Raw genomic sequence first — 57022 nt, 5'->3', positions numbered from 1 at the left:
AGTAAAGTTGGGTAATTCCTAATGAGTGAAGTGCTTTAATTAATTTATTTGGCAGGTCATTAGGGATATTTTTCAGATTAGGTTCTTTGGCAGGGATAGTCTGTTGCCATAGTAAATCTTCACCTAGAAATTCAGTAATATCTGTTGGTTCAGTAGGATGGTTATTTGAGTTGGAATTTTCTGTAATGGGTGTACGAGGTGGTGTCCAAAAGCTTTGTAGCAGGGCATTGTAGTTGGGCGTGGTCATAGTCGTAGTCTTCGCTCACTGCCCTAAAAAATCCCCCATTGGGGGAGTGCTACTGAAAAAATATGTATTTATTATAACCTTTACTACGTATTGCTCACCCTGGGCATAAGAATATTCAGCACACAGTGCGCTACATATAACTTACCTCTGGTCGGTTTCAAGGACTTTGAGATGATTAACATCTAAATGCCTAAATATTACCCTGAACTCCGATTGACATTTTATCCTACACTTGGTAAGATTTTCTTACAAACGGTAATATAGTGTGCTGCACTATGACCCCAGAAAATGTAAAGGTCAAGCTCATAGAAGTGTTTAAAGAAATCCAGAGCGATAGCGGATATGAAGGACAGCCAATCACAGAAACAACTTGTCCTATCAATGATTTAGCATGGCTTGACAGTTACCTCTGGCCTGTTGCCATCACTATGTTGGCTACGGAACTTAACGTGAACATCCCTAATGACAAAAACATTTTTTTGTCAGAGGATTGCACGCGGCGACTCACCATCAACGAATCAGCTGATGTAGTTTGTGAAATCGTCAGTAAAGAGGAAAAACGGAGATGACTGAAGCAAAAGACAAGAAAGCAATAATTGCTTCTCGCATTCGCGAAGCACGTAAGATGGCAGGTTTGTCTCAGGCTCAGGTAGCTCAAACTCTTGGTCTACATCGACCCTCTATTTCTGAAATAGAGGCTGGCAAGAGAAATGCTTCCGCCGAAGAAATTACAAAGCTTGCAGAAATTTTTGATGTCAGTGTGTCATGGCTACTTGGTGAAGGTGCGAATAAGGTCGATGTCCATGACAATAAACTTCAGCTTGCTGCTAGAGAACTCCAAAAGCTTAAGCCAGAAGATTTAGACCGACTGTTAACATTACTTGCTTCAATGCGAACGGGGAGAGACAACCTGTGATTAGTAATATTAGTTACCTTGATACCAAGTGTAGGAAAAAATCTGTGGCTAATCAGAGGCAAGAATTGGCTCAACAGGCCATGCTTAAATCAATCGATATTCGGAAACAAGCTGGTCTAGACCTTAAAAGCCCAGCTTGTATCTATAACTTGTGCGACAAACTCAATGTCAAAGTTAAGTTTGTTGATATTAGTAGCATGGAAGGCATATATCTCAAAGGAGATGAACCACAAATATGGCTTTCTGCGCTGCGACCCCTTACTAGGCGTAACTTTACCTGCGCTCATGAACTCGGACACCACGTTTTTGGACACAGTTCAACGATTGATGAACTAACAGAGGATTCGGAGAAATCTAAGACTTTCCATCCTGACGAGTTTCTGGTTGACTCCTTTGCAGGTTTCTTACTTATGCCAACTTTGGGGGTGAGAAAAGCATTTGCTTCGCGTGGCTGGGATATTGCTTCAGCAACGCCACTTCAGATTTTCACGATTGCCTGTAGTTTTGGTGTTGGGTACGAGACTCTGATCAATCACATGACTTATACCCTAAAAATGATTAATCGCATCAAAGCTGCGTCACTTCTAAAATCTACACCCAAGTCTATCCGCCAAGATTTTCTTGGGCGTTCATCAGCAGAACCGTTGATAATTGCTGATGCACATTGGTCAATGCCTACACTTGATGCTGAAGTTGGAAGTCATCTTCTACTACCAAACACAGCAGAAGCAACGAACGACACTATCACTTTCCAAGAAAATCACTCACAGGGTCGTCTCTTCCAAGCTAACCGTCCTGGTATTGTGCGCGTTTACTGTCATGACGCTGAGTGGGCAGCTTTTGTTCGGGTTTCGCGTTATCAGTTTGTAGGACTAAGCAAATATCGCCATCTTGAGGAGCCGGAAGATGAGTAATAGTGCGCCTCTCCCCATTAACGAAACAAACCTCTCTTGCGCTTGGAGTCGTATATTTTTACACATTATCGATAATCCTGGCAAAGAAATTTCGCCATTGGTGGTTAGTTTAACAGGTTTTAGCAGCGGTATTGTAAATGAAGACAAATCAGTTCGAGATGCTCTTGATAATTGCCTTGTAAAGAACAAAAAACAAAAAATTCACACAGTTGCAAATACGATTTTTCCTAGCTCTCTCTGGCGAATGGCTAAGTATGACCGAAAGAAATTCTTTGAGATTTATCTTAATGCTCTTCCCAGATACAAAGCTGCTGAACCGTCGAAAAACCGACGTGGTATTTACTTTGAAAGGCTGATTGATTTTGGTTCTGGGCCCCACAATGGCAACCAACTCGAACACATCATTTTTGAGTATAATTCACACCCAAAAATCAGAAGAAGTATGTTTCAAGCTTCTATCTTTGATCCAGGGCGAGACCATATTCCTAATTGTAGGCAACTAGGCTTTCCTTGCTTACAACACCTTAGCTTTGTACCAAATAATCAAGATAAAACCCTTGTTTTAAATGCTTTCTACGCAACCCAACAACTTTTTGATAAAGCATACGGCAACTACTTGGGACTATGCAGATTAGGCAATTTCATGGCTTACGAAATGGGACTGACATTTGACCGGATGAACTGCTTCGTAGGTGTAGCAAAATTAGAAAGAATTGGAACAAAATCGCCAACTTTAACTCCAGTTATAGAGGCGGCTCGGAATATTATGCAACAAACAACTTGCGAACATACAATAGATAAAACATAGCTTTTTTCCAGACAAGCTTAATAAAAGATATTTGCGGGTGAGAGTACTTTACGGATTTAAGGAAACAGAAATGTTTCTTTAGAGAGATAAAATGGGAAAAAAACGTCAGAAACAGTCTAGCGAAAACGCCAATCAAAACAAACAGTTAAGTCTTGGAATTGGCGATAGTGGAGAAAAACCTATCTCATCGCCAGTTATCATTTCACATATTCTACCCGCCAAGCCTACAGTTGTATTCAATACTTATTGGCAATTCGCTGCCGAACGACAAAAGATATTTTACAAGAAGCTAGAAAATGCACAAGTGCCTTGGACTGATGATCCAATTCTTTCCACATACAAATTTACCAATGCCTACCGCGCAAGCGACCGCACGAGCCAGTACTTGATACGAAATGTCATCTATCGGGACGATCTACCATCTTCAATCAATGAGGTATTCTTTAGAATTATCCTCTTCAAAATTTTCAACAAAATTGAAACTTGGCAGCTTCTAGAAAAAAATATTGGACATATTACTTATGCTGACTATTGCTTTGAACGCTACGATAAAATCCTCACAGAAACCATGCAGTCCGGTCAGACTATCTATTCTGCGGCATATATCATGCCATCGGGTGGCAAAACATTTGGATATACTACAAAGCACCGCAATAATCTCAAGTTGATTGAAAAGATGATGACTGATGATCTGCCACAGAAGCTAGCAGATTCACGGAATATGCACCAGGGTTTCGATTTATTACATAATTATCCAACTATTGGCGATTTTTTGGCATACCAGTTTATAACTGATGTTAACTATAGCGAGATTACTAGCTATAGCGAGATGGAGTTTGTAATTCCTGGTCCTGGTGCGCTTGATGGTATCCGCAAATGTTTTCTTGATCTGGGTGGTTTAAACGAACCAGAAATTATTAAATTCATGGCAGATATCCAAGAATCTGAGTTTGAGCGATTAGGACTAAATTATCATTCCCTTTGGGGACGGAGACTGCAATTAATCGACTGCCAAAATCTATTTTGTGAGGTAGATAAGTATTCTCGGATGAAACACCCTGAAATATCGGGAATATCAGGAAGAACACGTATAAAGCAAAAGTATTCAGTTAACGTACAACCAATTAGTTATTGGTATCCACCAAAATGGAAAATTAACCAAGCTATTGAAGAGGATATAAAAATTCAAGCTGCTTCCAAATCTAAATAGAAGGTATTACTAAACGAGGGGTGCAAATTTAAAAAATTTAAAATTATTTGCCCTCCTTGCAAAAGTTTCTAATCAACTCCGATAACTCTACAGAAGGCTTTGCTTCAGCAACTTTAGCATGGCCAAGTGAGCCTGCTTTCAGACTCTATTTTTTCATGCCCATAATCAGCAACACCAAATATAATCTCAAGATAAGGAGTGGATAATGGATTTTCGTAAGTATCAACAACAAGCCCTGAAAACTGATCAAGTTCCTACTAAAAGTGGAGATGGAATAATCATACCTCTGCTGGGTTTGGTTGGTGAAGCAGGTTCACTCCTCGCTGAATATAAAAAGCATCTCCGGGATAAAGATGCACATAAACTTTTTAAAGATTGTGTTGCAGAAGAGTTAGGGGATTTACTTTGGTACGTTGCTAACGTAGCCAGTAAATTTGATCTAGATTTGGCAGAAATTGCACAAATTAATCTGAATAAGTGTCGTGACCGTTGGGGAAGAAGAGATTCGGTACAAATAGATAGTCAAACTACAGCCTACATATTTGATAGTAACTTTTCCGAACACGAAAGTTTACCGCGACAGTTTGAGCTATATCTTACTGAAGTGAGCGAAGATAACTCAGTGAAAGTGAGAGCATTTATTAATGGTCAACAGATTGGAAATTACCTTACCGATAACTCCTACTTTAGTGATGGCTATCGCTTTCATGATATTTTTCATTTGTCCTATGCTGCTGTTTTGGGATGGTCGCCAGTCATTCGCAGTAACCTTAAACGCAAGCGTAAAAGTAATCCTCGTATTGACGAGGTTGAAGATGGTGGTCGGGCAATAGCTATTGATGAAGGTATATCAGCACTTGTATTCAGCTATGCCAAGGATCATGGGTTTTTGGAAGGGGTTGTAACGATAGATGACCAACTATTGAAAACTATAAAAAATATGACCTTGCATTTAGAAGTTCGAGAGTGTTCGCTAGGTGATTGGGAGAAGGCAATTGTTGATGGGTATAAAGTTTGGCGACAAGTAGAAAAAAATGGGGGCGGTAAGGTTATTATTGACATTGATACAAGTTCGATAAGTTATCAAGCAAAATAAAGTGGTAAACAGATCGTTTAATACCTCCTCCATCTGGTGTAAGTAAAAGTGGTGGTTCACATCAAGCGTTCACAGAAACCTAGCTGACTATTATGGTACTTACCATATGCCTTATTTCCTTTGCCTCCTGCCTTTTACCAACGTGAAATATTGACTTGGACTTACTTAAATAACTGATTTTGGATTTTAGACCGGAATCAAATATACAATCCAAAATCCAAAACTCTCAGTCAACTTTATGTTGATTAAGTTAACTTAAATAACCTGCTAACACTAAGAATTATTAGCAGTAAATCCTTACTTTCAGCACCTCTCTTAATAGACATCTCCAAATCCAGCATCATAGTTACTGCCTTAGCTAAAGCGTTGATGCTTGTATTTGCTACCTCCTGACGCAAATAGTAAATGCGATTAGGATTGCTGATACTGCACAGTTGAGCTAATTCACTATCTTTCTTAACCCCAGAAACAATTGCAGACTTAACCCACAGCCAAGTTCTAAACTGCGTTAGGAGAGTAGCAACAATCACCATTAATGGTTCCGAGCGTGACAGTAAATCATCCAGCAGGTGCAAAACTTGATTGCTTTCTCCTTGGCGAATAGCAGATGCCAGTTGTAGGCTACTCTGAGTCTGACATCGCACTAACTCTTTTACTTCTGCAAGCTCAAGTTGTCTGCCATTACCATAAATATACAGTTTGCGTAACTCTGTGGCTGCACGGGTCATGTCGTTACCAATTGCTTCTGCTAGATATTCCACCGCATTCTTTGACAGCACCAGCTTGATTTTTTTAGCTTGAATAGCGATCGCCTTTTCAATCAAATCAGTACGCCAAGCTGGTATTAATGGAAACTCAAACAACTTGGCATACTTGACAATATGTTTGTAAATCTTCAGGCGCTTATCTAGATTGGTGGCGACAAACACCAGAATTATGAATTCAGGCACTTGAACAAGCTGCTGCAAAGTTGACAACTCAGTATCACCCCACAGCTTGAGGTGGCAATTTTCCACAATCACCAGTTTTTTACCACCTGTCAGGGAACGAGTGCGAGCTACACTGATAGCTTGGTCAAGGCGATCGGCTGGAAATCGGTGATAGCAAAGTGTGAGCCATTGAGCATCAATCTCTGCTTTGTATTGGTTTAGCTGTTCCTGGATGGCGTGTTGATCGTCACCTGTCAGCAAGACAATCATCTTTTTACCCTCCCGTTACTTTGGCAGTTTTAATTAATACAGTCATTGGTTCTTGACTTTGGGTAGCTCGTTGCAGCATTTTAGCGATCGCCTCTTTACTACTTTCAAACTTATTCAGGTAAGCTGGTGTAACCTCTAAAATTGCCTTGTCACCTTGCAATTTAACGAGATGAGCATGAGCCAACAGCTTTTGATTGCTGGGTTTAGCTGTATCCATCACCTGCTGCCAAATTTGAGCCAGGTTAGTAGTTTGGGCTGCAACTGCTGGTAACAATTTGCTATCATGCCCTTTGTCATTTACAGGTTTAGCAGTTAGCGTCTTGGTTGCACTGACAGGCAAAGGCAATAAACTGGGTATCAGGTTCAGTAAGCAAACTTCTAGCCACACAGCAGCATTTACTGTGTACCGAAGATAGTTTTCTGCTTTTTGTAACTCTGTTAGGGACAAATTCAGCGTCTCGAAATTCCAGTGATTTGCTAAAACCTTGAGTTGAGCATAGCTAACACAACCAGTTAGCAGGGATTGCTCTTTGGGTGCAGACTTGATAATCAGTAAATCTCGGTATGTTTGCAGTAAGTTGGAGAGAATCAATTTGGGCGTTTTTCCAGAATCTACTAAAACTCTTGCTACTTGCAGCAAGTTAAAGGTGTTGTTAGTGGATATTGCCTGTAAAATTGACATTAATTCTGTTTCTGTCACACCACCAGCGATTTCCATGACATGATTAGCAGTGATATCTTCATCTAAAAGACTCACCTGACCCAGTAATTGCAGTGCATCCCGCAATCCACCATCGCTGAGTCGGGCGATCGCTGTTAGTGCCTGATCATCAATAGAAATAGATTCTGCATCTGCTACAATACCGAGGTGCTGCACAATTGCCTGAACAGACAAAGTGCGGAAATTAAACACCTGACAACGGCTGACAATGGTAGGTAACACCTTGTGCAGTTCTGTTGTGCAGAGAATGAAAACAACATGAGGTGGCGGTTCTTCAATACACTTGAGTAAAGCATTGAAGGCGTTACCGGTTAGACAATGGCACTCATCGAGAATAAAAATTCGGTAACGTCCTGCAACAGGTGCTAAGGTACTGCGCTCAATTAAAGCACGGGCATCATCTACACCATTATTAGAAGCAGCATCAATTTCACTAACATCTAGGCTATTACTGGTTTCAATTGAACGGCAGGATTGACAAATACCACAAGGTTGGTCAGTTGGTTTTTTAGTGTTAAGGCAATTGAGGGATTTAGCAAATATCCGAGCAGTTGAAGTTTTACCTGTGCCTCTAGAACCTGTGAATAAATAAGCTGGTGCAATTTGCAGGTATTTGACAGCATTAGTTAGAGCAGTTTTGATGTAGGGCTGTCCAACTAATTCGGCTATTGTCTGGGGTCGATATTTTTGATGTAGGGCGACTGTAGACATAGGATACATTAACCTTAATTTGTCGCCCTTGCCCTGTTAAGGGGGTGTAATTTTGACTCCAAAGTAGGCTGATTTACTAAACCGTTCCCAGCAGGATTTACCGATACCAGAAGTTGAGTATGCCTAATTCTTTAAACGTTGAAATATGTGCATAAATTTATGTAATTGGCAATTGATTTATAGCCATTTTATAATTCATATCCTTGGCTCATAGAACACTAATTTTCTCTTTTTTACCTGCCTCCTTAAGCAGTAGCGAATTCTGTTAAACCTCGTTTACTGGGATGATGAAAACCCAAAACAATATCGGCTTGAGGTATTCCAACTGAAAGCAAATCATCAACAACGCATAAATTAGTTGCATCTTCTTCCACCCAAACTTTGCCGTTTTTAATGCAGAGATAGATGATAATATACTGTATCTGCTTTTTGTCATCCCAGCCAAATCGAAACCAAAGATATTGATCTCTTGTTTCATCAAAAGCCAAGCGATCGCTTACTTCAACTCCCGTATCTTTTATAACTTGAGTATTAGTAGTTTCGTAATACTCAGTCAATATCTTCTTGATAGCATTGCGATATTCTTCTAGCTTATCCATTGCCGAATTTCCTCCTTTTCTGTATTTACAACTATTAACAGCAGGTGATTTTCATTGATGACTGCTTGTACAGATTTACGTTGAAAAAAGTTCTCATAGACAACATCATCAACAGCTAAATAAAGTTTATATTCTGGCTCCGTAAGTTGAATTAGTTTCCGGTAGACTATGTATTGTCCCAAGGCATTATGAAAATCATACATCATCGATTTGCCGACAAAGCTCTTGATTTCTACAACAATCTTCTGTCCCTGGCGTTCTGCGGCGATTGGTTTTTCTGCTGCTAGGTCGGCGTAGAGTTCAGCATCCTCATATTTGATAAAGTAAGGATCATCTGTGATAGTCCAACCGTCTTTTATCAATGCGTTCTTGACTTCATTATGGTATATGTCTCTTGCTGGCATGGTGGAACTATAGAGTAATACTCTGATTGTAAAGTGTTTACCATATTGGGTAACAATTAGATTCTAAAACATACTTTTCTATCTTTCCTTCTTGCACCCTACTTTGCTTCCTTTTTTCTTGATAAAATTGGATAAATTTGGCATTTTGGCGGTAAATAGTCGGATATTTACCGCCAAAATGCACAGTTTCTATTTGTCAAAATCGAGGATTTTCGTTCATATTGTCAGTTTTGTCCAGAGTTACTCAAATCCCCGTCTAAAATAAACACCACTCGTATCCAAAACACCCTACAAAACTTCAAGATTCCGATTAACATTTATTAAGTATTTAGAGTGTACAGTGGCAATAAGAATTGACGCATTTCCATTTGCAGTTCTGGATTTGGTCTATCTCCATAAGGAACCAACATGGCAGGATGATCTGATTGTTGCAAGTGCATTTTGATAGCGGAACTGGGAATTGCCTTAGCTGCTTCTACTAAATACTTGAGGTTAAACTGGATATTCAATGACATTTCTGATGGTAGATGAGCAGCAATAACCTGATCACCTTTGCCAAACTCCCGTTCAATTGATAGTCGTAGCTGCTGCAAACTTCCATCAAACTGTAAGTAAATACCTTTCTCTTTTTTATCTGTTAACACAGCTAACCGTTCCAGTGCTTTGACTAAGAATGCTTTTTCTAGGATTACTTCTCGGTCAAAGCTAAATCTTGCCAATAGCTGTTCGCAGTCAGGGTAAGTTCCTTCCAAACATTGACATCTGAGGATAATATCTTGCCAAGCAAAACCCAAGCGATTACTTTGGGCATCATACAACAAATTAATGAATTCCACAGAATCATCCAAGTTACGCGCTAGTTCCTTGAGGACTCGACCAGGAATAGTAAATTGGATTATCTCTTCAGATTCTACTTGTTTGCGGGGTTTTCTACCAATTCCTTGAGTTGAAAGTTCAGTGGTTGCGACTCGATGCCCATCAGTACCAATAAACTTTAACTTTTCCTGTGTAAGTTGGATATGAACTCCGGTCAAGATATATTTATTTTCATCAGTGCTTACAGCATAAATTACACCTTTCAAACCATCTTTGAAAACTGTTGTTGGCAAAGGAATAGGAGTAGCATCAATTGTAGAACTAGGTGGAAATTCTTCAGCACTAATGCCTCTAATTTCATATTTTCCATCAGTATCAGATAAACTGAGAGAGCAGATTTTTGTTTGCTTATCCTCATCAATAAGCTGTATAATCTGAGTCTGACTACTGAGGCTAATATTACCATTAGGGCAATGCTTAACTATCTCAAATAGCATTTCCACTGGCACAGTAATTTCACCCTTGAGCAACACCTGGGCTTCAAAACTTGCCTGAATTGTTAATGCTAAATCAGTAACAGTTAAATGTATCTGTTGTGTTTCGATATCTGCAATGATTAGAGCATTAGCAAGAATAGGATGGGTAGGTTTTGCTGGGGTAGCACAACTAACTAAAGAGAGTGCATCGTGAAATTTAGTTTGTGAGCAGATTACCTCCATTCCTGATTCTATAAGTGGTTGAGGGTTTAACTCTGATTTGGCAGAACGTTTATTAGTACGCTTATTTAAGATAGGCTCAGTTGAAGTATCAGCATCAGGAGATGTAGATTTTTTCTTTTTACCTGTAGATATTTCTGGGATATTTGCTGATACTTCATTTTCGCCTTTAGGAGTAGCTACACTTGTTTTTTTTGTCTGATTGGCAGGCTTTACCCTTTGTTTCGATGCTGTTTGAGTCATGATAATTTATTTCTGGTTGCGACATTGTTAGAAAGATGACTGCGATAGCAGAAAAGAAAGATTGGGAAGCTTTGAATCAGATGCTTTTACTCTGTGAGACATACGGAAGTTTACTGATATATCCCATTTAACCGCTCTCAGGTAAGGAACGTGGATTAAATAAAGTGCAAAAGTAGGGTGTGTTAGCGGAGCGTAACGCACCATTCCCAGTTTAATCAGAATTGCAGGTTATTAAATTTGCATTCCTAAGCCTTTATTCTGATCGTAGCTTTGGGAATATCTGGCTCCGCTCCTGAATTATTTCTACAAATGCCTCCAAAAGTTCTTTCCAATGCTTTTTAAACTGATGACTTTGCTGTTATTAGCAGATTCTTCTGTAGTGTTATCAGCCAGCACAGAATCAGTTTCCAACAAAGAGTTCAGCAGTGATAGTTGATGTTGAACATCTGCCACATCACGGTATATTCGAGACGGGTCTATTTTCATTCCTAAAGGTGTAGGAACAATTTTCAAATATTGGTTTAATGTTTCTAGATAATTTCTATTGGCAAATTGCCTTTGTGCTACATAAGGGCGCAAAATCTCCAGTAATTGTATAGCTCTTTTGATTTCTAGAGAATCAGAAGTACTATCAATTTGAGGTTGGCTTTCTCGGTAGCCTTTCATTTTCTTCTCAGCCACGAGATTGTGGAATTTAGAAACTGCTTGTTGATAATTACCAAAAGAGTGTACTTTTTGCTGAGATTTGTAACCTACCCTACCCCACTCAACAGTTAGATTACCTTGCTCAACTTTTGCACTCCAGAATTTGTTACTGTTCTGAGCCGCATCTACAAATATTAAGTAAACTTCCATATTTTTGACCTGATTCAGAGTAGACTATTGCCATGTCAAATGAACATCTCAACAACAGATATTCATTTGACAAAAGCTTCAAATCATTACTAATTTGGGAATACCTAATTAGTGCGGAACCTAGAAGTACGAAGACCTTTCTTAGATACCTGCACAGGACTGGAAGCTGGTCGCGCAATCTTTGACCAAGACTGCATCCGCTCAACAGCAGCAGCATCTTGAACAGCTAAAGGGGTGATGTTTTGCTGGCAATTTTCTAAATCAGCCAGTGTAACCTGCTGAGGTCTTCCCTCATCAAAAGCCAGTAGTGCTGCTTCTGATGCTAGGGTTTCCAACTCAGCACCACTAAATTTGTCAGTAGCAGCAGCGATCGCCTCTAAATATTCCTGCGGAACTTCTATACCAAACCGTTCTAAGTGAATCTTGAGAATCTGGCAGCGTTCCAACTCAGTAGGCAGGTCAACGAAGAAATTCTCATCAAACCGCCCTTTCCGCTTAAACTCAATAGGCAGCGCTGTTGGGTCATTACAAGTTGCCACCACAAACACCCCCGCCGTACACTCAGACATGAAAGTGAGGATATTTCCCAAAATCCTTTGTGAGACTCCAGAGGTATCGCCATTAGCTGAAAGTGCTTTCTCAACCTCATCAATCCACAAGATACAGGGTGCAATAGCTTCAGCAGTCTTGAGTGCGCGGCGGACATTGCCCTCAGATTCTCCCACCAGACTACCAAGCATCGAGGCAATGTCTAATTGCAGCAGTGGAAGATTGAGTATGGTTGCAATGTTTTTCGCCACTATCGATTTACCTGTTCCTGGTGGCCCTGCCAATAGCACCCCTTTAGGTTGGGGTAGATTTAGCGATCGCGCTTCTTGAGAAAATAATCGGCTGCGGCGTTGCAACCAATCCCGCAATAAATCCAAACCACCAAAGGGTATGGTCGCCAATTTACCCAATTCAATACCCATTTGAGACAGTAGGCGGGTTTTGTATTCGACAACCAAAGGGATGACCGTAGTATCAATTACTATACCTTTAGAAGTTAATCGCTCTTTAACAGTCAGCCGCAGAAAGTCGCTAATTTCCTCCAGCGTCAAGCCTAAAGCTGCCCTTGCCAAGGTTTCTTTATCTTCAGTGGTGAGAGATACGGTAAAAGTTACCTCTTGCTCACTGGCAGATTCTTGCAAGTATAGTAAATATGATTCTAAGTGGTCTTGAATTTGCTCAATGCTGGGCAAAGGAACTTCACAGCAAGGAATTAGTCTCAGCAGGGATTCGTGCAGTTGAATGTTTTGACCTAAAAACACAATTCGCTTTTCAGTCGGTTTGAGGCGATGGTACAAGTTTTTTACTCTGGTGAGGATTTCCCAACTCAATTGCAGGGAGTTTTTACCTACAAAAGGGTGAACATCTCCCAGGATGAAAACCCCATTACCGCCGAAATTGTTGATGTACTCGAACACATATATTAAAGGGTCTATGTTAGGAGGCTTTTTATACGTCTCGACTGATTTGAACACCAGTCCACCGTCGTCAGCAATCAGACATTGCTCCAAGCCGGAAACTCCCAAATTCCAGAAGTATACAGGACTATTAAGTTTGTCCATCACTTCAGTAGTTAACCACTGAATGATAGTGGCTTCTTCGGGGGACAGAACATCTATTGCCACGATGGGTATTTGAGAATCAATGGTGGTTATCAGGTTTGATAGTTTCATTGTTGCGAATTTTGATCGGGTAAGGGAGAAAGTTTTTCGTGAGTGGTAACAAGATGCACGACTACTTCGTAAACTTCGGCATCGCCGTTAAACACTTCAGCAACTCCAGAAGAATTTGGATGAGCAATGGCGGAAATTAGGGCATTGACTAAAGCGCATAGTCCCTCCGCATTTCCTTTGATAATTACTGGTTGCCGCGCTTCTTTTGAGGGGTAAATATGCAGCATCGGATAATCTTCAGGTAGTTCACTCATAGAAAAATTGTGCGGGGGAATTTTCCTCGCTCCCCCATCGAATGTTTATTGGTGGAATTGCATCGTTGTTTAGGTGAGGAACAGGCAGGATGGGGAGGACACGATAACACGAAGACAAGGAGGAATTATTAAAGAAGTCTCTTCCTATCTCCCTTGTCATCATTAGGACTTACGCAAAAACTCTCTGAAACTCTTATTTCTCCGTGTCCTCTGCGTCCTCTGCGGTTTGATTTTCCCTTACCAGTGCGTAAGTCCTGATCATTTACTGGTACAGTTTTTGTTGATGAGTAATCGTGCTACGAAGCTGTTGTTGAGATTCTGGTTTATAAGTGCGATCGCCCTGCACCACACCCAAAGCTTCCTCAAAGGGTTGGGTTGCTTCTAGACAGGACAAACCCTCAAATCCCTCGGCTTCTATTTTCACTTCGCCTGTAACAGTGTCAAAATGTATTAAGATTGCCCGTTCCATAAATTATCTCCGTACTTGTTGAGTTTGCTGGTGTGCTGAAAATGCAAGGCGCAGGGTATGTACCTGACCATTGGTTTGTTCTGTGATGGTGCATTCTCCCAGATGTTCTTGTAACTGGGCTGCTTTAGCGCGAACCATCTTCTGTCCGTAGGCTTGTATTAGGGTGTGCGAAAAGAAGTCTTCTCCTAGTCGGGGTACAGTTTCATAGGCATCATGGATGAGTTGATACACCCCTGCCTCCTGATCCCACTTAAACCCGATATCTGCGCGGACACTTAAACTACGGCCAGGGACAACAATCTCAGCACTTTGTCCTTGGGAGTCGTCGTAATAACCTCTCAGGGATTGTGGTTTTTCATAAACTTGAACGGTAAGCTGCAAATCTTGTAGAGCTTGTACTAAACATTCACGGTTAGTTAGTTTTGTAGTGACAGTTGAAAAGTGCGACATTTCCTACCTCTAAATACTGTGGACTGGTAAATTAATGCGAACAGTGGTGATAGACAAGGAAGCAAAAAGTTCCTTCCCCTCTTAGTTCCGTAGCAAGCTTGGGAAGTGTGGGCGTATTGTCTTCCTCTACAACCCACACTTAGTTTTCGATCAAGGACGATACAGACACCTTCTTGACTGTTTTTTCTAGCGAAGTTTGAGAGACATCGCTGTAGCTTTGGTTAAGCCCATACCCTCATCACTTGCTAATCGTTGGAGATGGCGTTGTTCATCCAAAAGCTTGGAGCAAATTTCATCCATTTTTTCCTGTAACTGAGAACGCCCTTGTGAATCCAGCTTTTTAGCATCCACAGAAGCGTTTTCGAGAACATTTTCTAGATGAGCCATCATTTGTCCAAGGCTGCTACCTGCTTCAAAACTGGCGTTAGCCAAAAGCATTTGGACTTTCTTGAAATGGCGTTCCATCTTCTTCTTGAAGTTGACCGGCTTGCGTCCTGGTTCCCAATTGCTCAAATCTTCGAGCAACTGGGCTGCTAGTTGTTCGCCTCCTGCGATCGCTGATTCCCTCAGTGTTTGTTCTAAATTTCTGTCATACTGTTCGATAAACCGACTTATTTGCCCTAAGCATTCAGCTTGTTTCTCTGACAATTGTTCACTGATGGCGGGAATAATGACAGGACGACCAATTACTACTTGTAAATAGTCCTCTAGTTCCTCTAAACAGGGAAAAGCTTTGGCTAAGTTCTGCTTAACTTCTTGTTGTTGTTCTACAGATAACTGCCAAGCATTGAGTGAGAGAAATTTATCAATACGTTCTTGATAGTCGGTGTACCCCTTTTCATACTCTTCTTTCAGTTGAGTGCGTAAAACAGGTGCAATATTATCTCGAATTTCGATTAGTTGATTCCAGACCAATGGCGCTAAGTCTATAGAACAAATCCAATCACCATTGTCATAATTCATCCATTCTTGGACTGAAGCAATTTCTTGCCTTAATTGGTTTGCTGCTTCGTCTAAAGCTTTGAAAACTTTGATGCCCTTTAAACCAACTTCTGAGGTTGTAACCTTCACTAAGTCAGATTCTTGTTCATCTTGAGAATATTTGAGAACATCTGTCCATTTTGGAGCATTACTCTTAGTTGTCTTTTTTAACTGAATCTTGAAACGGATGCGAGTTTTATTCAGCTTAGAGAAGTTATATCTTTCAACAACAGCGTCTTTTAGAAAGGTTTCGCTTGAATGTGTAATCACTGCTTGTACCACATTTACTAGGAATAATAATTTTTACCCTCAGTAAATAAAGCGTAAGCTTTACCTTTTTGCCACTAATTTAGGCTATATTTTTATTCATAAAAATCATTTAGCTGCTTACTAAACATAGTTAAATTTGATTGTAATTTTAAAAATAATTTGAGACTAAAAAGCTGCTAAAATCAGATTACTAGCAGAAATATTGTAAAAAAAAGACAGTCTTTCTATAGTTAGTAACCAGTTCTTAAAGTGAGCAAATGTTTCATAAGACATTATCTATTTCATAATCTAGCAATCATAAGCTAATCGTCATTTATTTTTCCCGATTTATTCGCTTGTAGTAAGGGCTTAAGCCCTGCTTTCATGCAACTTAAATGCTCATTAGCTTATTTGATTTGTGAAAAGCACAAGGCACAGAACCCCAATTTAGCTAAATTGGGGTTCTCATTGTTCACGAATGATTAATCGAAATTTTGTGTCGAGATTCCCATACACCATTATCACCGGATAACTAATATCCGTTGTCTAGCGCGTGAGCTAGAAACATAGTACAAACGATTAAACTCTCTAATCTTGGCCAGTACTGCCTTACTGTCATCTCCTCGTTCTGGATAAAGTCGCTTACTCAAATCTTTACCATCAATACCCGCTTCTAAGAAAGTGCTACCTTGGCTATTATGAACAGTTAATGCAAAGCAGTTTCTGATGTTGGCAAACTGCTCTGAATGTTTGTAGTACTGCTTCCACAGAAAGGGATTACGCTTGGCACTTTTGAGTAAGCGTTTGGTTTCTTGGTCAAATTGTTTTTGCTCATCTTCATGCAAAACATAGAACTGACGCACAATCCCCTCATCTGTCTCTACCTTCAACCTCCAAGTATCATAGTTGTTGTAACGATCGCCAAAGACATCTAAAACAGTAAACTCTGTAGATGTAGAAAGAATCGTAGTTTTACCATCAGGAGCCATCACAGGATCTCTGGTGATTAATCTCTCTCCTGGAATAAACCGATTGATATTTTCACCATATAAATGTGTGCGAATCTGCTGATTGTAAAAGTCAACTTGAGTATTAGTCCAGGACAAAATTCGGAAACAATCTGGGTTTTGAGCAAATTCTCTCTTCATCTTTTTGCAGGCATAATGCAGCAAAGTTTGACGTTTAACCATCAGCGCCCCATTACTTTTATCAGGTAGATATTTGGCATAAGGCTCAAAAGGAAACTTGCTTTTGGTGACTGCATAGCGAGAAGCAGTGACAAACTCTAACAAAGGGCTACCAGCTCCTTGACGCACAACTTGAGTCAATACTGCTTTATCTGGCACTTGAAAACTAGGGGATTTTCCTTCATTAACTGGATTTAACTGTGCTGGATCGCCCATGAGAATAATTTTGATTTTTGTCCAGGTGGATGATTGGTTAGCAACATCCTCAATCCAGCGCCAGAGTTGTTTGCCAATCATGGAACATTCATCAATAAAGACAACATCAAATAGATTGATGTAAGAAGGCCCAGTTTGGTCAAGTACTTTCTCTTTACCTCTAGTTACCATACCCAGTCCTAACAACTGGTGAATGGTGAAGAATTCTACCCCAGTTACGCCATTTTCTGCCGCCATGCGTTGCAGCACACCTACAGCTTTATTAGTGGGTGCAGTCAGTACAACTCGCTTACCCGTAGCGACAAGAACTTTAATTAGTTGGAAAACAATAGTTGACTTGCCGGTTCCAGCATAGCCAACCAGCAGAAAGAAAGCAGCCATCACAGTTGGCTGTATAAATGTCCACATTGCATCTAAAGCTTTTTGCTGCTGCTGGGTTAGTTGAAATGGAAAAGAACCTGTTGCAGCGAAAGTAGGAAGTGTTTGGATCATCATCGCTTCGCTAATTCCATTAATTGATCCACTCAATGCAGCGATAGCTGTTGGTTTTACTTCTCCGAAAAACAACATTCCTTCTGGTTTGATGAATATGTTTCCATATCCATTCGGCATCATCAGCAATCAATATCCCAAACCAACAATTTGCTGTTCATGTGTGGACAGCATCATCTGTGCTAGTTCTATGTAAGATTTTTCACCTGTTCGCAGTACGAACATTGCAATCATGACAGGGTAGGCACAATACAATTCGACGATGTGATCGTGCATTCGAGGCCAAACTTGACCCCCAGACTGTTAGTACTGCTGAAGTAGATGAGAGAGTGCGGATTCACCAAAAATGGCGTAGTAAAGAGCGAAGTCTGTTGCTGGGTTGGCAACCGAGGCTTCTGTCCAATCCAGTAATCCAGTCACTCGGTAGTTCTGGTCAACCAAGATGTGTCCTGGGTGTAAGTCACCGTGGATGAGTGCAGAATGTACAGGCCAGTACGTGTCATCGTCTAGCCAGTTATGCCACCTCTGCCAGATCGTCTCCGAGATGTTGAGCAGGTGTTTTGCTAATTCTTGTCATTACAAATTTTCGCGCTCGTCACCATACATTAGACCTAGTAAATCTTACTACGCATTAATACGTGTTTTAATATACCTAATATTTTAATATACTGAAAATAGTTTTTAGCATAGGCGTGACCCGCCGTAGACATCGCTCGTTTTTTATCCGGCCTCACTTTGGAGCGTTGCTCCCATCTCTATGTTATTCATCAAACAAAAATACCTGCCCTACAGGATTGCATTTTTCAGTGTGGGAGTAACCTTGCTAGTCAAGTTGGGACTAGAGCATCTAACTGGAATCACAAGTTCTTTCAGCTTGTGGCTGATTGCTATCTCTATAAGTACTTGGTACGGTAGCATCATTTCAGGATTGACATCAATGTTTTTGGCTGCTTTAGCTAGTCATTACTTTTTTACAAATCCATCTTCTACTCTTGATAGTCTGGAATTTGTATTATTTGTTATCGAGGGTCTATTAATCAGTGCGCTAACTGCTAACTTCCAGTCAAGCAAACAGCAGTCAGATTCTGATAAAACAGAAGCCCAAATCAATCTAAAAGATTTATTACAGAGTCAGCGTTCACTCCGTCAAGGTGAAGAACTATACCGAACATTAACCCAAAATCTACCTAATGGAGTAGTTTTTCTCTTTGATCGAGATATGCGCTTTATGGGTGCTGAGGGTACAGAACTGCAAATCTTTGGTTTACCAAAAGAAGAGTTCCAAGGTAAAACGCTGCACGAAACTGTTCTCCCTGAGACTTACGAACTGATAGAACCAGCTTACCGTAGTACCTTACAGGGTACTCCAATGTGTATTGAAATTCCTTATAACAATCAAGTTTATCTAATACAAACTTTTCCAGTCAAAGATGAAAATAGCAAAATTATGACTGGCTTGGCAATCTTCCAAAACGTCACGAACCGCAAACAAGCAGAAGCAAAAATTATCAAGTTAAACCAAGCTTTAAATCGACGAGTTAAAGAACTACAAACTTTGTTAGAGGTGATTCCAACTGGCATTGGCATTGCAGAAGATCCAGAATGCCGAACTATTCGAGCTAATCCGGCTCTTGCTAAACTGCTGGGCATACCTGTTGACGCAAATGCCTCTCTCAGCGCTCCTAATGATGAACGTCCAACTAACTTTAAAGTTTACCAGTCAGGCAGAGAACTAGCTCCAGAAGAACTGGCCATGCAATATGCTACCACTCATGGTGTGGAAATACTGGATTCTGAGATTGAGGTGGTTCGTGATGATGGTGTGAGGATTAACCTGTCGCAGTATGCTGCCCCTTTATTTGATGAAGATGGAAAAGTGCGGGGGTGTGTAAGTATATTTCTAGATATTACCCAGCGCAACCAAGCAGAAAGAAAATTGCAAGCTGCTAGAGATCAGTTGCAGACTGTACTTGAGGCTGTGCCTGGAATTGTATCTTGGGTCAGTTCAGATTTATGCTATCTAGGTGTCAACAAGCACTTAGCTGATAGTTTTAATTTGCCTCCCGAAGCTTTTGTTGGTCAGGATATTGGCTTCTTAGCTAGTGGTAATGGGTTTCGTGAGTTCGTGCAAAATTTCTTTGCTGGAGATCAATCTGAAGCATTATATGAGTTGAAATCCATAAGCGCAGATCGTAGCTATTTAATTGTGGCTCAAAAATATGACCAGAACAAAGCCGCATTTTTAATCGGCATTGATATCACCGAACAAAAGCGTGTAGAGGAAGAACTGAGACAAAAGACTGAGGAACTGGCAGAAATAAATCGAGTAAAGGATGAATTCGTCGCTGTTTTGTCTCATGAATTACGTACTCCCATGCATAATCTCCACGGCTGGGCGCAACTATTGCTAACTGAATCTGAGATGGATGAAGCACTGAAAATTGAGGGATTGGAAACGATTGAGCGGAATGCCCGTCTACAAGTTCGCTTAATTGACGATTTGCTGGATCTGGCTAGGATGCAGAAGGGCGAGATGAATTTAGAAATCGAACCTCTTGACCTAGCAAGTGTAATTCGGTCAGCAGCAGATACTATTCGATTGTCAGCCGAAACAAAGGGCATTCAAATTAAGTTACATCTTGATGCTGTGTCCAACGTTTTAGGTGATGCCATTCGTTTACAACAGGTGGTTTGGAATTTGCTTTCAAATGCAATCAAGTTTAGTTCCAAGAATGAAACTGTAGAAGTCAGGTTGGAACAAGTTGAGTCTCAAGCTCAGATTACTGTTATTGATCGAGGGAGAGGCATAGAAGCAGAATTTATACCATTCGTCTTTGAACGGTTTAGTCAGCGTGACGCTTCCACTACTCGTTCTGCTGGTGGATTAGGGCTAGGACTTGCGATCGCTCATTACATAGTACAACTCCACAATGGCAATATCACAGCAGCCAGCGCGGGATTCGGCAAGGGTTCAACATTCACGGTGAGGCTACCTATCGTGACAATGACAACGCAGTTGAGTAATGAGGAACTAGTTGTAGGAGAATTGCTGCATGGCAATCAGAAAATTGCCCAGTTGCAGAACTTGTGCATTCTGGTTGTGGATGACGATGCAGATGCTCGGATGTTAATGCAGACTGTCCTCCAGAGCGCCGGGGCAGATGTATTAGTGGCAGCATCAGTAAAAGAAGCACTGGCACTTTTAGAACACCAATCGCCTGCTCTACTGATTAGTGATATCAGTATGCCAGATGAGGATGGCTTTACCTTAATTCGTCAGGTTCGCTCCCGCAATATAGAGCAAGGGGGACAGATTCCAGCGATCGCTCTCACTGCTTTTGCTGAAGCCAAAAATGAGCAACGTATTTTAAAAGCAGGGTTTCAACTTTTTATTGCCAAGCCAATTGATCCAATGGAACTCGTGAACAAGGTGGTTGAAACGTTAAAAACCTAATTACTCCATGTTACGTTCTTCGGTAGAGTTTGGCAACTAAAGCAGAATCAGCAATTTTTGGTGAAAGCATGGTGAAAATGGCAATTTGATTCTCACCATGATGAACGGTTTCATTTACCACAACGTACTCTAACTAGTACTTAAAGCATTACGATTGCATCAAGGGCTTGTTCTAGGTGAAAATGGCAATTTGATTCTCACCATGATGAACGGTTTCATTTACCACAACGTACTCCAAGTAGTACTTAAACCATTACGATTGCATCAAGGGCTTGTTCTAAACGTTCGACAGTATCTATTGCGTCTTGAATTTCTTGTCTTGGTGCGATCGCAAGTTGAGCATGACTGAGGGGATTCATGATAAAACTGCGATAAAGTTCAACATGAAACACTAAATCTTCGTTAATATATTTTGGAGTACCATCTGAGTTTTTAGCATTCTTGATGGGTTCCCAAAAGTCGTTAGTACTGAGGTCTTTTGGTTTTTCACGATACTTGATGGCAATATTCATTTTTTCGCAAAACCATTTGATTTTGACCTCAAAAGCTGTACGTAAGTAAATTGCAGCCGCTTTGTGGTCATTCCCTTGCAAATAGGCTTTGGCTTTGTCGAGATATTTTTTGTTTTCGACAAGGACTGGCATTTCGTAATCGCTGCCTTGTCCTGCATATAGTTCAATAGTTTTCCAAGAAGGAAAATATCGCTTCAGGATTTCGTACCACTCTTTATCGTAGGTCATCAAGAAGACTTGGTAATCGTTAAACTGGTCTTTTAGTATGTCGATGATAGGCAAACGGTTAGACATATCTAAGCCAATCAACACGTCATCAAGTACCAAGACTTTTAGAGCGCTACTTGGATTGACTCGCAAAGCAGCTAAGTAAATCGCAAGCGAGATTGCTGATAGTTTGGCTTCGTTAAGAAACTGATGAGCTAAGGGAAACTTAGTGTTAAGGAAGTCAACACGCAGAATAACTTCATTACCTTTTAAGCATTTATTTTCTAGATCGGGAGTGACTCCCTGAAAGTCGAAGTCGAGAAGAACAGGATAACCAAAGCGTTCGAGAATATTCGCTGCTTCGTTTTTAAGAAGATTTAGGGTAGTACTCAGACCATAATTGAAGTCATCGAGGCTGTTTTGTAGTTCTTGTATTTTGCGAGTATGCTTTCTGCTGCGAGGGACGCTTTGCTCAATTTCTGCCCATTCTTCACTAAAACGTTTGCCTGTAAGATTATTTGTGCTGTTGCTGAGGATAGTTTTTATTAATAGGTAAAACAGGTCAACTTCGCTATCTTTGATATGAGGAAAGTAAATTTCTAAGAGAGATTTGTAATCCAGACTCCCCTTTGTTTTTGAGGCTTCGATGACGACAGGAACATGGGTTTCGCGGGTGATATCCGACCATTCGTAAGTGATTTCGGGGTCGCGTTCGCTAGAGCGCATAGAGATTTTGACATAGCCACCATCAGCATCAGTTACAAAAAAGTTGCGATGTTGAGAGAATTGGATGTCGCGTACATGAGAATCGATGAATAGCTCAATTGCTTTGAGTAGGGAAGACTTACCACTGCCATTTTCACCATAAATGAGTAGATTTTTACCTTTCTTACTTAAGTCGATTGTGTGTTCCCCATAGAAAGCTCGAAAGTTCTTCAGTTCGATTTTCGTGATTTTCATGCAACTCCTCGAATTGTACGCACGACAGGTACGCTATCCAAAAAGAATATACTTACACGGATTGGATGCTCTCTGTCAAACAACCGTCGAAAGATTTCGCGGAGTGCTTGCATTTTATCGCCTTGAATTTTGTCTAGGCTTTGCAAGTTCTCCTGTAGGAGATGACGCATAAATTGTTTATCGTGGGCATGGAGCTCGTCGGGTAAATATAGCTCTATCACTACTGCATCAATAATTTGCTCAAAATAACTCAGCATCAGTTTGTCGTCTGCGACTTCCATGAGCTTTTCGCCATGACTGGGTATGTCTTTGAGTTGTTCTGAGAGATACAGGACATAGCTAACTAGGGTTTCTATTGCTTTGTGCTGTGGTTCGGTGGCAGTGGGGATAGGAATTTTTTCTACAACCTGACGGGAAAAACGTAATGCTCCGCTTAAAACACTTAAATTTTCCCTGCAATAACTCCATACAATTGATGAGTTTAGTATTGCGATTAAAAATAGATCGTTCTTAGCAATAAAATAAATTGTATTTCCCAGATAGTATTTTTTTGTATCAAAAGCAAAGCGAGATTCTTTTGCAATATCAGGATAGATTATTTTCGGCGCTTCAAAAGCTTGATAGTAGTCAACATCATCTGGGATTTCATACCACTGATATCGTCCAGTTTTTCTGCCTTTTACATTTGAACTACTTTGCTTGTGGGTTAAATCTTCTCTCCATTGCTCTAGATGTTCCTTAATAGCAGGATAGTGATTAATGTTGATTCCTCTTCTCGTAAAAATCAGCCATTTATCATTTTCCCGAATGTGCCACTTCCGCACGTCCTCAGTTACTGCTAAAGGCTTGATAATTTCTGCACTTTTCGGATCTTTGGCTACCAGTTCAGCGCGTTTAATTCCATCAATAACAAAAGCTTCATTGAAACCTGTTTTGATACCGTGATAAATTTTCCCATTCACATATTCGCCCAAATTCATATATTCACCCAAAGACATTCTCATAGTTTCCATATCCGCCTCCAATACAATATCCTTTACAATAAATCCAAACATTAGTGGTAGCGTGCCTTTTCATTAACCTGACTTTTCCCGTTAAGTCTCAAAAAGCTTGCTCATAAAGGATTCTGGATAAAGCACAGCATATACGGTACAGGAATTGAGATTCGGTGCTAAAGGTGACAAACAATGTTGGACTGGTGGGAGAAAAATTTGTGATTGTCCTGCGATCGCAAACGCATTAGAAATGTCTAGTTTTGCCATTTGTCATTCTGTTCAGTATGACAGAAGTTCAGTTTTTACCCGTGAGCAGTATATCAACTATTTTAGAGTTGTTGACTTCCTTTCTATTTTCCCCTGTGCATCACCTCTAGCGCTGCTGTCCTAGTCTGAGTAGACGGTCATTTAAGGCGATTCTTCCTAATTCAGAAATAACCTCAACTGGAACACCAACAGATGTAGCTGCTTCTTTTATTGTGACTCTGCTATTTCGCAACAGAGATAAAACTTGCTGCACTTTAGGAACAACTGGATCGCTTTTGTTGGTGTAACCCCGATTAATAGCAATTCTCAGCCCGGTTTCAATATCATCTACTCTCGCTCTGCGATTTTTATCTATTAATAGTGTCTGCTGACCAGCGATCGCGCTACTTTCAGAAGCCGCTCCGCGTCTTGGCGCAGTGCCGGAGGCGATCGCATTTGCAATCTGAATACCAACATACCCAGTGTTTCTACGCATTGGAACGATATCGAAGTTGTAAAGTCGCTTTTGTCCCGTTTTGTCTACAGTTTGGACAAGTAAGTTAGTAATGGCAGTGGTGGTAGCCCCTGGAAACTTTAGTGGTTGGATTGCCCTCAGAAAGATGGTTGTGGCGCGTCCGTTTTTTAAATCTGTATCTGTGGTGTAGACCAGTCGTGAAGGATCTGCTACCAAAATGTAGGCGATCGCCTCGTCGGTTTGAGTGAAGCTAATAGGTGTAGCACGTCCTGGAGTAATTTGAACCTGAATCCTATTGCTTGCAGCCATATCCCGTTCAATCAAGCGATATGTAGGAGTTTGTGCTTGTGCCTGTACAACAGGCGCTGTCACACTGAGCAGTAATGTGCTAGTGCCGATGATAAGAGTAGCAAATTGTTTCATCGTTCAACTTTTAAAAAACTATTGACGACAACCGAGACTTCTGTACCTTCAGGTAAAAACTGGATATTTGGACGTTGTAGTAATTCTTGCACTGCTTGGTCAGAGCGTCTAGACAGACGTTCACTGACTGGACTAAAAAAGCCTTCTAGCGCCGCCGCCCAAATCTGAGGATTAGAGTTACTAGTAATAGTACTTTGGTTAAAAGTGCCACTAGAAACAACAGTGCTAGATTGAGTGCGGGGCTGATTCACTATGCTTCCCACTTTACCCAAACTACTGAGTAATCCAACTAACAAATCTTGTTGGGCAATATCTGTCCCCACATCATTCAGCTTTTTAGCAATTAACGGTTGCTGTCCTCGACCGCGAATTAACAGAGTTTCAGCCGGAATAGTTTCCTGTTTGACTGTGCCTTGGGAGTCAGGGTAAATAAGCGCGATCGCACTAGCAGATACCAAGTTATTCTTTTTACCTACTGCCACTGTTTTCGTTACTAAAACAGTTCCAGCCGGGAGTGCCACTGTGCCATCTGTGGCTGTGAGAGGTTTGGTTAACTCGATAGCAAAGCGATCGCTGGGATTATTCCCTCCCTGATCCCAAATCATCGGCATGATAATTCTACCTGGAGCAGATGTACCCAGTGCTACCTCTTTAGTTTCATTTACATTGAGATCGGCTGGAGCTACAGGTGTGCGATTGAGGATACCTACCATTCCTGGAGTCAAGTTATCAGTTTTACTGTCAGTGCTTTTGGAGCCAATTAAAACTGTTTGAATACCAGGGTCTTCGGGAGTGGAAATGGATGCCCTAGCTGTTGGTTTCGAGCCTGTTGGAGTTTGAGTGTTAACAGCAACTTCTGACTGAGTTTCAGCTACTTTAGAGTTACCGATTTGCGACTGTCCCAGGCTAGCTAGTTGGCTCCACTGCTGGAAAGGATCGACATTACTTTTAGGCTGTCGTATTGGTGTTGAAGCTTGATATCTAACAGGATTTGGAGAAATATACCGCACTACTGGGGGCGCAGGTTGAGAAATTCTTACAGGAGTTATTGGTGTTATGCGTGATGTAGGAGTTGTGCGCGGTGAAAAAGTCTGAGGAGATGGCGTTGGTTTGGGTTTATTTTGTAAGGTTGGACTTGGGGATTTAGCTGCAACAGGTTCCACTTTGAGTTGTTGCCGTTGGTCTTGAAAGGCTAATCTGCTTTTCAGTTCGGCAGATTCATCTAAAACTGGTTCGTCTTTTGGAGATGTAGTAGGGGTTTGGACTACTTGTTTGACAGGAGGTTTCGGTTGGAGAAATCCAAACCAGATCAGTGCTACAGAGCCAATAACGATTCCCACTAAGGCAACTACTGAACCTAGTCGAACACTAGGTTTTTCTGCTAACGGTCGCTCTACCGCTCCTTCTGCATCTTGTTTCAAGCGATATTCTTCAGAAATGAGGTGATTTGCGGTAGGGTTATAACCTGCCAACAACTGCTCCTCTTCAAGGCTAATATCATCATCAGCGACCAAAGTGGCTTGGGTAGAGCGATGATTGCCGTTAGTACTGTTGAATTCCGGCGAAGAATCAGCAGAGTTTTCGTTTAGGTAGTCAAATTCATGATTTTGATTTGAATTGGTCATAATTCTACCTTTTTCCTTTAGCGTCGTTGCTGAGAATTGAACTCAACCATCTTGGTAATTTGCAGTCCAGACGATCGCACTTCATAAATTTTCTGTTCTACCAGGGGGGCATCTTTACCCAAAGGAGATCGGGGAATCTCCACTGCTTGGACGGTAAAGGTGCGGTTAAAAGGAATACGTTCATCTCTACCAGTTGTGCGGTCAACTAAAATGCGGGTAGCAATCATGTCTATTTCCCATTCCCCAGGTCGTACTGCTCTCGGTTCTGACAGATAGGAAATAATAGTGGTGCTACGCAGTTGACCTGAAAAGAAGCTAGTAGGAATTAATTCGGCAATCTTCGGTAGAGAAGCTTTGGCAAATTCCGGTTCTAGTAGCAGGGAAGCAAACCAAGTATTTGTGGGAATCCGCCCATTTCTACCAACTTGAATGCCTTGGTCTGGTTGATTAGTGCCAGTGAGTTTGTCATCCCAGTTAAATGTTAGGGTTGTCCAGTCACTAACTACTTTTTGAATTACAGCTGGATAACGCCAGTTGCGATCTTGCTCGGAAATGTAGATTGTCTCGCCATTTACCAACTGGGCAAAAGTCGTCTTGCGATCGGCGATTTTATTGACCCTGAAAGCGGTGAATAGAGTCAACAAAAATATCAGACCGTTAAATGCAGTTAGGCAGATAAAGCAAACAGCTAGGAGGTTTTTGGCTTCTGGAAGCAATGGAGCTTGAAGTCGTTTAATTTGCAGAGTCATACCAAATTGGCATAAGTAGTATTGTTTGAAAATCCACCGAACAGCCTTGTGTTAAAGGTTTTTAATCTAAAATCTAAAATCCAAAATTGGTATTACCCCCTGCGGAGTAGAGCAATACTGGTTGCAGTTCCAATGGCACTGCTAAAAATATCGGTTAAGCCTTTGACATTGGCAGAAATGCCGTTATAGATTGCCATTCCCCCACCTCCAGCTATCAATACCGCCAAAACTGGTGCAAAGATGCTCAGGAAACATAAAAATGCTACATCAGATGCTAATTCAGCGCCCGACTTCACCAGCACGACGGCTGCTAAACCTACTAAAATGTTGTAACCAAGTTGAACACCAAACAAGGAAATAAACCCTGTCAGCCACGCCCAAATAGGACGACCTTGTAATGGCAGTAAAGATAAACCAACTGCGATCGGTGCAAATAATGCTGTTAGCAGCAGAGCAGCTTCCAAAATATTTACAAAGCCCCATTGCAGGGCATACAGGATAAAGCGAATAATGGGGATGGCAGTATCTCGAAACACACTACCTGGATCATTGGTAAACTGAACAGCAGTACCAATTTGACCAGGTAAAGTTCTATTCCAGAGAAAACTACCAAAATCTCGTAGTGGTTGGAGTGGAGATTTAGCTTGCTCTTCAGCTTTGGTAACAATTGCCTGTGCCTGGGCTTGCTTTGAGTTCCAGCATTCAACTAACTCTGTACCGACTTTTCCTTGACATTCGCTATAGAGGTTTTCTAGCTGTTGTCTAGCGATACTGCTAATTGCCACATTGGTAATAGCATCTCGAAATGTTAGTTCACCAACTTGAAGCTGAAGAACGCTTTGCACTTGGTTGTAAGCGAAGCCTCGGATAACAGTAATTGTCTTCGCCAGCATATTGCCGTTGGCCCCCAAGAAAATCATAATTACGATGGGCCAAACAAAGATTGATGCCAGTTCTGACCATGATTGCTTTTCAATGATTTCCTTGCCAGTAGTCAGCGCTACAAATAAGATGCTAGCAGCTCCCAAGGTGATGCCCAATTTAATCAAGCCAATCCATAATGCCGAACCGAGCGGATCTAAAGTAACTAGCCAGACGGTATTCCACGACTCAACTGTGGCACGAGAAAGTTCTAAAGAACTGGAGATAATTTCTAGGGCATTGGATTCTCCGCCTGTTACTGGAAATGATTGAGCAATAATGTGGATCATGAGTGTCGAAAGCGTTAGCGATCGCAGCTAAAATTGACAGGACTTACGGATAAGAAATGAGTTTGCGGAGCGTCCCATAAAGCCTGCGGCATAGCTTTGCTTGGGGCACAGCCTCTCGTAGAGAAGGGAAGACACGAAGAAATGGAAGGTTTTGCGTAAGTTGTAATTGATTTACAATGTCTAATTAATTACTTAGAACTAGTACAGCACGGCATAAATAAACCAACCATGCCCCTACTCTTAAAACTTGCTACAAAATAGCTAAAAAGGTTGATTAATCAGCTTTTTGACTTTTGACTTCACGGCGGTACTAGCTCTAAGATTCCAATTCGTAGCTACTGCTTGTCAGAACCAAGGGTAATGCCACCAGGCATGATCAATAACCCCGCCTGTTGAGTTGCAGCATTACCTGCGGCAACACTCTTACGGCGATCGGCAGTATTGATGGCTGAAAGTTCCTTGGCTGTTTGAGCGGTTAAGGTGTTACTCAATGCCCTGTCAATGCGTGCTTGCTGGGCTTCAATAAGCATCCGCTCGTTGACACGACTGGTAAGGGCAGTCTGTTGAGATAGGTTTTGCAAAATCTGTTGGGTGACATCTAAACTTTGGGATTCCTCACCCAAGCTGACGTTTTCTTGAGTATCTTGTTGAGTAGCTTGCTTAATTTGAGCCATCTGACTTTGGGCTGTTTGGCTCAAAGTAGCCTGATTAGCGATCTCTGTGGCAACTGTTCTAGTAGCATATTTACCAAGGTCTTCACGGATACCATAAGAGCTTTGACCATTGGTTTTGTTCTCCAAAGTTTCAGACAGCACCGCTCCAGGATCGTTGTTGGCAGAACCGTTCATGATTCCTGCCAAAACTTTGTTTAAATCTGGAATTTGAATTGCACCCAAGGCAGAATTGAGCAAATTGCCAAGAGGATTAAATAGGTCATTTTGAGCGAAATTTTTGACATCTCCCACAAAATCACTGATTTGAGATGCTGTGTCTGAGGTGAAAATACTACTACCAGTAGTTTTATTACTAACAGCAGCAGCTACCGGATCTCGACCGTTGTCTTGAGTGCGAGCAAGGGCTGGACTGGCGATAGAACCAAGTTCAAAAATTAAAATCAGTGCTATCAATCTGATAAAGGTAAGTTTAGATTTCATGATTCACCTTCCTTAATGCAGTTTTTAGATATATCAACTTGCAATCAGGCTACTTTCAGCCTGTTGGCCATCGTTATTCTCTTGGCGATCGCCTTCTCCTTGCAGAGATGCTCCGCTTTGGTGGGGCCTGTCCGCAGGACTTACGGTTGGGCGTAACCAATCGCGCAATACTGGGGTTTGATCTATCTCTTTGCCAATATGCTTAAAGCCTCTGTTTTCCTTCAAAGCAGGAATGTAAGCATCTGTAAATGCTCTCAGTCCTAACAGGTTGCCTTTAGCGGTATCTGGATACTGAGCCATCACCCGTTCTCGTGCTTCCCGTTCATCCTGGTTATTGGCAACACTGGCCAGCATCATTTCTCCAGGGTAAAAGCGGGTACGCCAGAATCTACCACCTGTTTCTACTAGCCAACAAGAATAAAGGTCGCTGGTACGGGGCAAAAATGCTTCAGTAGCATTCTGACTGATAATATTGACGGGATAGCCCAGATACTGTTGGAAAGAAGCAATACCGCTACTGGTAATACGTCCGGTAATCCGGTAGGTCATGTTCTGCATAATTTGAGCGCCTGTTGAACACTCGCAAATGGTATCCGGGTCTTGGGACATCAGCAGAACAGCAATGCCTTCTTTCCTTCCCGTGGCACAGGTTTCACCTATAATCTGGGCAAAGCCATCTTTACGTAACAATACGGAAAGCTCATCGCCAATAAACAAACTCTGAGGATAGGATAGGGCATTACGGATACAGGCACTATGGGCGTTAATTGCCATCAAGTAAGCATCCTGTTCGTTACTCAATCCACTGAGGGCAAAGAATTTAATCGCCGGTAATGGGGAAAAAGTGCTGGGACGAGCGATCGCTTTCCCCAACCTAGATGCTAGTAAAGCGCTAACCTGATTTTGGATTTGGTTGAGTGCCTGTCGGTCAATGTCTTCAAAGGATCTCAGATTGAGGCGCTCTCTAGTGCAGAACTTGACAAAATCTGGTAGCGTGGGTATCTGCTGCCATTCTGGTGAAAGCCAACCCATCTCAAAGGCTTGGTTGTAGCGAGTAATAATTTCTGCGTCTTTTAAAAATACATCCAAAGCTTTCACTAGTAAAGCATCAACCCGTTGAGCTAAATGGGGGTTTGTGACTTTACCCATTGCGATCGCTGTTAATGCTTTGCGAATAAAATCTTTCCACGATTCCATGCGCCGTTCCCGTTCTGACTTGTCGAACCGTCGCAAATCTGGCGGTTCCAGTAGGTTACTGCTACCACTGGAAATATCGTAATATGCTCCTTGCTCGCCCAAAAGTTCAATTGCCGTCTTGAAAGTGCTGTTACCACTGGCAGAGATATCCATACCAACTACGGGAATATTGTTCGCTAATGCCTCTAGAGCAAAGCGCCATCCCAAAACGCTCTTTCCTGAGCCGGAAGTACCTGTAATTAGAGCGCGTCCAATCTGCTGGTGAAATAAGTCTACATAAATAGGCTTACCACCACGACTGGTAAGGAATTCCACACCTTGTTTATCAATGTCCTTGGGGACAGTTAGGGGCATGATTCCAGCCACAGTATGGGTATCTAAAGTTATTCTGCGTTCGCTGAGATTGCCTCCGTGCAGCAACCATTTGCAGGTAATCGGCAGGGTTTGCAGCCAAATTTCCCAAGCAATATTACGCTCTCGAATTACTTTGGCAGTCTCAAAACTGTTAGCTAACAAGTTGCAAGCGTGGGTTAACTCTTGGGCACTGTGACGATAAACTAAAAATACAGGCGCACAGTGCAATGCTTTCGTGCCTTCATAAAGTCGTCGTTGGGCTTCAAAGGATTCCTCCTGTTTGATTTCCGCTCCAACGTCCCGTCCCTGTCCTTTGGTTATGGCTAAAGTGCGGGCTGTTTTGGATTGTTTTGCCTGACGCGCTAGGTTGTCTTGGATTAAGAAGTCATTGCTGCGGCTGATTTCAATCCAAGCTTCTGTATCGTGGACGTAGCTAGAAGCAAGGATTTTCCAGACCCACTTTAGCTGTTCTTGGGCATTAGACCAGCCGACGGGGGGATCTGTTACAACCATGACTCCACAAACCTTGCTTTTACCTGTGAGGTAAACTCGGTCATTATCTCCCCGATGTTCGGGACAAGCGGAACGTCCCTGTTGTCCTTCAATCAGTAATGTACAGATGTGCTTATCGGTGGTTAGGGTTTCTGTTAACTCCAGTCCCGTCTCAGTCTCCTTGAGTGTAATGACTTGGGGAATAGGAGGTGCTGCACCCTCATTAAATCGATTCCAAAGCCACTGCCACAAATCTGTAGCATTGCAAGGTGTTACTTCTAAGCCAATTTTGGTATTGAGCAGCAATTCCCACTGGATAAATCCTTGCTGAAACCCTTGCAGTAAGAGCTTTTTGAAAAACTCCTCTTGGTAAATGCGTTTGTTTCCTGTAATCAGTTCAACTGCCCAAGAGCCAAATTTTCTGAATTTTTCAATCAGTCCACCCACAAAATCCTTTTGCTGTGAACCAGCTTCATCATCGCTCGTCCAAGTACAGAAGGCGATTTGGTTCCAGATTTGGCGAGAACCTGCTTCCTTGAGTTGTTCCACCCGCAATTGCTCGTTGCGAAGCAGCACAGAAACTGGTTTCAAGTGGCAATCGTCTGCTAAGGCAGTAAGCGGGGTTTGGCGTTTGTGCGGGACTCCCCTGGTAGAGTCTGTCTGTAGGAAATATGACTTAGTATCATCACTATAACAGCCTGTACAAAAAGTAATTTTTTCACCGGGAGGTAGTTCTTTCAAACCCTCTTCGATAGAGCGGGCAAATTCGCTAACCTCATTTTCATGCAGTATGTCATGCAGTCCAGCGATGCGAAACCCAAACACGAGTTGATACTGAGAGTTGCCTTTATCCAATAACAGGGCAGCCACTTCACGATCATCTTTCTTAATTTCTGCAATACAGCAGATGTTTACCTCATTTTGGAAGGGCATGAGCTTACTTTTGCCTCCATATTGATTCGGTACAATCAGCGGCTTGAATCGGATTTGTACTTGCGAGTCTGCGTAACGCCGACGCACCCACCAGGGTCGATATTCGGGAATCGGTGAGATGTAAATGCTGTTACTATTGCACCACTCTGTTCCCGGTGGATTACGCCATCGATCTAAAAACTGATGGGGCTGTTTGCCTGTGAGAATCCACCAACTGATAATTAGCCAGAATGAGGTGGCAAAGAACCAACCCATACCCAAACTGAGTAAACCATTGGTGAGAACATAGCAAACTACAATGATGGCAATCCAAGGAAGTAACTGTTCAGCCGGAATTGGCCCAATGCTGGCTTGCTTACCTAGAATCCGATTGACTTTGATGAATTCTCGATTGTCTTGTGCCATATTTGTGTAATTCTCTAGTGCTGCATTAGTAGTCAGTCAACCAAGAAGTGACAAGTGAGGGGGGAGCAACGCAAAAAAGTGAGATTATGGTGAAGAGAGCAGGGGAGGCAGGGGAGGCTTCGGAAGCAGGGGAGGCAAAACAATGAATAAAGAAGCAATCAAAGATCATAAAGATTTGGGAATTTATAAAATTGCCTTTGAAGCAGCAATGAAAATTTTTGAGTTATCAAAGAAGTTCCCTGTCGAGGAAAGATATTCGTTAACTGATCAAATTCGTAGATCATCACGTTCTGTGTGTGCAAATATGGCAGAAGCATGGAGAAAACGGCGTTATGAAGCAGCTTTTATCGCTAAATTAAATGATTGCGTTCGCGGAGCGTGTCGTAGACAAGCAGAAGCTGCCGAAACTCAAACCTGGATTGAATTTGCTGTCAAATGCAACTACATGAATGTAGAATTAGGACGAGAAATTTATGCAAATTACAACCAAGTTTTATCTGGTCTGGTGAATATGATTAATAATCCATCACCTTGGTTGAGAAATCACTAATCCCCCCCTGCTCCCCCTGCGTCCCCTGCATCCCCTGCTCCCAGTGAGGGTTTACCTGATGGCTGATGTTGTTCCTGCGCCATTACCGACAAATATGAAAGTGATGACATCAATGGCAATTACGATGGAGAACGCTAAACCAACTTGAGTAACAATCGGTCGCCAGTCGTTACCTTGCTGTGCTTGGTTATAGGCAAATAGAGAAGCAGCAGCAACCAGCAGCAAGAATGCACCTCGGATGAGGTTAAATGTTAAACCAACAACGTTGGCATCCAAAGTGCTAGTAGAACCGCCTCCGGCTTGGGAACTTTGTTGAGCTAAATTGTTGAAGAAGCTTTCCAACCCACTTAAGAAAATAGCTTGGGCTGGAGTTGTAAAGGTATCGAGTAAAGCGGTAACAGTGATAATGACGGCAACAATATGCCAAAAGCGAATTTTTCTACCTAAATACTTTTCTAAAATTGGTACTGTCCGAATTACATACCCAATACTCAAGAAAACAATGGTGGCACATCCCAAAATAGTGACGAATATGGGTTTGGTCGCTAACAAATAAATTCCAATCGCAAGACATAGTAAAATGAAAAGTAAGTCAGTGCGGTTGATTTTCAGGTTTCTCAAGTTGGTTGAAAATTTACGAGATGACAGCAATTTTAACTGAGAAATGTGAGATTTTGTGTTGTTCATTTTTCTCTTCTCGTTTGTAGAATTAAACTTGCATTTCTGGTTTGCTGGCTTTTCTTTGAGTTTGTTTCTGGCGTTGCCTTGCAGTATCTTTATCAGTCTGGGCTTGGGTAGAGCGAGTTGATTGCTGATTGTCCAGTAGCGTTTCTATCTCACGCAGGGGGATGCTACACTGCAAAATCTCTGGGGGCTGCCCTGGTACTAAAACGGCATCAAGCACTTGTTCATCGTTACGATTAGGGTTAAATCCTTGAAGTAGCCGTGTATCATTGGGCAGTTTTACTACTTCAAATTCGTACTTGACTTTGCCTTTTTCAGTCCAGGTGAATGTCGGTTCATCATTGCTGTTAAATCGGTTAGGTAGTTGTTCTTGAAATTTTTGAATTAATGCTTGGGTACTGGCTTTGAGGGCGTATTCTTCTTTCGACTGTGGCAGTTTGCAGATGCCCGTCTTTTCATCAGGGCTAAGATTGTCTTGTGCGATCGCCCACTGTCCCTGAGTGCGAGTACCAGCAAAGAGTGTTTCACCTTGGGTATTTTCTAAGGCGATGGCTACGCCCGCCGCAGGCATCGCTACCTGCTTGTCCTGTGCTTCTACCCATAAAGTTTTGTTACTGGAAATGGCGATACCTGCTTGGGGTGATTGGTCAAATAACTCACCAGCAACTTTGGCAAATCCAACTAAAGCATCAGCACAAGCAGCTTGCTGTTGCTGTGCTTGGCGTTTCGTTAGATGTTCTAAAATGTCAACGTCTGCTGGTGGCTGGTTAGCAGAGTTAGGTTGGACAATATCTGCATCAGTTTCTGACTCGACAACAGTAGAATTATTTTGTGGTGCTGCCATCTGTTTTTCCAATCGGCTAATTACCATTTCTAAACGGTCAAGTCGCTTGGAAAGAACTTTCAGGTAGGCTTCAATTTGATCAAGCTGTTCGCTGACACTGGCATCCTTATTTAATTCAAATGGTTGAGATTGGTATTTGGGGTCTAGTTTGTCACCAAGATTATCTACTTTCGAGCCGATTTTGGTAGCAGCTACAGCCAGTGGATTGTCTGCGGCTGATTTTTCAGATACAGTTTGAAAATCTTGAGACTTTTGAGACTCTGGTGAGTCCGGCTTTGCTTCTTGCAAGCGACTGGCTATGTTATCTACGCGGTCATTCTGCTGTTGCAGTTCTTTGAGAATTCGTTCAAGCCGCTTTTCATCAGCCTCAGCTGCTAGCTGCTCCAAAACACCTTGTCCTACCGCAATTCCTAGAGATGCCAGTTGTCCTGTTAAGCCTGCCAAATTCACCCCATTCACTTCTCGTCCATTGGTGGCAGCTGTGGCACTTAAACGCGAAGCTTCGTCTAGAGGCTCTCTGGATTTGGAGTTTTTGGCAGCAGTTTTATTGGTATTAACTCTGTCCTGAGTTTTAGGTTGTGTTTTAGGCTGAGACTTACTTTGGGTTTTAGTTGAAATTTTGGCTTGAGTTTTATGGGCTGCGCTAACACGACTAACAGATGGCTCGTCTTCTTCACCTAAGTCATCTAGGTCATCAAGTTCGGTGTTGAAATCGTCATTTAATAGGTCGTCTAGTTCGTCGTTTGTATCATCTATTTCTTCATTTTCTTCATCTAAATCGAGCAGGTCATCTTCTAATTCATCATCGAGATCGTCTAGTTCTGTTTCAGCAAAACCGCAAATTTCAGCAATGTTAGAAGGGGTGAAGTAGTTTTCATCTTTGCTGGTAATTCCTTCGAGGTTTTTAATCAGGTATTTGCCACTAGTTCTGTGGTTCGGATCGTTGGTGAGGTAGAAGCGATAGCCTCTAATCTCGTCATCATCCCCACCTCCAACACAGAGTTCTACTGTAATGGGGGCTTTACCCGATTCCTGGCTGTAGTTTTCTACATAGGCTTTAAAGTCCTCGTGGGACTGGATAGAATCATCCTGAATTGAGGATGCGATCGCTTTATCCAATGTGTTTTCAATATGGCGGAGTTTGCGGCGATCTGTCAGGTTTTCCCATGAGCGATTTTGAGAATTTTGTCTTTGCTTAGGTTTGGTCAGTGTTTTGGTAGCCATAGGTACTCAAAGCTGATTGCCTTAGCAGTTAGCCTAACAAGGCTTGATCTAGAAATAGCTAGACCAAATGGCGATTTATAAGTTGTCCAGTTGGCTAATGTTGACAGTTAGCAGTTTTATGAACAAATATCCTCTTAAGGATTAAGGAATTTGCGCCTATCCTATAATGTTCTAGTAAAGTTTACTAGAACAATTTAGTCTACTACCAACTGTGAGATGAACAGTACAACACAACCATTACCACCCCCAGGTGGGATTGATCCTCTCTCACTACCATCTGTCCCATTAGGAAATCGGGCGACACTTCCAACCGTGCCAGCAGTCTACTTCTGCATAGAGGCAGACAACAAAATACTGTATATAGATTCCACACTCAATCTAAATCAAAAGTGGATTGCCAATAGTCAATACAGTCATCTCGCGGCGATGTCCGATGTTCGGATCGCGTGGTTGTTAGTAGATGAGCCTGAAAACTTGGAAGGTATAAAACAAGCCATGATTGAGTATTGGGAACCAACACTTAATGACTGGCGCTACAAACTACAGCTGATTCAAGATTTAACTATCGATGGGTGGCATGATTTCCAAAAGGTGAACTTGGAAATTTGGGCTATGTACAGAGATGCTGTGATGCCCACGCCTGCGCCTGAAAATATTGCTGCTGCTTACAGAAACGAGATTAGAAATAAGGCAGAAGAATTTAGAAAGGTCAAGTCTCAGGAGCGCCGCCAACGACTTGACCAGCTGCGGGCTGAGGTACGAGAACTAGAGAGCAGTGGATTTGTACCCCCAGCTGGTTGCTACCTCAGCACTTACAAAGTGAAAAAACTCTACGGCTGCTATGAATACTGGAAATTGTGGAGTCATTACCCAGTGTTCCCGGCAAAGATGAACGACAAGCAAAAAGCGTTCTGGTTAAGCCAAGGCAAGGACTACCAGAAAAGCGGCAAGGTTAAAACCATGCATCTAGGGAAGCCTGACACCTTGGCATACAACGTAGCAATACAAGGGTTAGCAACCCGTAGGCGTATTGAGGCATTGCAGCGAGAAATTGAAGTGCTGTTATGGAGTTTCGACGATGAGAGCAAGGAATAAACATAAACCCAACTCCAACCCATATTGTTCTAGTAAAGTTTACTAGAACAATATGGAAACGCGCACACTAAGAAAAGCGATGCCTTTTCGTTGGCGCAGCCTAAGAAGAGAAGTGCGGGCTACGCCTACACAAGTACTACTCAGAATTGTCTACATTTAGTTTGACTTTGAAATATTGCCGCTTTAGCTTCGAGTCGCCACGATTTGCATACTGGTTAGATTTTTCAAAAATGGTTATCAGTCCGCGTTTCTCCATTTCCTTAAAAAACCACTCCCATCTGGCCAAGTCTTCTGGTGTAGCAGTAAATCGCAAATCGTTAATTTCACCCATCAGCATCACCCCATCTGACTGTATCTAAGAACTCAATAGCATCACTTCCCCAGGTGTCCCAAGCTCTGTTTCCTGGTTCACAGTCTTCTTCCCATCCATGTCTAGACTGTCTAGCCTGACTATCTTCACCTACTGCTAAAGTAGGAGGGTCAAGAACATCCAGACGCGATTCAATCAGAGCGATCGCTGCTGCAAGAGTTGCAATCTGATCTCTGTCCTTCCTAATTTCCCCCATTAAGCCTATCTGATTATTAGCTATACGCCGTTTCAACTCATCCACCTCTACCTTGCTAATAGTTGGTTTAGCTTGGGTAGATTGAACAAGCAAAGGAACTGTTAGACGATTCTTCAACGCATCCAACACAAATTCTTTAAGAGAAATACGCTCATCCTGCGCTCGTGCCTTTACAGCCTCAAGTAGTTCTTTCTCGCCCTCTCCATCAAATTTGATGTTTAATTGTGGTCGGCTCATGACTAGACTTGACTAGACTTGTCTACCCAATAATAGAACAAACTGCTTACTTTTTGTCCCTCTTCGTACCGCAGCCTGCCGTAGGCATCGCTCGTCTCAATTATCCTTCTTGGGGTAGAAATGGCGAAGCTGTCATGAAGTGCAAACTAAACTGTTTTGATAGAATTGCATTTCTCCATCAGATCGATAACGCTAGATGTTCACTCCTCCAAAATAGCCGAAAATCAATCTTCTGATTTTGATACATTTCATTGATAGGATTAGAATAAAGACTGTTTTTCGGATCAAAGCTTTCGGTAAAGTAGCTGTGTTTCTTAAGTTTATTAGCTATGGTAAGGAATTATATGGATATGCTAGATGGTCTTTATATACTAGATGAAAATCAACAGCCTATTACTCCAACAACTCTTGAGCAGTGGTCTAAGTGGCGGAAAGATGATAATAATCTACAAGTAGATTTAAGTGTTTTTTCTTGGGGAAAAGTCTCTACAATCTTTCTAGGAAAGGATTATTCCAATTTCCCTAATCAAGAGCCACAGCTTTTTGAAACTATGGTTTTTGGAGGTGAACACAATGGTCAATTCAGGAGATATTCAACTTGGGAGCAAGCAGTACAAGGACATAAAGAAGTTTGTATGTTAGTTAAGGCTATCGGGGAAAAAGAATCCTAAGATTAAAAGGAAATACGTTTAAATTCCCAAACTAACATCGGCCACTCATAACCATCAGAATCAACTACAGTTATGTACCATCTAAAAGAGGCTGTATACCTCTTTAATTCCATTGACTTAACTAACATATTATCTTCATCAGCAGTATCGTATCTATGACCGACTTGAATTAAATCACCAACTCTAGTAATGGCCACTTCACATTCATAAAAAACAATGCCTCCATCGTCACCTATGGCAACGGGGAAGACATCAGGCGAAAAAGGATAAGCAATAACATACTGTTCTTGTTTTTCGGTTAGCTCAATACCACATTCTTTAACAATCTTCCGAGCTATTTCCGAGCGGTTCATAGTTAAAATTAATAGTTATTAAGTCTCTGTGTCGGTGGTCAAAAGCTTATTGTTTATTTTACTTTATAAAAGAGGTAATAAATTAATCAAATGTTAAATAATCAGAAATTTCTGTCTGTTCTAACTCACTTAAAAAGCCAGCTAATGCAAATGGACATTTACAACTTAGCTCTTGTTCTATAAAATCAGCATTTAGGTGATATTCTAGGCACACAATCTCAAAAATATCTTCAGTGGTTAATTCTAGATTTTCATCTAATTCCACTATCCGCGCTTCTATTAAGTGAATTAGCTTTTTAATAGAAAAGTAATTTTTTATTTTGGAAGAAATTATTAACTTATTTATTTTAGCAACTATCATTTGTAAATCTGCTCTTCTTTTTAAACGTAATCTTCAAATAGGAAAATACTGTTGTAAGATTGGGTACAAAGAATTAGCAATTGCCTCAAACTTATCACCGTCTGGATAGGGACGAGAAATTTCCTCCCCATCTTCATTCAACCACTCTTGCCGTATGGGAGTGTACTCAAGCGATAGAATTGCAGTTCTCCACCAGCCCGATAACGCTAGATGTTCACCAGACCAAAACAGCCGAAAATCAATCTTTTTATTTCGATAAAACTCATTAATAGGATTAGAATAAGGACGGTTTTTAGGATCAGAACTTTCAGTAAAGTAGCCTTGAAAATCAATTTTTAAAAAACCTTTATCAATTTCTGCTGTTAATTTAAATCGAGAGTGTGGATAATGAGTAGATAAGATTTTTGCTGCTGCTAACTCAAATTCTATAGGTAAAGTAGATAAAGTCATTAATAATTTCCTTGAATATCGATGCAAACATTATTGATAACCTGTTTAAATTGATAAAAACTGTCTATTATTTATGCATAGGCTTGGGCTGCAATCACGCAAATAGCCAACTTCAATTCTAATGATAAGTTTGATAAATTCATAGCTCTTTTTTGCTGTCAACTCATGACCACATTAGGGACACATTAGCTGAGTTTTCTCAGGCTAACATCTTCAATTGAGACTAAGGTTTTTCTTGAGCAACGCCATACCTGAGCCACATCTGCAAATATCCTTTATTTGATACACCATTTTTATGGGCTTTACTTCGGTTTGAAAATATCTTTAATATATCAAATAAAAGCTACTCTAAAATCAATAATTTTTAAGAAAAGTCTTATTGGGGTTTCAAAGGTAATCGTAAATTTATAAAAGCGCCTATACTATTTTACGCATTTAAATAATCTCCTTTACCACTTTAGTTCAACTCTATATCTTGACTGCTAATATGGTGTCCATTATGTGATAAATCATGTTTGATGTGAAGTAACTGCTCTCTCTCTAAAATCATCGCTTCTAGCTCACTGGCACGTTCTTCTGAAAGTGGAAGTATCTCTTCACCCGTCTGTAGATTACCTCGACAAATTGTTCGCTTACCTTCATTTCGCACAATAAAATCACCACTGGGTTGCACATAAGCAGTCCAATGACTACCAATTTTAAACTGCTCAATTTCATTACTTGCAGATTGATTGGCTTGTCGCTGTTCGTAGGTAGTAGCGATCGCCCCTACTAAATTATCAAACATTTCTTTACGCCAGAGTTCACGGTGAATAGCTCGGAATTGCCCAGCAGTATCTAACTTTGGTTCTGATTCCAGTAATGGAACTTCTGGCAGATTGATTGACTCAGGATTAACCTTGAGGATAATACTAGAGCCATCTGGCTGCAAATTAGCTGCAAATGTAGCACCAATTGGTAGTTTCGGACTGTCAGGAGCAAAAGTGCCTAAATTCTTGCCATCGATCTGTAATATTGGTGTACCGTTGTAACGATAATGCTCTGGGTGTGATTCGGGTAACTCAAAAACTCCCACTTCCAAAGTAACGCTGCGCTTTTTCCATTGCTTACTAGCAAAGTTTTCATTGGCGAAGTGATTGTATTTGATACCCAACACTTTAATTTCATCAAACTGAAAATCCTGAAGCTGTTGACATACTTCCTCTGTAAACAAGTTATATGCCAAAGCACCAACACCTGAATCCTGACGTGATGTTGCCCAACTATGATCTGCTGGAGGAATAATTCTCAAATCCTTCGGAATATTAAGTTCATCTAAATCGTTAATGTTTTCGCCAAATTTAGCTGCTAATTTATCAACTACTTTGGGGGATAAGTCTTTCAAAGCAAATTCAATCAGAGGTAATTGAGGATGAATTGTGGCATCAAATTTAATTCCCTTTTGTTCTAAAGATTCTTTCCATTTAATAGCACCTGCACCGAAAGGAACACTCAAAACATAAATATCCTGTGGTAATGCAACACTTGGCAGTTCATAATCGTTCTGAAACGAAAACGTAATTTCCATCTGTTCTGCCAGTTTTAAACAGTCTTTGCGATGCCGATCTAATTCTGGACGAGTGTGTTGTGTATGCCACAGTGCTGCCGCCCCTTCTCTGCGAGACGCTACGCATTGGCGGAGCTTGTCCGCACGACTTACAAATCGTTCCTCTGAAGTGGGGAATAATTCATCAATTTCCGCCCGATAGCTTTCGTAGAGCTTCCCTAGTTCCTCATTAAAGGCTTCCCTGTCATCTCCCACCCGTTCCTTAATTTCGTCTCTAGCTTGCTGAAACCTTGTTTTCAGTTCTTCTGCCCATTCCAAGGCATCTACAGATAGCGTCTCTTTAGGAAACAGGTAGCGAAACTCATGCCTATCTCTGCTACGAATGCGTGTTGGTTCCCACAAAGGATTGACTACAACTCTTGCAATAACGTTAATTGAGCCAGGTGCATCCGCAGGCATGGCAAAAGAGCGATAAAGCCGTTCATCTTTTTTAAAGTCAAAGAAGTAACTGGGGTGAGACTCTGACCATTTTTTGGCATCGGCGAGTAAATTTTCTCCACCTATTTCCTTGATATCTTCCAATCTTTCTGCACTTTTGGGCGAATCTACCTCAACCTGAAGTGCCTGAAATAGACGGTTTAGTAGCTTCCTTTGTCGTCTGTCAAATCGCTCCACATTCTCACCGTCTTGGGGCATCGATGACTGTACGCGCCCAATGTTTGTTGCTACTAGCCCTACTTTATTTTGACTGCTGGCAGCAGCAATCTCTGCTAAATTTTTGTATTTTAAGTTGCCTTGTTCGTCTGTGATTTCCGTATACGCTAGCTTAGAGCGTTGTTTAACTGGCTCAAATCGTCCCGGTTCACCTGCGCGGAGAGTTTCTTGAGCAATATTAGGCAGTTTACTGGCAGAACTGACCATTAATTGGTCGCCGTCAAAATCGGCTTGGTGGTATTCCTCAGCATCCTTGGGGTGAATCCAAACTACATTGCGAGTTTTTTTTAATTCTGGATCGTGGATATTTTGGTAGAGGCGGATGTTGTCTGAGTTGACGATGGGATAACGGGTGAGAATGACATCTCCTTCCGGTAGATGGGGTACACAGATTGTGCCACGAGTTAGGCGATCGCATGGCATTGCCATACCCGAATTATGGTTGTATCCTCCCTTAATCGCTAGGTCACGCCATTGATTGGCTATGTAATCGGTGGCAAACTTACGAAATTTAGGGGTTTCAATCAATTGACCATATTTATCGCTACGTAATAAGGAAATCCAGCGAGATTCCTGTGCTTGATTGTTAGCATTACCCTCAATTTCGTTAAAAGCTTCTTCTGGCTGCTCTTGCTGCGATCGCTGTTGTTTGTCATATTGTTGAATGATGTATTTTGCCAACACCAAGGGATTACGCTGCAACTCGGCAAGTTCTCTAGCTTTTTCTTGGGTGGGTTTGCTCAAATCTTGTTTGACTGCTTCTTCTGAGTACCAAATGGTAAACTGCCAACTATTATCGTAGCTGGTAGCTTTGGCGTTACCTCTATTCCCGATTACCGCTTGGGGAAACTCATAGTCACCGCAGGTGATTAAGTTTTTGAGTTCTGACTTTTTAATGCCTTTAATTGAGGAACGATCCATAATAATGTCGTAGCCTTTAGCATCAGTCAAATTGGCATCGGGTAGGAAAGTACCTTTGGACAAGAAGCTGGTTTTTGGGCACTGAGAATTATCTGGTTCAGCCCAATTACTCCTCCAGGCAAACCGAAATTGGAATGGACAATTGCCTTCTCCTCCCAATTGTTTGGCAAGTTGGGGCGAAATCTTGCCGTGACAGTCTCCTGTTTTATAATGAGCATACTGTGGGTCTTCAAAGTCTACAATTTTAACTCGCAGCCCTGTAAAAGTTTCTGAGCCTTTGTAGCAATTGCTAACTAGTAAAGAACCATAGCGACAGGCAGTATCCGGTTCTGTAGCGAATAAGCGTGTAATTTTTTTATGCAGTGAACCATCAGCAAAGTAATAACTATTGCCAGAACTGAAAGCTAACTTGCGTCGGATTCCATCACTAAAGGTTCTTTGTCTTAAATGGTTGGCATCTGGATTTTTACTGTCAATTTTAACCAGTAATAGAGATTGTAAATCTTCTGCTTCAAACATCTGTTCGAGCAGAGAATTTTTAATAATTTCTGGTTCAGATAAATATCTCCCCTTACCATTGTTATACGACCCATTAAAGATAGGTATGCTCAAACCAGAACCTTCTAAGACTCTAGTGGTTAAATCCATTACCAATCATCTATTAGATAGCTTATTTAGCAAGCATAAGACTCCAATATTCACCTTGGCACGAAATTACACTCGATAAAATCATCCAAGTGGATAATTTACTGATTTCATGGCAGACGGTATTTTATAGGGTGTTAGCTCTGCTAGCAGACTTCCAAGAAAGTTAAATAGCTGAACAGCACTTTTAATCGTATTATCATTTTTCTACTGTGTTACTTAAGCTACACAATTTTCAAGCTACCACTAGATTTTATGAATAAAAGAATTCAACGGCTAGAAGACGGTTTATTAGTAATGCTTTATGACGATGACCCAGATTCACCAGGAGATGAGTTGATCACTCCTTCTGATGATATATCGCAAGATGATCATTACCCCGAATATGCTCATCTCAAACCTGGTGAAAGCATAATAATTAAGGAAAATCCTATCAAACCTACATCAGGTTCTTATTATCCAAGTGGATATGAAGATTTAGATGAATTCCTCAATAGCAATCCTGGAGCAATTGATAGACTAGGTTATGAAAGTTCAACTAATCGTGGTTGGCGTCCACCTGAACCAGATGAATCTTGGTAAAACTACCTTAAGAGGCACGCATTAATAAGTTACCTTTTTGAATAACTGAAAACCTTGATTATCAGTTTTTTGATAAAGTAGGTAGGTTATTTCGGTGCAAATCCTTAAGCTCGATTTACCAAATTTTTTATGCTGATAACATTTTTGAATACGCTGTTTCCACAGGTAAATAAACTGTGAAGATACTGCCTTTCCCAACAGTCGATGAAACAGAAATATTTCCCTGATGGGCTTCAACAATTTGACGGGACAAATACAATCCTAAACCGTTCCCCCGACGTTGATGCTTGCCCTGTCGAAAGCGATCAAATAAGAGTAATTGTTCTTCTGGATTCATGCCAATACCTGTATCCTCTACTTCAATCGTTACCCCTTGAACAGTAGAATTGAGGCGAACTTCTATTGACCCAGCATCACTGAAGCGAATGGCGTTACCAACTAAGTTAGTGAGTAGTCGGCGTAGTTCCAGGCGATCGCCTTTAACTCTAACTAAAGAAGCTTCAGTACCCTTTGTCAAGACAGCTTTGAGAGTTAAATGTTTAACATCGGCCAAAGGCATTAGTTCTTGCACTACTTGCTGACATAATTCCCACAGGTCAACTACAAAGAAATCCAAAGTTTTGCCTCCAGCTTCATACTGGTAAACTTCTAACAAGGTATCGACCATTGACAACAAAGTTTGGTTACTCTGAGCCATTTGTTCTAAAGATTCACGCATTGCTGATAAGGTATTACCAAAAACACCTCTTTGTAGCAACTTTAGGAATTGGTCAGCAGCTATCAACGGAGTTCGCAGGTCGTGAGTGAGACGGGTCACAAAATCTTCCCGTCGCTGACTAAGGAATAGTTGTTCATCCATACTGTGTTTCAGTCTCAACAAAGCCCGCACCCTGGCCAGTAATTCCTTCTTATCTACCGGCTTGCGAATAAATTCATCTGCACCTGCATCTAAACCTTTGACGACACTTGATTTTTCAGAACCTGTCACCAGCAAAATTGGGATAAAAGGTAAGTTTGAATTGTGCTTAATTTGGCGGGTAACTTCGTAGCCATCCATATCCGGCATCACCACATCTAGCAGTACCAAATCGGGAGGAGATTCAGCAATTTTTAGCAATGCTTCAGCACCACTGTCGGCTATGATCACGTTGTATCCCTTCAGCTTTAAAGTGACTTGCAGCAAGCGGAGGCTGTCAGCTGAGTCATCCACCAGCAGAATTCTTTGGTTTCTTTGTTCTGAAGTTATATTCCAAGATAAAGTGTTCTTCATAAAACGCCTTTAATAAACCTAATCCCTTCCGAGTAGAGAAATAGAGTAGTCAAGCTAAATTTCGTTGGGAAAAGTGTAATTTCAACCGCCATGCTGACCACTACACGGCGATGAACATTCATCAGAATTTTCTGAAACTCAAGGCATTGGTCAACATAATTCGTAATTTGTAATTAAGAAACTGGTTATAGTCTCCCATCTTTACAGGTCACAACCTTATGGTTGGGGTCTAAATTTCCATCCATAACGCAATACGGTTCAATTAAGCTCTTCTTTCCTCTCTCTGCGTCCTTGGCGTTCTTGGCGGTTCGTTAAAAAAATTGACTTTGACAAAGAGTTTTAGCCCTAACTGAACCGTATTGATCCATAACGTAATTACGAATTGTTAATCTGGCTATGTTATGTGTAAGAGCCAAGGTTCTCGCTTAGAAATAAGCTACATCCTCCTCTAAGTGTGATGTGGACACAAGTCAGAATAAACTGTATTGGTTTCAGTTTAACTTCAGTGCTTTTATATTTTTTTATACTTTAGGAAGATTTTTTCAGAGAATTTTCAGATTAAACGATGTCCATTTTGAACACTGGAGCTTTTTCAACAGCCAGTTGAGATATGTAGCCTTTGATATATGAACTTTTCAACCAATACTGTAAAAACTACTGGTTTCAATCTGGATGAGGTTTAATAACATTGAAATGCCGCTTTGCATCTCAATAGCCACATTTTGGCTAAATAGCTAAAATTTTTCGTCCAATGGAGTAATCCTTTCCTTGAAACCATATTCGACAGTTAAGAAAGTATAGTTACCAAGCTGCTGAGGTAAATGATGGGAGATATTCGAGTAGCAATTATTGAAGACCATAGCTTAACGCGGATTGGAATGCGTAGTTCTCTCAATGAGCAAGAAGGTATTCAAGTCGTGGGTGATGAAGCTACAGCCTCCAATGGGTTGAAACTGCTCCAAAGTACAAAACCAGACATAGTGATCGTTGATATTGGCTTGCCGGATAGAGACGGAATATGGCTGGTGCAGCAGTTTCGGGAATCTCTAGTGTCGGAAACTGCTGCACAGACTAAAGTAATAATGCTTACTTCGTTTGCCAAAGAGCAGATGGTACTGGCAGCGTTTGCAGCTGGGGCAGACTCTTACTGTGTGAAGACAATTAAGTTCGAGTTGTTGCTGGAAGCGCTGCATATCACCCATGAAGGTCAGTCTTGGATTGATCCAGCGATCGCTCGCATTGTTCTCAAGCATACTCGTCAAGGAGCAGCAGCGACGGTAAAACCGAATGCTACTCAGACGGTGACGATCTCTGCAATTGATCCAGAGCAAGCAAGCATTCTGCAAGCAGATCCATTAACAAATCGGGAACTGGAAGTCTTGGAGTTAATTGTCCAAGGCTATAGCAATAACGAGATTGCCCAGAAACTCTATCTCAGCTTGGGAAGTGTAAAAGTATATGTGCGTGGGGTTTTGAACAAGCTTTGTGCAAGCGATCGCACCCAAGCAGCTGTATTAGCGTTGCGGGCTGGTTTGCTCAATTGAAGCACCGTACAGAAGCAACTGTACAGTGCTTGGTTATTAACTTGAGAGGGGAGCGATGTCTACGACGGTCAATGAGCTTTGTCGTACCACTTCCCTACGGGACGCTACGCGAACGTGGAAGCAAGCTAGCAAGAGCGTCTCGTAGAGAAATGCGGGCTACGCCTACGCGCAGGATTGACCGAGGAGAATCGCCTGCATAATACTGACTTGCGTTGTATACAGGGATTTTCCGCTACCACTCTCTAAGTCGAAATAAGTAGCAAATCGTCGTAGTTTCCCCGTCGTCAATTGCAACAAGTAATCAAAAGCTTCCGCAGCAACTCGCTGGTTAATGCTCAAGGACTGGCTATTGAGCAAGGCCATTTGTTCACAGGACAAGTTGTTGTCTGCCAACTCTTCTGGTTGTGAAACCAGTAGATCGGGTTGCTGTATAGTTGGCGCAGGTAAGCGAAAGCAGCCCAAAGCCTCAAAATGATAGTCATTGGGGTTAGTAGACAGATGGGAACCTAATATTACCTGACCACTACGCTTGGAGTTACCGCAATCCAAATGCCAAATGTGAGGCGCGGGGCGATGAGTGTTGTGCTGAAGTACTTGGGTAATTGACTCTCTGGCTTTGGCATTATCTACACAAGCAGTGACAACAATCAGGGTATTGTAACTGGGGACAATCCATTTGGGTTGGAAAGGTTGAGCGATCGCTGTAACTTCCATCTTCCAAGCCAGGGAGTAGCGCAGTGCCAGAGTTTTGGCTTTGTTGAGTCCGATTTCTGCATCACAGAAGCACTGGCGTAAAACGTTAGCTGACTCAACACGATCCGGGTCAACAAAGTAGAGTTTCACCTGTTTACCTTGCTGAGAAAGAACTCTACCTAACCGAACCAAAGAAGGAGCCAACCAAGAACCAGTACCACCGCACCCAACTAGCCACAGTTCTATCTTCGAGTAGTTGACAGTCACGACAGGAGAAGCATTTGCCAAATCAAGATTTAGCTCCATAGTACGGTTGGTTAAGTTGATACAGGTATTGGTGAGGGGACAAGCATTTGCTAAATTGAAATTCACCTCCATAGCTTCTCCATCACATTTACAGGCGGTACATCGGTACTGTAAAATTTGCAGCCAGATGAAAGTGAGACATCAACCATAAAAAAGTCTCGGTCGATGTCAAACACTGCTCTAGCAGGTACATCCCAACAGTGGCGAAACAGTCCAACCCGGATTTTAATCTCTGGTTTCAGGGTATTAACTCTACCTAGTACTCCATAGATGCGAAAGCCAGATTCGTCAGCATTATCAGTGGTAGAGAAAAAGGCAGGTAAGGAACCGTGGGAATGGATGTCTACAGCCGCTTTCTGGTGGGAAGAGTCACTCCCAGAATGAGTTGGCTGGCAGCTAGTTGGAGTTTGAATTTGTTCTGGGACTTGTAAATCCCAGCCTGCATCAGTAGAGTGGAGGTGAAAGAGAATTTCATGAAATTGATTGCCAGCTTGATAACTCGACCGCCACATTTCCAGTAGTAGCGGTTTGGGAATTAAGGGAGTGACTTTGAGATAAGGTGTTAGGTGAGGTAGCCCTTTGATAGTTTGGGAACACAAGCAAATAGGCATTAATACCTCTATGCCAGGACGAATGGCTCTAGCAAAGATGCCATTTCCGGCATAAAGGTACTCTAGTCCACTGCTGGTGTGTGTTGGCAGAGATGAATTTGTGACAATTTTGTAACCAATAATACCTTCAAGCAATGGGTTCATCGAGGATTTCCTGCACAAGCATAGCGACACTTTTCTGATTGCCGATAGGCACAAGGTCAGATACAGGATAGGTTGAACGTCTGCATCTTTTGTGCAGTTTTAGAAGTTGCTGGCGAACATCCTTGCGGTATTTTTGTGATTTACTTATTGTTAAATGGTTGGTGAAAATACTGGAAATAAACAAATTCCAAGCATGGTTAATTGATAGACCATTAGCAGCAGGTGGTTCGTTCACTCCCCAACACACCTGTCCAGAACTGTAGACATTGGGTAGTGGCACATGAAAAGCTGGTGCTTGAGGAGTAAACTCCTGTTCTTGAATTGCCCAAACCCAATATTTTAATCCCTTGCCCACAAACACCATTGCAGGTAGCGGAACGCTTAAAGAGCCAAGTTCATCGCAGTTAATCGTATAAGTGCTTGGTGCTATGAATTTTACCAAATATGTGTCTGTACTGCCCGTACCCCAGCGCACAATTCCTGGTTCCATCCAACCAGTATCAATTGGTTCATTGCTGAAAGCAATTCTCAGGGCTGCGGGTGAGATACATTTGTAAATATGAGCATCGGCAATTTCTTTGTCTCGGTGATGGAAGATGTAAATGCCATCCAAAAACAGCAATTCTGCTTGAATTACTGGAGATTTTCGGGGAGGGTCTGCCAAAATTGCTCGTAGAATTTCGCTGGATAGAATTGGTGTGGATGTAACGTCGATTAACGTGGTTTCAATGCTTGTTTCCATAGTTTTAGTAGGATTTGAGCATGAGGTTTTAAGTCTGCTTCTAGCCAATCAATTAAGTTGGCTGCACAGTTCAGCATTCGGTTTGCTTGCTGCCATTTTCTAGTGAGCAAATCAATAGATGCTTTTGACCAAGGAAAAGAGGTGCAGTCAGGTTGGTAGTAATAATCGTCTGCGTACTCGTCCAACCAAAGGTTTTTAGTTTCATGGTCTAGCAGCTTTAAAGTTAAAGGCAGAAACTTTAAAGGATTATCTAAGTGATGACACTGCCGTTTCAGTTTTTTGTGGTCAATTTTGTCTGGGTGGTCGATGTCACTGTACGTAATTTCGTAAATTGCAAATTCACTATCAAACCAATCGCTACCTTCTGGGTGTATGTCATCAAGCCAACGGCGACTGTCATGGCTAAAGGGTAAAAGTAGTTGCCAACCATCTTTGAGATGTTCAATTTCTCCATCCATTGTCCAGTCAATACCCATTGGGGTAATAGGAATGCTGTGCAATCTTTGTTCGTAGGCTGTTTCTACAGTCCAGTGAGATAACGGAAACAGATGAGTGTAAATCAGTACAATGAATTCCAGTTCTCTGGGACTATGGCAATCTACATCTGTAGGTGGGTAAATAGTCGCTTGGCTGGCTTTCCATTCGGTAGGAAAGTAGTGCTGATACAGTGCTAGTAAGGAGTAAATGTTGAGTTGGGTTTCCAGATAATCGAGTGATTCTGTGGCATCTAAGGTAAATTGGCACTGATAAAGACTATAGATTGCCTCTGCCATACTGAGGGGTACGAGGTGAGACATACTTTGTAAAACTCGCTATTATGGGGGTTGGAATTAAAGAAGAGATGCAGGTAGGGTATAGGGTCTACTTCAGCCGAAATGCAAACTGCTGTAATTTGGACAATAATTTACCCCTCAAGTCAATTTCCAACTCCTTTTATCAGCACTCAAAAACCTTCAGGGATAACGCTAGAGGTGGGAGTGCAGGCTATTAGGGATTTTAGGGTTTGGTTGAGTGACTCAGAAAATTCCGTTCCAGCTGCGATCGCCTCTTCAATCTGGACTGATAGCTGTGCTGCATTTTCCCAGTCAATTCCAGTGATGATCTGACGTTGACGCATTTGGTGGCACATTTGGACTGCGGGGTTGATTTCTTCAGGAGCCACTATCAGGGAATCTAGAGAAGAAGTACCTTTTTTACCGGGCTTCTTGATGATGTGAATGGGTTCTCCTGGTTTACGCTCAATGTCTGCGTTTGCTAGTTCAGCACAAAGAGGAGTAAAGGCATCCCGTAGTAATTGGTCATTAATGGCGATCGCTTCTGGAATCCAGTGTTGTTGACCTTCGTAGATAACAAGTAATTTGTTACTATTTGTAGTAGTCATGGCATTTAAAACAGTGAAATTTGCGTAGTATTACTGGCTGGTTTAGTAGTATCTGAGCTAGCAGTTTCAGTGCGAATTGGAGTCTGGGCAGTGGGCGGTTTATTGGTTTTGACAGCTTTAGTCTGGGCTATATTCCGGCGAATTTGGCGATTAGGAAAATCGGCTTTCAGTTCGTCCAATAGTTGAACAATTGCAGGTGGTAAATCACCGAGTTCTTCTTGTTTGAGCATGGTAACTACAGGGAAATCACCGTGACTGCTAGCAGCAATCATTACAGGTCTATCTCCTGTTTGTTGTGTAGGTAGTAAAGTGATGACGATTTGAACTTTGCATTGCTCAAAAATAAATGGTTCTAGTTGATTTACCTTGTTGGTAGCAGATGTTTCTATGTCATCGTCGTCTAACTCATGAGAGTCGATTTCATCTTCGCCGTAGCTATTTTCATCGCTTACTGGTTCTAAAAGTTGCAAAAAGTTAGGTTTGCCTGCACGCAAGCGTTCCCTATCAAATAGCAATCCTAAAGCTTGGAATTGTTCTTCAGCAGTGGTTTTTCCCTGTTGTTCTGAAATGTAAGATTTTAAAGTTTCAGATGTAAGAGTGAGATTGGCTTTGACAATGGCCTGTTCTGGTGTTAGCCATTTTGCGGTCATAGCTTTTTTGGCCTTGTTAACTGGTGTGCAAGCGGTTGTGGCGGTAGCCAGAAGTAGAAACTGTTTTTGAGACTACGGTACTGCTAGACTAAAAGATATCCCCTTTGCTTTTCTTCGGGAGCCATGTCTACGGTAATTACCCAATCCCTGACTCTGGAGGAGTTTCTCAAGCTACCAGAAACAAAACCTGCAAGCGTTTACATTAATGGTGAGATTATTCAGAAGCCAATGCCAAAAGGGAAGCATAGCCGATTACAGTTAAGGCTATGCAACAGTATTAATGATGTTGCCGAAAGCGTGCATATTGCTTATGCCTTTCCAGAACTGCGCTGTAGTTTTGGTATCCGTTCAATAGTACCTGATGTAGTGGTTTTCAACTGGTCGCGTATTCCCTTTGCTGCTGATGGGGAAGCACCCAACGATTTTCTGCTTCCTCCAGACTGGACAATTGAAATTCTTTCTCCCGAACAAAGTTCAAATCGAGTCACAGGCAATATTCTCTATTGCTTAGATCATGGTTGCCAATTAGGTTGGTTAATAGACCCAGAAGATCGTTCTATTCTGGTCTTCCGTCCAAATCAACAACCAGAACTTTTGCAGGGTGATGAGCGTTTGCCAGTGTTAGCCGGGATAGACTTGGAGTTAACTGTTACTCAGGTGTTTGGTTGGCTAAAAATGAGCAGTTAGAGAAACAGCTAAAACAAATTCTCCACAAATTTTTGATAAAGTAAAAACAGGAGTTTCAGCCATCGTGAATCAGGAGTATTCACCATTGGTTTAAGAGCGTAGATGCTTATAAGGCTTGTCGCCAAACATCGCTTGCTTTTGAGCTAGGGGTATTGCCTTAAATGCTAACTAATAGGTTGTTTTGCTCCCTCTCTGTATTTACCTGAAATGTCCGCTTGTCTTGACTTATAAAAACTTTTTGGTTGACGTATAAGTAGTAGCCAACAAAACAGTAAAATTTCTGCTGTTGGCTGATAAATTAGTTAAAGCTATTGTTAAGTTAAAAGCGAGTCTTTGAAGTCATGAATTGCTGTTGCTGTCAAAGCATAGATAACTCGGCGCTTACGCTGGATGTGAGTGCCATCTACAGGAATACCTTTCTTCCAAGCAGCAATAATAGCTTTCTTGTCTGCTGAGTAAACAGTCTTTTCTCTGCGGTATTTTGGAGACAATTGTTCTGCATCTATCAGCACCTCACAACTTGGCGGATTTTCTTGAATTGTAATGCGAAGTGAATTACCAATCATTTGCTCAGGTAGAATTCCTGCGGCGGTTTGTTCTAAAATAGTTTCATCTAATTTTTGTCGCCAGCGTTCTAGTCTTAATAGTGCTGATTGATGTACAGCTTTTAGATGTTCTAGTCGTTGCTTAATAGCCGTTATTTCAGCATCCAGTTGCAATGCTAATTCTGCTTGGATATCAACAACTTCTTCTTGAACTTCCTGAGTTTCCCAAATAGCGGTGATGATAGCAGCTTCCTCTTCAGGAGTCTGGCAATTAGTTAGCTGTTCCCAGAGATGAGCAGCAGTTTGGGAAAGTCCTGCTAAGGATTGTTGAGCGAGTGTTAAATTCATGATTACCACTCCTCACAAACTTGATAGTATTCATATTCAGCTTCAATCTGTTCTAAGATAGCTATAGTGCCTGAATCTAAATTAGTATTGAAAGATAAGTTTAAAGTGACCTTTTGTGGAGGTTGAAGATTTTGATTAGCAGCAGTAGTTGAGTCAGGCGAAGTTAAAGTTATTGTCAGCATTTGCATGAATGTTGCTTGCTTAACGCCAGAAACCGTGGCGCGATAGCGCGTCTGGAGAGCAACCGCAGCAAGTTTATCTGTCAATGACTACGATTCCAAACCCTCATACAAATACCCGAAAAAACTGAAGGGGCGACATGAAGCCTATAAAGCTGTTTTATTCCATTTGGTAGCCAAGATGAAGGCTGTTTCATTAATTCTTTCATGGGTATCTCCATTAATCTTGGAGTTGCGGTCAGCGACAACAGTTCCTCAACGGACACGAGATCGCGCTCACATAATTCGATTAAATACCCAAGGATGGAATGTACCAGCGATCGCTAAAATTATTGTTACGCAATCAATACCGCAGCGATTGCCACAAATGGCTGGAGGATTTCTACATTCCTTGTTTAGAGCGATCGCTCACCTACGATCGGGCGGTTGGCTTCTTCTCCAGCCCTTCAATGGCAGTGGCAGCAAAGGGTGTTTCGACTCTGATCCAAGTAGATAGCAGAATATGACAGATTGCCTTAACGCATTTGTCTCAAGAGGGCGTGGACGCGATCGCCCCTTCAAAATCCGCGCCATAGGTAGTCGGTAAGTTGCTGCCCCACTCGACGTTCTTCGTTGGGGTCATCAGGTTTCTTCCAACCCAGGGCTTGATAGAGGAGTTGGCGGTGGAGGTCGAAGCTAGCTTCAATCAGGTCGCCGTAGGTGGTGGCGGCAGCAATCGCCCAGTTGTAAGCGAAGAAGAGACTGAGGAGAGCAATTGGAATGATTTTCCAAGACCAAATCCCCCAGCCCAGCCCCAAGATACTCCATAAAAAGAGCCGCACGTTGTTATTTAGCTCGCTTTGAGCCGCTTGAATGTCTTTCTTAGTAGCTTCTGGTAAAACTAACCAAAGTCGGGACCAGCAGATAATCGCGTCTAAGCCGTAACGGTAATAGGGGCGGCGTTCAGCAGCACGGAGGATGTTACCGAGGCGAGTAGGGAGGATGTCGTGGTCTTTTTCGGGAAACTGGTGAAGAAGGCGATCGCAGCGGACAAATTCGGCACGTTCCCAAGGGGTGGCAGTGTGGTTGTCGAGTTTAGGGTTGATGAGTTTGAGGATGGTAATGAGGCGGCGACGGCGAAATTTTTGGAATTGGGTGCAAGGGATGAGCAGGCGACGTAACCCCGGATACCAGTAGCCTTCGAGGGCACGGAGGACTTCAGTGTCGAAGCGTTGGGCAATGAAGGCAGAAGCGGCAATAATGCAGAGGGCAATCGCGAGGATGCCGATCTGAATGGGTTCACTATATTGTTTGAGCCAGGTTTCTAGGGTAGTAATGCCGTAGCGATCGCAGTATGCCAGTAGCCCCGCTAGCCAAAAGACGAAAGCTGGGGTGAGGAGGGTGGCAATCCATTGTTCGGCGAGCTTACCGTTGATGCCTTCTAGGAATTTGGGGGGCATGGGGGAAAGGCGCTCCTAGTCTAAAGGCGTTGTAGGGTGGCATCGGGATGTTTGAGGCAAGGAATAAGATCCATACCAATTCGGAAGATGATATCACGGTAATCACAATGAGGGCAGGCGTAGATCAGTCCACTGGGTTTTGCAACCATATCACCCGCCAGATTGGAATTAGAACGAACACGAATCAGGGTAGGGTCGAAATATTTGTCGCGCCACCGTTGGGTTTGAGGATATTGGTCAAGTATCTTCCAAATTTGAGCGATGTCTTTGCCCAATATGGACAATTCTAGTTGCGCTTGGACATTGACAACATCGGCTTGATCCAGCAGTTGCGGCAGGATGGGGGAAATGATTTCGGCAGCGTCGAGGATTTGTTGAGGGGTGTACATAGAATTGATTTAGCTGAGGTCTAGATTCCAGTGTAATTAAAGGCTGCCCAGTAGAAGGGGTGGGCATAGCGGCGATCGTCTGGGTTTGGGTCAAATAATCCCCCGTAGTTAGCGATCTCTCCAGCGGTGCTATCTCGTAGCCAAATTTGGGCTTGGCGCAGGGCTTCTGAGGGTTCTTGATTGTCAGTTCGCCAGAGGTCGTAGAATTTGGTGAGCAGGAGCATGGTGCTAAGGTCAGAGACAGACCAGAGGGAAGCGATTACACCTGCAACGCCTGCTTGCAGCAGCCCCGTGGGTAGGCTGATGGCTTCGTCGGCGTTTTTGATGCCAATCATGCCAGTTTCGCAAGCGGAGAGAATGGCGAGGCGGATACCCCGATCGCCCTCGGTCAGGTTCAAGGCGAAGATGTCTTTGAGGGTGAGGAGTCCATCGCTCATAAGCAGTCCACTGTTGAGGGGGTCGGTGAGGTTGGCGGTGCCGTGACAGGAGAAGTGGGCGATCGCCGCTTCAGGCAATGCCTGCTTGACAGTTGCAATCGTGGCTTCACTGTGCCTGAGCACCCTATGTTGGGGGAAACTTGCGATCACGCTTTGCACTTCCCGTGCTGAGTTGGGGAGATCATTGTGGGGATTGTCGATCGCCAGCATCGACTCCGCTGTTACCTGCTCGGCAATCCCTTGCACCACCCTGAGGGATTTGGCATTGGGGCTGTAGACGAAGTGGATGTCGTCGAGGGCGTAGCGGCGACCGGTTGGTTTCTTATCATCCTCTGTCCAGGCGGCGTGGAGAGGTAGGAGGCTGAGGTATCCAGTTGGTATGAGAACCGCTTGATCGACTTTCTGGGTTTGAAGATGAGAAATCAGAGGTGCCATCAGCAGCTCCCAGAGTTGATGGGTAACGGTGTCGATCGCATCGTACCAACCTTGGCGATCACGCTGGGATTGACCATAGGCAGTAAACCAGGTGCGAGCCAGCAGATCAACTAATTCGGTGTCAGTAAAGTCATTGAGCCAAATTGCATCGATGTTGTCGGGCATGACGAGCAGCGCAAGGCTGCCCACAGCAGTGTAGACCAGGTAAACCAAGGGCCGATCGCCCTTAACAGCCTGACGAATTTCAGCAAAGGTCGGTAGGGTCAGGAAGGTTTCGTAACCGGGAACTTGGCGGATTTGCTTGATGATTTTGGTGAGTTGGCGGCGGAGGGTGATCGCAGTTTCTCTGGTGTCTTCCGGGGTGACTTCGTGGCGATCTCTGGAAACGGCGCGATCGCGCTGCTGGTTCTCCAGGGTGCGAAGTTGCTGGGTGAGGTCTTGGTATTGGGTGTAAAGCTCGGGGTTTTGTAGTTGCAGTTGGGTGAGGTTGGCGCGATCCCGGTTGAGGCTTTCGCTCAGGCCACGGGCACGGCCTTGTTCTAGGGTTTCTACGGCTTGGGTCAAGTTGCCCGTCCGAGCCAGGACATAGGCCAATCGGCGCGGCAGGTCAGCTGTTTCCGCCAACTCCGCCGCTTTCCCATCCAGCAAAATGCAAGATTGATAGAGGATTTCCGCAGCAGCTAGGGCATCATCGTAGGCTGTCTTGGCAGCATTCCAGTTCTGTTGTTCAAAGTGAAGATTGCCAAGACCACGGGATGTTAGACGACAGTTTTTCGGGAACGCCTCGCGGGTATAGACTTGCAAGGCAAGTTGAAAGGCCGCAATTGCCTGCTCAATGTTCTCGGCCCGTTCTCCACGAATACGATCTTTGTAGGCAGTTGCCAGGTTATTTTGCGTCCCTGCCCAATCTTCT

58 protein-coding genes (1 of these 58 running past the window's edge) are annotated in these 57022 nt (G+C 42.3%); 14 read left to right on the top strand and 44 right to left on the bottom strand.

The window, feature by feature from the left end:
• Nucleotides 1-247: the 5' portion of a DEAD/DEAH box helicase gene (locus tag VB732_RS04800; protein ID WP_323229702.1), read on the bottom strand. Its footprint begins 2366 nt before the window's first position; 247 of the gene's 2613 nt are visible here — the first part of the coding sequence; it begins with the start codon at nucleotides 245-247; its stop codon lies off the left edge, out of view.
• 275 nt (nucleotides 248-522) lie between these two features.
• Here VB732_RS04800 and VB732_RS04795 point away from each other — a divergent pair, with 275 nt between their 5' ends.
• The 6 genes from VB732_RS04795 (at nucleotide 523) to VB732_RS04770 (ending at nucleotide 5191) form a co-directional block, all read left to right on the top strand.
• Nucleotides 523-816 carry a hypothetical protein gene (locus tag VB732_RS04795; protein ID WP_069069438.1) on the top strand — a complete coding sequence of 98 codons (294 nt, stop codon included), beginning with the start codon at nucleotides 523-525 and terminating at the stop codon, nucleotides 814-816.
• Nucleotides 813-1163: a helix-turn-helix domain-containing protein gene (locus VB732_RS04790; protein ID WP_069069437.1), complete on the top strand. Its 351-nt coding sequence runs from the start codon at nucleotides 813-815 to the stop codon at nucleotides 1161-1163. The genes VB732_RS04795 and VB732_RS04790 overlap by 4 nt, the downstream gene beginning before the upstream one ends.
• A 44-nt stretch (nucleotides 1164-1207) precedes the next feature.
• The gene (locus VB732_RS04785; protein ID WP_218107937.1) at nucleotides 1208-2077 is read left to right on the top strand and encodes an ImmA/IrrE family metallo-endopeptidase; all 870 of its coding nucleotides are present in this window, start codon (nucleotides 1208-1210) and stop codon (nucleotides 2075-2077) included.
• Entirely contained in the window at nucleotides 2070-2885 is an 816-nt protein-coding gene (locus VB732_RS04780) for a hypothetical protein (RefSeq protein ID WP_323229701.1), read from the top strand. The genes VB732_RS04785 and VB732_RS04780 overlap by 8 nt, the downstream gene beginning before the upstream one ends.
• 91 nt (nucleotides 2886-2976) lie before the next feature.
• Entirely contained in the window at nucleotides 2977-4095 is a 1119-nt protein-coding gene (locus tag VB732_RS04775) for a nucleotide kinase domain-containing protein (protein ID WP_179075908.1), read from the top strand.
• A gap of 205 nt (nucleotides 4096-4300) precedes the next feature.
• Nucleotides 4301-5191, top strand: a complete 891-nt coding sequence (locus VB732_RS04770) for a nucleoside triphosphate pyrophosphohydrolase family protein (protein WP_069069434.1) — start codon at nucleotides 4301-4303, stop codon at nucleotides 5189-5191.
• 245 nt (nucleotides 5192-5436) lie between these two features.
• On the opposite strand, the gene holA is transcribed toward VB732_RS04770, so the two are convergent.
• The 14 genes from holA to VB732_RS04700 form a co-directional block, all read right to left on the bottom strand.
• Entirely contained in the window at nucleotides 5437-6390 is a 954-nt protein-coding gene (gene holA / locus VB732_RS04765; protein WP_323229700.1) for a DNA polymerase III subunit delta, read from the bottom strand.
• 4 nt (nucleotides 6391-6394) lie between these two features.
• The gene (gene dnaX / locus VB732_RS04760; RefSeq protein WP_323229699.1) at nucleotides 6395-7822 is read right to left on the bottom strand and encodes a DNA polymerase III subunit gamma/tau; all 1428 of its coding nucleotides are present in this window, start codon (nucleotides 7820-7822) and stop codon (nucleotides 6395-6397) included.
• Nucleotides 7823-8067: 245 nt separating this feature from the next.
• On the bottom strand, nucleotides 8068-8421 hold the full coding sequence (locus tag VB732_RS04755) for a XisI protein (protein WP_323229698.1): 354 nt from the start codon (nucleotides 8419-8421) through the stop codon (nucleotides 8068-8070).
• On the bottom strand, nucleotides 8409-8825 hold the full coding sequence (locus VB732_RS04750) for a XisH family protein (protein WP_323229697.1): 417 nt from the start codon (nucleotides 8823-8825) through the stop codon (nucleotides 8409-8411). Before VB732_RS04750 ends, VB732_RS04755 begins: the two co-directional genes overlap by 13 nt.
• 320 nt (nucleotides 8826-9145) lie before the next feature.
• Nucleotides 9146-10600 carry a DNA polymerase III subunit beta gene (gene dnaN / locus VB732_RS04745; protein WP_323229696.1) on the bottom strand — a complete coding sequence of 485 codons (1455 nt, stop codon included), beginning with the start codon at nucleotides 10598-10600 and terminating at the stop codon, nucleotides 9146-9148.
• A 303-nt stretch (nucleotides 10601-10903) separates the two neighbouring features.
• Nucleotides 10904-11455 (bottom strand): WGR domain-containing protein, encoded by a 552-nt coding sequence (locus tag VB732_RS04740; RefSeq protein ID WP_323229694.1) that lies wholly within the window; start codon nucleotides 11453-11455, stop codon nucleotides 10904-10906.
• Between the two features lie 104 nt (nucleotides 11456-11559).
• Entirely contained in the window at nucleotides 11560-13176 is a 1617-nt protein-coding gene (locus VB732_RS04735; protein ID WP_323229693.1) for an AAA family ATPase, read from the bottom strand.
• Nucleotides 13173-13430 carry a hypothetical protein gene (locus tag VB732_RS04730; RefSeq protein WP_323229692.1) on the bottom strand — a complete coding sequence of 86 codons (258 nt, stop codon included), beginning with the start codon at nucleotides 13428-13430 and terminating at the stop codon, nucleotides 13173-13175. The genes VB732_RS04735 and VB732_RS04730 overlap by 4 nt, the downstream gene beginning before the upstream one ends.
• Before the next feature lie 262 nt (nucleotides 13431-13692).
• A complete protein-coding gene (locus tag VB732_RS04725) occupies nucleotides 13693-13899 on the bottom strand; it encodes a DUF2997 domain-containing protein (protein ID WP_323229691.1) in 207 nt (68 codons plus the stop codon).
• A gap of 3 nt (nucleotides 13900-13902) precedes the next feature.
• Nucleotides 13903-14349: a DUF1257 domain-containing protein gene (locus VB732_RS04720; protein ID WP_322733980.1), complete on the bottom strand. Its 447-nt coding sequence runs from the start codon at nucleotides 14347-14349 to the stop codon at nucleotides 13903-13905.
• Between the two features lie 186 nt (nucleotides 14350-14535).
• Nucleotides 14536-15612 (bottom strand): hypothetical protein, encoded by a 1077-nt coding sequence (locus tag VB732_RS04715; RefSeq protein WP_323229689.1) that lies wholly within the window; start codon nucleotides 15610-15612, stop codon nucleotides 14536-14538.
• Nucleotides 15613-16100: 488 nt separating this feature from the next.
• A complete protein-coding gene (locus tag VB732_RS04710) occupies nucleotides 16101-17597 on the bottom strand; it encodes an ATP-dependent DNA helicase (protein ID WP_323229688.1) in 1497 nt (498 codons plus the stop codon).
• A 6-nt stretch (nucleotides 17598-17603) separates the two neighbouring features.
• Nucleotides 17604-17750, bottom strand: coding sequence for a hypothetical protein (locus tag VB732_RS04705; RefSeq protein ID WP_323229687.1), 147 nt, complete (start codon nucleotides 17748-17750; stop codon nucleotides 17604-17606).
• 27 nt (nucleotides 17751-17777) lie between these two features.
• A complete protein-coding gene (locus VB732_RS04700) occupies nucleotides 17778-18008 on the bottom strand; it encodes a phosphotransferase (protein WP_323229831.1) in 231 nt (76 codons plus the stop codon).
• A 223-nt stretch (nucleotides 18009-18231) separates the two neighbouring features.
• Here VB732_RS04700 and VB732_RS04695 point away from each other — a divergent pair, with 223 nt between their 5' ends.
• Complete coding sequence (locus VB732_RS04695; RefSeq protein ID WP_323229686.1) at nucleotides 18232-20928, top strand: ATP-binding protein; 2697 nt, start codon at nucleotides 18232-18234, stop codon at nucleotides 20926-20928.
• 245 nt (nucleotides 20929-21173) lie between these two features.
• On the opposite strand, the gene VB732_RS04690 is transcribed toward VB732_RS04695, so the two are convergent.
• The 9 genes from VB732_RS04690 to VB732_RS04650 all read right to left on the bottom strand — a co-directional run bounded on the left by VB732_RS04690 (nucleotide 21174) and on the right by VB732_RS04650 (nucleotide 32866).
• Nucleotides 21174-22607 (bottom strand): AAA family ATPase, encoded by a 1434-nt coding sequence (locus VB732_RS04690; RefSeq protein ID WP_323229685.1) that lies wholly within the window; start codon nucleotides 22605-22607, stop codon nucleotides 21174-21176.
• The gene (locus VB732_RS04685; protein ID WP_323229684.1) at nucleotides 22604-23620 is read right to left on the bottom strand and encodes a TaqI-like C-terminal specificity domain-containing protein; all 1017 of its coding nucleotides are present in this window, start codon (nucleotides 23618-23620) and stop codon (nucleotides 22604-22606) included. Before VB732_RS04685 ends, VB732_RS04690 begins: the two co-directional genes overlap by 4 nt.
• An 81-nt stretch (nucleotides 23621-23701) precedes the next feature.
• Nucleotides 23702-23869: a hypothetical protein gene (locus VB732_RS04680; protein WP_323229683.1), complete on the bottom strand. Its 168-nt coding sequence runs from the start codon at nucleotides 23867-23869 to the stop codon at nucleotides 23702-23704.
• Nucleotides 23870-23975: 106 nt separating this feature from the next.
• Nucleotides 23976-24746 (bottom strand): hypothetical protein, encoded by a 771-nt coding sequence (locus tag VB732_RS04675; RefSeq protein WP_323229682.1) that lies wholly within the window; start codon nucleotides 24744-24746, stop codon nucleotides 23976-23978.
• A complete protein-coding gene (locus VB732_RS04670; RefSeq protein WP_323229681.1) occupies nucleotides 24743-26371 on the bottom strand; it encodes a TrbI/VirB10 family protein in 1629 nt (542 codons plus the stop codon). Before VB732_RS04670 ends, VB732_RS04675 begins: the two co-directional genes overlap by 4 nt.
• A gap of 17 nt (nucleotides 26372-26388) precedes the next feature.
• Entirely contained in the window at nucleotides 26389-27120 is a 732-nt protein-coding gene (locus VB732_RS04665) for a hypothetical protein (RefSeq protein ID WP_323229680.1), read from the bottom strand.
• A gap of 92 nt (nucleotides 27121-27212) precedes the next feature.
• Nucleotides 27213-28331 carry a hypothetical protein gene (locus VB732_RS04660; protein WP_323229679.1) on the bottom strand — a complete coding sequence of 373 codons (1119 nt, stop codon included), beginning with the start codon at nucleotides 28329-28331 and terminating at the stop codon, nucleotides 27213-27215.
• A gap of 335 nt (nucleotides 28332-28666) precedes the next feature.
• On the bottom strand, nucleotides 28667-29485 hold the full coding sequence (locus VB732_RS04655; protein ID WP_323229678.1) for a hypothetical protein: 819 nt from the start codon (nucleotides 29483-29485) through the stop codon (nucleotides 28667-28669).
• Nucleotides 29486-29518: 33 nt separating this feature from the next.
• Nucleotides 29519-32866 (bottom strand): hypothetical protein, encoded by a 3348-nt coding sequence (locus tag VB732_RS04650; protein ID WP_323229677.1) that lies wholly within the window; start codon nucleotides 32864-32866, stop codon nucleotides 29519-29521.
• Nucleotides 32867-33008: 142 nt separating this feature from the next.
• Between VB732_RS04650 and VB732_RS04645 the strand changes: the two genes are divergently transcribed.
• Complete coding sequence (locus VB732_RS04645) at nucleotides 33009-33416, top strand: four helix bundle protein (protein ID WP_221704384.1); 408 nt, start codon at nucleotides 33009-33011, stop codon at nucleotides 33414-33416.
• Nucleotides 33417-33467: 51 nt separating this feature from the next.
• On the opposite strand, the gene VB732_RS04640 is transcribed toward VB732_RS04645, so the two are convergent.
• Nucleotides 33468-34103 carry a hypothetical protein gene (locus VB732_RS04640; RefSeq protein ID WP_323229676.1) on the bottom strand — a complete coding sequence of 212 codons (636 nt, stop codon included), beginning with the start codon at nucleotides 34101-34103 and terminating at the stop codon, nucleotides 33468-33470.
• 22 nt (nucleotides 34104-34125) lie between these two features.
• Nucleotides 34126-36168 carry a hypothetical protein gene (locus VB732_RS04635; protein WP_323229675.1) on the bottom strand — a complete coding sequence of 681 codons (2043 nt, stop codon included), beginning with the start codon at nucleotides 36166-36168 and terminating at the stop codon, nucleotides 34126-34128.
• A gap of 216 nt (nucleotides 36169-36384) precedes the next feature.
• Here VB732_RS04635 and VB732_RS04630 point away from each other — a divergent pair, with 216 nt between their 5' ends.
• Entirely contained in the window at nucleotides 36385-37263 is an 879-nt protein-coding gene (locus VB732_RS04630; protein WP_323229674.1) for a hypothetical protein, read from the top strand.
• A 136-nt stretch (nucleotides 37264-37399) separates the two neighbouring features.
• On the opposite strand, the gene VB732_RS04625 is transcribed toward VB732_RS04630, so the two are convergent.
• A complete protein-coding gene (locus VB732_RS04625) occupies nucleotides 37400-37594 on the bottom strand; it encodes a hypothetical protein (RefSeq protein ID WP_199331162.1) in 195 nt (64 codons plus the stop codon).
• Nucleotides 37587-38066, bottom strand: a complete 480-nt coding sequence (locus VB732_RS04620; RefSeq protein ID WP_323229671.1) for a hypothetical protein — start codon at nucleotides 38064-38066, stop codon at nucleotides 37587-37589. The genes VB732_RS04625 and VB732_RS04620 overlap by 8 nt, the downstream gene beginning before the upstream one ends.
• A 344-nt stretch (nucleotides 38067-38410) precedes the next feature.
• Here VB732_RS04620 and VB732_RS04615 point away from each other — a divergent pair, with 344 nt between their 5' ends.
• Nucleotides 38411-38737, top strand: a complete 327-nt coding sequence (locus VB732_RS04615; RefSeq protein ID WP_323229670.1) for a hypothetical protein — start codon at nucleotides 38411-38413, stop codon at nucleotides 38735-38737.
• A 2-nt stretch (nucleotides 38738-38739) separates the two neighbouring features.
• Here VB732_RS04615 and VB732_RS04610 read toward each other — a convergent pair whose 3' ends face one another.
• The 4 genes from VB732_RS04610 to VB732_RS04595 form a co-directional block, all read right to left on the bottom strand.
• Complete coding sequence (locus tag VB732_RS04610) at nucleotides 38740-39090, bottom strand: hypothetical protein (protein ID WP_323229669.1); 351 nt, start codon at nucleotides 39088-39090, stop codon at nucleotides 38740-38742.
• 82 nt (nucleotides 39091-39172) lie between these two features.
• The gene (locus tag VB732_RS04605) at nucleotides 39173-39451 is read right to left on the bottom strand and encodes a hypothetical protein (protein ID WP_323229668.1); all 279 of its coding nucleotides are present in this window, start codon (nucleotides 39449-39451) and stop codon (nucleotides 39173-39175) included.
• A 33-nt stretch (nucleotides 39452-39484) separates the two neighbouring features.
• Nucleotides 39485-39901 carry a hypothetical protein gene (locus VB732_RS04600; RefSeq protein ID WP_323229667.1) on the bottom strand — a complete coding sequence of 139 codons (417 nt, stop codon included), beginning with the start codon at nucleotides 39899-39901 and terminating at the stop codon, nucleotides 39485-39487.
• A 457-nt stretch (nucleotides 39902-40358) separates the two neighbouring features.
• Nucleotides 40359-43730, bottom strand: coding sequence for a hypothetical protein (locus VB732_RS04595; protein WP_323229666.1), 3372 nt, complete (start codon nucleotides 43728-43730; stop codon nucleotides 40359-40361).
• Nucleotides 43731-43982: 252 nt separating this feature from the next.
• On the opposite strand from VB732_RS04595, the gene VB732_RS04590 reads away from it, so the two are divergent.
• Nucleotides 43983-44309, top strand: a complete 327-nt coding sequence (locus VB732_RS04590) for a hypothetical protein (RefSeq protein ID WP_323229665.1) — start codon at nucleotides 43983-43985, stop codon at nucleotides 44307-44309.
• Nucleotides 44310-44436: 127 nt separating this feature from the next.
• Here the strand turns inward: VB732_RS04590 and VB732_RS04585 are convergent, their stop codons facing one another.
• Nucleotides 44437-45579 carry a hybrid sensor histidine kinase/response regulator gene (locus tag VB732_RS04585; RefSeq protein WP_323229664.1) on the bottom strand — a complete coding sequence of 381 codons (1143 nt, stop codon included), beginning with the start codon at nucleotides 45577-45579 and terminating at the stop codon, nucleotides 44437-44439.
• Nucleotides 45580-46403: 824 nt separating this feature from the next.
• On the opposite strand from VB732_RS04585, the gene VB732_RS04580 reads away from it, so the two are divergent.
• Entirely contained in the window at nucleotides 46404-47123 is a 720-nt protein-coding gene (locus VB732_RS04580) for a response regulator transcription factor (RefSeq protein ID WP_323229830.1), read from the top strand.
• A 162-nt stretch (nucleotides 47124-47285) separates the two neighbouring features.
• Here VB732_RS04580 and VB732_RS04575 read toward each other — a convergent pair whose 3' ends face one another.
• The 6 genes from VB732_RS04575 to VB732_RS04550 all read right to left on the bottom strand — a co-directional run bounded on the left by VB732_RS04575 (nucleotide 47286) and on the right by VB732_RS04550 (nucleotide 51650).
• Nucleotides 47286-48194 carry a ThiF family adenylyltransferase gene (locus VB732_RS04575; RefSeq protein ID WP_323229663.1) on the bottom strand — a complete coding sequence of 303 codons (909 nt, stop codon included), beginning with the start codon at nucleotides 48192-48194 and terminating at the stop codon, nucleotides 47286-47288.
• Nucleotides 48185-48877, bottom strand: a complete 693-nt coding sequence (locus VB732_RS04570) for a hypothetical protein (RefSeq protein ID WP_323229662.1) — start codon at nucleotides 48875-48877, stop codon at nucleotides 48185-48187. Before VB732_RS04570 ends, VB732_RS04575 begins: the two co-directional genes overlap by 10 nt.
• Entirely contained in the window at nucleotides 48861-49619 is a 759-nt protein-coding gene (locus VB732_RS04565) for a hypothetical protein (protein ID WP_323229661.1), read from the bottom strand. The genes VB732_RS04570 and VB732_RS04565 overlap by 17 nt, the downstream gene beginning before the upstream one ends.
• The gene (locus tag VB732_RS04560) at nucleotides 49592-50416 is read right to left on the bottom strand and encodes a hypothetical protein (protein ID WP_323229660.1); all 825 of its coding nucleotides are present in this window, start codon (nucleotides 50414-50416) and stop codon (nucleotides 49592-49594) included. Before VB732_RS04560 ends, VB732_RS04565 begins: the two co-directional genes overlap by 28 nt.
• Nucleotides 50417-50562: 146 nt before the next feature.
• Nucleotides 50563-51000 carry a hypothetical protein gene (locus VB732_RS04555; protein ID WP_323229659.1) on the bottom strand — a complete coding sequence of 146 codons (438 nt, stop codon included), beginning with the start codon at nucleotides 50998-51000 and terminating at the stop codon, nucleotides 50563-50565.
• Between the two features lie 5 nt (nucleotides 51001-51005).
• On the bottom strand, nucleotides 51006-51650 hold the full coding sequence (locus VB732_RS04550; RefSeq protein WP_323229658.1) for a hypothetical protein: 645 nt from the start codon (nucleotides 51648-51650) through the stop codon (nucleotides 51006-51008).
• Nucleotides 51651-51773: 123 nt separating this feature from the next.
• Between VB732_RS04550 and VB732_RS04545 the strand changes: the two genes are divergently transcribed.
• Nucleotides 51774-52337: a Uma2 family endonuclease gene (locus VB732_RS04545; protein WP_323229657.1), complete on the top strand. Its 564-nt coding sequence runs from the start codon at nucleotides 51774-51776 to the stop codon at nucleotides 52335-52337.
• 314 nt (nucleotides 52338-52651) lie between these two features.
• On the opposite strand, the gene VB732_RS04540 is transcribed toward VB732_RS04545, so the two are convergent.
• The gene (locus tag VB732_RS04540; protein ID WP_323229656.1) at nucleotides 52652-53230 is read right to left on the bottom strand and encodes a siphovirus Gp157 family protein; all 579 of its coding nucleotides are present in this window, start codon (nucleotides 53228-53230) and stop codon (nucleotides 52652-52654) included.
• Between the two features lie 2 nt (nucleotides 53231-53232).
• Nucleotides 53233-53496, bottom strand: coding sequence for a hypothetical protein (locus tag VB732_RS04535; RefSeq protein WP_323229655.1), 264 nt, complete (start codon nucleotides 53494-53496; stop codon nucleotides 53233-53235).
• 94 nt (nucleotides 53497-53590) lie between these two features.
• Here VB732_RS04535 and VB732_RS04530 point away from each other — a divergent pair, with 94 nt between their 5' ends.
• The gene (locus VB732_RS04530) at nucleotides 53591-53905 is read left to right on the top strand and encodes a hypothetical protein (RefSeq protein ID WP_323229654.1); all 315 of its coding nucleotides are present in this window, start codon (nucleotides 53591-53593) and stop codon (nucleotides 53903-53905) included.
• A 61-nt stretch (nucleotides 53906-53966) separates the two neighbouring features.
• Here the strand turns inward: VB732_RS04530 and VB732_RS04525 are convergent, their stop codons facing one another.
• The 3 genes from VB732_RS04525 to VB732_RS04515 form a co-directional block, all read right to left on the bottom strand.
• Entirely contained in the window at nucleotides 53967-54848 is an 882-nt protein-coding gene (locus VB732_RS04525; protein WP_323229653.1) for a hypothetical protein, read from the bottom strand.
• A 20-nt stretch (nucleotides 54849-54868) separates the two neighbouring features.
• Entirely contained in the window at nucleotides 54869-55237 is a 369-nt protein-coding gene (locus tag VB732_RS04520) for a hypothetical protein (protein WP_323229652.1), read from the bottom strand.
• Nucleotides 55238-55257: 20 nt separating this feature from the next.
• The coding region (locus tag VB732_RS04515; RefSeq protein ID WP_323229651.1) for a CHAT domain-containing tetratricopeptide repeat protein at nucleotides 55258-57022 on the bottom strand (1765 nt) is incomplete at its 5' end.

The sequence above is a fragment of the Nostoc sp. UHCC 0252 genome, assembly GCF_034931145.1.
GTDB lineage: Bacteria > Cyanobacteriota > Cyanobacteriia > Cyanobacteriales > Nostocaceae > Nostoc.
The sequence above is the reverse complement of the archived record's forward strand: the minus strand, read 5'-3'. Positions and strand labels throughout refer to the sequence as shown.

Excerpts from the sequence above, each read along its gene's own strand:
- VB732_RS04685 (WP_323229684.1), bottom strand. The coding sequence starts at position 23,620 with ATGGAAACTATGAGAATGTCTTTGGGTGAATATATGAATTTGGGCGAA.
- VB732_RS04520 (WP_323229652.1), bottom strand. The coding sequence starts at position 55,237 with ATGTACACCCCTCAACAAATCCTCGACGCTGCCGAAATCATTTCCCCC.
- VB732_RS04565 (WP_323229661.1), bottom strand. The coding sequence starts at position 49,619 with ATGGAAACAAGCATTGAAACCACGTTAATCGACGTTACATCCACACCA.
- VB732_RS04710 (WP_323229688.1), bottom strand. The coding sequence starts at position 17,597 with ATGATGCCGAATGGATATGGAAACATATTCATCAAACCAGAAGGAATG.
- VB732_RS04545 (WP_323229657.1), top strand. The coding sequence starts at position 51,774 with ATGTCTACGGTAATTACCCAATCCCTGACTCTGGAGGAGTTTCTCAAG.
- VB732_RS04720 (WP_322733980.1), bottom strand. The coding sequence starts at position 14,349 with ATGTCGCACTTTTCAACTGTCACTACAAAACTAACTAACCGTGAATGT.
- VB732_RS04655 (WP_323229678.1), bottom strand. The coding sequence starts at position 29,485 with ATGAAATCTAAACTTACCTTTATCAGATTGATAGCACTGATTTTAATT.
- VB732_RS04755 (WP_323229698.1), bottom strand. The coding sequence starts at position 8,421 with ATGGATAAGCTAGAAGAATATCGCAATGCTATCAAGAAGATATTGACT.
- VB732_RS04690 (WP_323229685.1), bottom strand. The coding sequence starts at position 22,607 with ATGAAAATCACGAAAATCGAACTGAAGAACTTTCGAGCTTTCTATGGG.
- dnaX (WP_323229699.1), bottom strand. The coding sequence starts at position 7,822 with ATGTCTACAGTCGCCCTACATCAAAAATATCGACCCCAGACAATAGCC.
- VB732_RS04595 (WP_323229666.1), bottom strand. The coding sequence starts at position 43,730 with ATGGATTTAACCACTAGAGTCTTAGAAGGTTCTGGTTTGAGCATACCT.
- VB732_RS04780 (WP_323229701.1), top strand. The coding sequence starts at position 2,070 with ATGAGTAATAGTGCGCCTCTCCCCATTAACGAAACAAACCTCTCTTGC.
- VB732_RS04525 (WP_323229653.1), bottom strand. The coding sequence starts at position 54,848 with ATGCCCCCCAAATTCCTAGAAGGCATCAACGGTAAGCTCGCCGAACAA.
- VB732_RS04570 (WP_323229662.1), bottom strand. The coding sequence starts at position 48,877 with ATGAACCCATTGCTTGAAGGTATTATTGGTTACAAAATTGTCACAAAT.
- VB732_RS04645 (WP_221704384.1), top strand. The coding sequence starts at position 33,009 with ATGAATAAAGAAGCAATCAAAGATCATAAAGATTTGGGAATTTATAAA.
- VB732_RS04730 (WP_323229692.1), bottom strand. The coding sequence starts at position 13,430 with ATGAGTGAACTACCTGAAGATTATCCGATGCTGCATATTTACCCCTCA.
- VB732_RS04795 (WP_069069438.1), top strand. The coding sequence starts at position 523 with ATGACCCCAGAAAATGTAAAGGTCAAGCTCATAGAAGTGTTTAAAGAA.
- VB732_RS04735 (WP_323229693.1), bottom strand. The coding sequence starts at position 13,176 with ATGAAACTATCAAACCTGATAACCACCATTGATTCTCAAATACCCATC.
- VB732_RS04705 (WP_323229687.1), bottom strand. The coding sequence starts at position 17,750 with ATGCACGATCACATCGTCGAATTGTATTGTGCCTACCCTGTCATGATT.
- VB732_RS04650 (WP_323229677.1), bottom strand. The coding sequence starts at position 32,866 with ATGGCACAAGACAATCGAGAATTCATCAAAGTCAATCGGATTCTAGGT.
- holA (WP_323229700.1), bottom strand. The coding sequence starts at position 6,390 with ATGATTGTCTTGCTGACAGGTGACGATCAACACGCCATCCAGGAACAG.
- VB732_RS04750 (WP_323229697.1), bottom strand. The coding sequence starts at position 8,825 with ATGCCAGCAAGAGACATATACCATAATGAAGTCAAGAACGCATTGATA.
- VB732_RS04580 (WP_323229830.1), top strand. The coding sequence starts at position 46,404 with ATGGGAGATATTCGAGTAGCAATTATTGAAGACCATAGCTTAACGCGG.
- VB732_RS04740 (WP_323229694.1), bottom strand. The coding sequence starts at position 11,455 with ATGGAAGTTTACTTAATATTTGTAGATGCGGCTCAGAACAGTAACAAA.
- VB732_RS04550 (WP_323229658.1), bottom strand. The coding sequence starts at position 51,650 with ATGACCGCAAAATGGCTAACACCAGAACAGGCCATTGTCAAAGCCAAT.
- VB732_RS04680 (WP_323229683.1), bottom strand. The coding sequence starts at position 23,869 with ATGGCAAAACTAGACATTTCTAATGCGTTTGCGATCGCAGGACAATCA.
- VB732_RS04630 (WP_323229674.1), top strand. The coding sequence starts at position 36,385 with ATGAACAGTACAACACAACCATTACCACCCCCAGGTGGGATTGATCCT.
- VB732_RS04675 (WP_323229682.1), bottom strand. The coding sequence starts at position 24,746 with ATGAAACAATTTGCTACTCTTATCATCGGCACTAGCACATTACTGCTC.
- VB732_RS04590 (WP_323229665.1), top strand. The coding sequence starts at position 43,983 with ATGAATAAAAGAATTCAACGGCTAGAAGACGGTTTATTAGTAATGCTT.
- VB732_RS04635 (WP_323229675.1), bottom strand. The coding sequence starts at position 36,168 with ATGGCTACCAAAACACTGACCAAACCTAAGCAAAGACAAAATTCTCAA.
- VB732_RS04585 (WP_323229664.1), bottom strand. The coding sequence starts at position 45,579 with ATGAAGAACACTTTATCTTGGAATATAACTTCAGAACAAAGAAACCAA.
- VB732_RS04540 (WP_323229656.1), bottom strand. The coding sequence starts at position 53,230 with ATGAATTTAACACTCGCTCAACAATCCTTAGCAGGACTTTCCCAAACT.
- VB732_RS04560 (WP_323229660.1), bottom strand. The coding sequence starts at position 50,416 with ATGTCTCACCTCGTACCCCTCAGTATGGCAGAGGCAATCTATAGTCTT.
- VB732_RS04660 (WP_323229679.1), bottom strand. The coding sequence starts at position 28,331 with ATGATCCACATTATTGCTCAATCATTTCCAGTAACAGGCGGAGAATCC.
- VB732_RS04665 (WP_323229680.1), bottom strand. The coding sequence starts at position 27,120 with ATGACTCTGCAAATTAAACGACTTCAAGCTCCATTGCTTCCAGAAGCC.
- VB732_RS04620 (WP_323229671.1), bottom strand. The coding sequence starts at position 38,066 with ATGAGCCGACCACAATTAAACATCAAATTTGATGGAGAGGGCGAGAAA.
- VB732_RS04600 (WP_323229667.1), bottom strand. The coding sequence starts at position 39,901 with ATGACTTTATCTACTTTACCTATAGAATTTGAGTTAGCAGCAGCAAAA.
- VB732_RS04790 (WP_069069437.1), top strand. The coding sequence starts at position 813 with ATGACTGAAGCAAAAGACAAGAAAGCAATAATTGCTTCTCGCATTCGC.
- VB732_RS04725 (WP_323229691.1), bottom strand. The coding sequence starts at position 13,899 with ATGGAACGGGCAATCTTAATACATTTTGACACTGTTACAGGCGAAGTG.
- VB732_RS04605 (WP_323229668.1), bottom strand. The coding sequence starts at position 39,451 with ATGATAGTTGCTAAAATAAATAAGTTAATAATTTCTTCCAAAATAAAA.
- VB732_RS04575 (WP_323229663.1), bottom strand. The coding sequence starts at position 48,194 with ATGGAGGTGAATTTCAATTTAGCAAATGCTTGTCCCCTCACCAATACC.
- VB732_RS04775 (WP_179075908.1), top strand. The coding sequence starts at position 2,977 with ATGGGAAAAAAACGTCAGAAACAGTCTAGCGAAAACGCCAATCAAAAC.
- VB732_RS04770 (WP_069069434.1), top strand. The coding sequence starts at position 4,301 with ATGGATTTTCGTAAGTATCAACAACAAGCCCTGAAAACTGATCAAGTT.
- VB732_RS04555 (WP_323229659.1), bottom strand. The coding sequence starts at position 51,000 with ATGACTACTACAAATAGTAACAAATTACTTGTTATCTACGAAGGTCAA.
- VB732_RS04610 (WP_323229669.1), bottom strand. The coding sequence starts at position 39,090 with ATGAACCGCTCGGAAATAGCTCGGAAGATTGTTAAAGAATGTGGTATT.
- VB732_RS04670 (WP_323229681.1), bottom strand. The coding sequence starts at position 26,371 with ATGACCAATTCAAATCAAAATCATGAATTTGACTACCTAAACGAAAAC.
- VB732_RS04530 (WP_323229654.1), top strand. The coding sequence starts at position 53,591 with ATGAAGGCTGTTTCATTAATTCTTTCATGGGTATCTCCATTAATCTTG.
- VB732_RS04695 (WP_323229686.1), top strand. The coding sequence starts at position 18,232 with ATGTTATTCATCAAACAAAAATACCTGCCCTACAGGATTGCATTTTTC.
- dnaN (WP_323229696.1), bottom strand. The coding sequence starts at position 10,600 with ATGACTCAAACAGCATCGAAACAAAGGGTAAAGCCTGCCAATCAGACA.
- VB732_RS04625 (WP_199331162.1), bottom strand. The coding sequence starts at position 37,594 with ATGGGTGAAATTAACGATTTGCGATTTACTGCTACACCAGAAGACTTG.
- VB732_RS04640 (WP_323229676.1), bottom strand. The coding sequence starts at position 34,103 with ATGAACAACACAAAATCTCACATTTCTCAGTTAAAATTGCTGTCATCT.
- VB732_RS04615 (WP_323229670.1), top strand. The coding sequence starts at position 38,411 with ATGGATATGCTAGATGGTCTTTATATACTAGATGAAAATCAACAGCCT.